This is a genomic window from Paenibacillus sp. J53TS2, from assembly GCF_018403305.1.
GTDB lineage: Bacteria > Bacillota > Bacilli > Paenibacillales > Paenibacillaceae > Fontibacillus > Fontibacillus rhizolycopersici.
Genome location: NZ_BOSK01000004.1, coordinates 57672 through 114452 on the forward strand (window position 1 = coordinate 57672; position 56781 = coordinate 114452).

General features: G+C 52.1%; 62 protein-coding genes, 1 riboswitch and 1 other annotated feature (2 of these 64 running past the window's edge). Of the genes, 54 read left to right on the plus strand and 8 right to left on the minus strand.

Features of this window, described 5'->3' with window-relative positions:
* The 9 genes from KJS42_RS10295 to KJS42_RS10335 all read left to right on the plus strand — a co-directional run.
* Window positions 1–341, plus strand: the 3' portion of a protein-coding gene (locus tag KJS42_RS10295) for a TlyA family RNA methyltransferase (protein ID WP_193415933.1). The gene continues 517 nt to the left of window position 1, outside the view; the window shows 341 of its 858 coding nt (coding positions 518–858); its start codon lies off the left edge, out of view; the stop codon is at window positions 339–341.
* Window positions 342–499: 158 nt separating this feature from the next.
* Window positions 500–979 carry a hypothetical protein gene (locus KJS42_RS10300; RefSeq protein WP_193415934.1) on the plus strand — a complete coding sequence of 160 codons (480 nt, stop codon included), beginning with the start codon at window positions 500–502 and terminating at the stop codon, window positions 977–979.
* Between the two features lie 37 nt (window positions 980–1016).
* Entirely contained in the window at window positions 1017–1466 is a 450-nt protein-coding gene (ahrC, locus tag KJS42_RS10305; protein ID WP_155605458.1) for a transcriptional regulator AhrC/ArgR, read from the plus strand.
* A 32-nt stretch (window positions 1467–1498) separates the two neighbouring features.
* A complete protein-coding gene (gene recN / locus KJS42_RS10310) occupies window positions 1499–3238 on the plus strand; it encodes a DNA repair protein RecN (RefSeq protein WP_213622796.1) in 1740 nt (579 codons plus the stop codon).
* Window positions 3239–3337: 99 nt separating this feature from the next.
* Complete coding sequence (gene spoIVB, locus KJS42_RS10315) at window positions 3338–4669, plus strand: SpoIVB peptidase (RefSeq protein WP_213622797.1); 1332 nt, start codon at window positions 3338–3340, stop codon at window positions 4667–4669.
* A 256-nt stretch (window positions 4670–4925) separates the two neighbouring features.
* Window positions 4926–5729 carry a sporulation transcription factor Spo0A gene (gene spo0A / locus KJS42_RS10320; protein ID WP_213622798.1) on the plus strand — a complete coding sequence of 268 codons (804 nt, stop codon included), beginning with the start codon at window positions 4926–4928 and terminating at the stop codon, window positions 5727–5729.
* Between the two features lie 236 nt (window positions 5730–5965).
* Complete coding sequence (locus KJS42_RS10325; RefSeq protein ID WP_155605434.1) at window positions 5966–6274, plus strand: ArsR/SmtB family transcription factor; 309 nt, start codon at window positions 5966–5968, stop codon at window positions 6272–6274.
* Between the two features lie 13 nt (window positions 6275–6287).
* Window positions 6288–7232, plus strand: coding sequence for a cation diffusion facilitator family transporter (locus tag KJS42_RS10330; protein ID WP_213622799.1), 945 nt, complete (start codon window positions 6288–6290; stop codon window positions 7230–7232).
* A 26-nt stretch (window positions 7233–7258) separates the two neighbouring features.
* On the plus strand, window positions 7259–7468 hold the full coding sequence (locus KJS42_RS10335; RefSeq protein ID WP_155605432.1) for a hypothetical protein: 210 nt from the start codon (window positions 7259–7261) through the stop codon (window positions 7466–7468).
* 61 nt (window positions 7469–7529) lie between these two features.
* Here the strand turns inward: KJS42_RS10335 and KJS42_RS10340 are convergent, their stop codons facing one another.
* On the minus strand, window positions 7530–7847 hold the full coding sequence (locus KJS42_RS10340; protein ID WP_155605431.1) for a DUF2627 domain-containing protein: 318 nt from the start codon (window positions 7845–7847) through the stop codon (window positions 7530–7532).
* A gap of 161 nt (window positions 7848–8008) precedes the next feature.
* Between KJS42_RS10340 and lpdA the strand changes: the two genes are divergently transcribed.
* From lpdA to lipB, 5 genes are all read left to right on the plus strand, one after another.
* The gene (gene lpdA, locus KJS42_RS10345; RefSeq protein WP_213622800.1) at window positions 8009–9430 is read left to right on the plus strand and encodes a dihydrolipoyl dehydrogenase; all 1422 of its coding nucleotides are present in this window, start codon (window positions 8009–8011) and stop codon (window positions 9428–9430) included.
* 127 nt (window positions 9431–9557) lie between these two features.
* Entirely contained in the window at window positions 9558–10583 is a 1026-nt protein-coding gene (locus KJS42_RS10350; protein WP_155605429.1) for a thiamine pyrophosphate-dependent dehydrogenase E1 component subunit alpha, read from the plus strand.
* Between the two features lie 2 nt (window positions 10584–10585).
* Window positions 10586–11572, plus strand: a complete 987-nt coding sequence (locus KJS42_RS10355; protein ID WP_155605428.1) for an alpha-ketoacid dehydrogenase subunit beta — start codon at window positions 10586–10588, stop codon at window positions 11570–11572.
* 18 nt (window positions 11573–11590) lie between these two features.
* Window positions 11591–12982 carry a dihydrolipoamide acetyltransferase family protein gene (locus KJS42_RS10360; protein ID WP_213622801.1) on the plus strand — a complete coding sequence of 464 codons (1392 nt, stop codon included), beginning with the start codon at window positions 11591–11593 and terminating at the stop codon, window positions 12980–12982.
* 30 nt (window positions 12983–13012) lie between these two features.
* Complete coding sequence (gene lipB, locus KJS42_RS10365) at window positions 13013–13699, plus strand: lipoyl(octanoyl) transferase LipB (RefSeq protein ID WP_213622802.1); 687 nt, start codon at window positions 13013–13015, stop codon at window positions 13697–13699.
* Between the two features lie 58 nt (window positions 13700–13757).
* Here lipB and prli42 read toward each other — a convergent pair whose 3' ends face one another.
* Window positions 13758–13856, minus strand: coding sequence for a stressosome-associated protein Prli42 (prli42, locus tag KJS42_RS10370; RefSeq protein ID WP_155605425.1), 99 nt, complete (start codon window positions 13854–13856; stop codon window positions 13758–13760).
* 75 nt (window positions 13857–13931) lie between these two features.
* Here prli42 and KJS42_RS10375 point away from each other — a divergent pair, with 75 nt between their 5' ends.
* Complete coding sequence (locus KJS42_RS10375; RefSeq protein ID WP_155605424.1) at window positions 13932–15059, plus strand: M20/M25/M40 family metallo-hydrolase; 1128 nt, start codon at window positions 13932–13934, stop codon at window positions 15057–15059.
* A 59-nt stretch (window positions 15060–15118) separates the two neighbouring features.
* Here KJS42_RS10375 and KJS42_RS10380 read toward each other — a convergent pair whose 3' ends face one another.
* Window positions 15119–15682: a tetratricopeptide repeat protein gene (locus KJS42_RS10380; RefSeq protein WP_213622803.1), complete on the minus strand. Its 564-nt coding sequence runs from the start codon at window positions 15680–15682 to the stop codon at window positions 15119–15121.
* A 3-nt stretch (window positions 15683–15685) separates the two neighbouring features.
* Window positions 15686–15865, minus strand: coding sequence for a Z-ring formation inhibitor MciZ (locus KJS42_RS10385; RefSeq protein ID WP_155605422.1), 180 nt, complete (start codon window positions 15863–15865; stop codon window positions 15686–15688).
* Between the two features lie 107 nt (window positions 15866–15972).
* On the opposite strand from KJS42_RS10385, the gene KJS42_RS10390 reads away from it, so the two are divergent.
* The 20 genes from KJS42_RS10390 to KJS42_RS10485 all read left to right on the plus strand — a co-directional run bounded on the left by KJS42_RS10390 (window position 15973) and on the right by KJS42_RS10485 (window position 34200).
* Window positions 15973–16539, plus strand: coding sequence for an NUDIX hydrolase (locus KJS42_RS10390; protein ID WP_155605421.1), 567 nt, complete (start codon window positions 15973–15975; stop codon window positions 16537–16539).
* A complete protein-coding gene (locus KJS42_RS10395; protein WP_213622804.1) occupies window positions 16536–17780 on the plus strand; it encodes an endonuclease Q family protein in 1245 nt (414 codons plus the stop codon). Before KJS42_RS10390 ends, KJS42_RS10395 begins: the two co-directional genes overlap by 4 nt.
* Window positions 17781–17843: 63 nt before the next feature.
* On the plus strand, window positions 17844–18470 hold the full coding sequence (spoIIM, locus tag KJS42_RS10400) for a stage II sporulation protein M (RefSeq protein ID WP_213622805.1): 627 nt from the start codon (window positions 17844–17846) through the stop codon (window positions 18468–18470).
* Between the two features lie 394 nt (window positions 18471–18864).
* Complete coding sequence (locus KJS42_RS10405; RefSeq protein ID WP_193415947.1) at window positions 18865–19683, plus strand: DUF2935 domain-containing protein; 819 nt, start codon at window positions 18865–18867, stop codon at window positions 19681–19683.
* Between the two features lie 219 nt (window positions 19684–19902).
* A complete protein-coding gene (gene fur, locus KJS42_RS10410; protein ID WP_155605418.1) occupies window positions 19903–20376 on the plus strand; it encodes a ferric iron uptake transcriptional regulator in 474 nt (157 codons plus the stop codon).
* 170 nt (window positions 20377–20546) lie between these two features.
* Window positions 20547–20804 carry a DUF4227 family protein gene (locus KJS42_RS10415; RefSeq protein WP_239483694.1) on the plus strand — a complete coding sequence of 86 codons (258 nt, stop codon included), beginning with the start codon at window positions 20547–20549 and terminating at the stop codon, window positions 20802–20804.
* 106 nt (window positions 20805–20910) lie between these two features.
* Entirely contained in the window at window positions 20911–21882 is a 972-nt protein-coding gene (xerD, locus tag KJS42_RS10420) for a site-specific tyrosine recombinase XerD (protein ID WP_213622806.1), read from the plus strand.
* 33 nt (window positions 21883–21915) lie between these two features.
* Window positions 21916–23103 carry a phosphopentomutase gene (gene deoB / locus KJS42_RS10425; protein ID WP_155605415.1) on the plus strand — a complete coding sequence of 396 codons (1188 nt, stop codon included), beginning with the start codon at window positions 21916–21918 and terminating at the stop codon, window positions 23101–23103.
* Between the two features lie 53 nt (window positions 23104–23156).
* Window positions 23157–23993: a purine-nucleoside phosphorylase gene (locus KJS42_RS10430; protein WP_193415949.1), complete on the plus strand. Its 837-nt coding sequence runs from the start codon at window positions 23157–23159 to the stop codon at window positions 23991–23993.
* Between the two features lie 19 nt (window positions 23994–24012).
* Window positions 24013–25344 (plus strand): pyrimidine-nucleoside phosphorylase, encoded by a 1332-nt coding sequence (locus tag KJS42_RS10435; RefSeq protein WP_213622807.1) that lies wholly within the window; start codon window positions 24013–24015, stop codon window positions 25342–25344.
* A 221-nt stretch (window positions 25345–25565) separates the two neighbouring features.
* Window positions 25566–26756 (plus strand): D-alanyl-D-alanine carboxypeptidase family protein, encoded by a 1191-nt coding sequence (locus KJS42_RS10440; protein WP_155605412.1) that lies wholly within the window; start codon window positions 25566–25568, stop codon window positions 26754–26756.
* Window positions 26757–26845: 89 nt separating this feature from the next.
* Window positions 26846–27199 carry an anti-sigma F factor antagonist gene (gene spoIIAA / locus KJS42_RS10445; RefSeq protein WP_193415950.1) on the plus strand — a complete coding sequence of 118 codons (354 nt, stop codon included), beginning with the start codon at window positions 26846–26848 and terminating at the stop codon, window positions 27197–27199.
* A gap of 29 nt (window positions 27200–27228) precedes the next feature.
* Window positions 27229–27657: an anti-sigma F factor gene (gene spoIIAB / locus KJS42_RS10450; RefSeq protein WP_059044801.1), complete on the plus strand. Its 429-nt coding sequence runs from the start codon at window positions 27229–27231 to the stop codon at window positions 27655–27657.
* Window positions 27658–27668: 11 nt separating this feature from the next.
* Entirely contained in the window at window positions 27669–28424 is a 756-nt protein-coding gene (sigF, locus tag KJS42_RS10455) for an RNA polymerase sporulation sigma factor SigF (RefSeq protein ID WP_155605411.1), read from the plus strand.
* Window positions 28425–28603: 179 nt separating this feature from the next.
* Window positions 28604–29311, plus strand: a complete 708-nt coding sequence (deoD, locus tag KJS42_RS10460) for a purine-nucleoside phosphorylase (protein WP_213622808.1) — start codon at window positions 28604–28606, stop codon at window positions 29309–29311.
* A 137-nt stretch (window positions 29312–29448) separates the two neighbouring features.
* Complete coding sequence (locus KJS42_RS10465) at window positions 29449–30090, plus strand: stage V sporulation protein AA (protein WP_213622809.1); 642 nt, start codon at window positions 29449–29451, stop codon at window positions 30088–30090.
* Complete coding sequence (locus tag KJS42_RS10470; RefSeq protein ID WP_155605408.1) at window positions 30090–30512, plus strand: stage V sporulation protein AB; 423 nt, start codon at window positions 30090–30092, stop codon at window positions 30510–30512. The genes KJS42_RS10465 and KJS42_RS10470 overlap by 1 nt, the downstream gene beginning before the upstream one ends.
* A 27-nt stretch (window positions 30513–30539) precedes the next feature.
* Window positions 30540–32186, plus strand: coding sequence for a spore germination protein (locus KJS42_RS10475; RefSeq protein ID WP_213622810.1), 1647 nt, complete (start codon window positions 30540–30542; stop codon window positions 32184–32186).
* Between the two features lie 111 nt (window positions 32187–32297).
* Entirely contained in the window at window positions 32298–33626 is a 1329-nt protein-coding gene (gene lysA / locus KJS42_RS10480) for a diaminopimelate decarboxylase (RefSeq protein ID WP_213622811.1), read from the plus strand.
* A 136-nt stretch (window positions 33627–33762) separates the two neighbouring features.
* Window positions 33763–34200, plus strand: a complete 438-nt coding sequence (locus KJS42_RS10485; RefSeq protein WP_155605405.1) for a peptidylprolyl isomerase — start codon at window positions 33763–33765, stop codon at window positions 34198–34200.
* Window positions 34201–34273: 73 nt separating this feature from the next.
* Here the strand turns inward: KJS42_RS10485 and tlp are convergent, their stop codons facing one another.
* On the minus strand, window positions 34274–34501 hold the full coding sequence (gene tlp, locus KJS42_RS10490) for a small acid-soluble spore protein Tlp (protein WP_193415954.1): 228 nt from the start codon (window positions 34499–34501) through the stop codon (window positions 34274–34276).
* Window positions 34502–34715: 214 nt separating this feature from the next.
* Window positions 34716–34878, plus strand: a riboswitch (FMN riboswitch).
* A gap of 284 nt (window positions 34879–35162) precedes the next feature.
* Between tlp and ribD the strand changes: the two genes are divergently transcribed.
* From ribD to KJS42_RS10575, 17 genes are all read left to right on the plus strand, one after another.
* Window positions 35163–36290, plus strand: coding sequence for a bifunctional diaminohydroxyphosphoribosylaminopyrimidine deaminase/5-amino-6-(5-phosphoribosylamino)uracil reductase RibD (gene ribD / locus KJS42_RS10495; RefSeq protein WP_213622812.1), 1128 nt, complete (start codon window positions 35163–35165; stop codon window positions 36288–36290).
* A complete protein-coding gene (locus KJS42_RS10500) occupies window positions 36290–36964 on the plus strand; it encodes a riboflavin synthase (protein WP_213622813.1) in 675 nt (224 codons plus the stop codon). The genes ribD and KJS42_RS10500 overlap by 1 nt, the downstream gene beginning before the upstream one ends.
* Before the next feature lie 245 nt (window positions 36965–37209).
* Window positions 37210–38448 (plus strand): bifunctional 3,4-dihydroxy-2-butanone-4-phosphate synthase/GTP cyclohydrolase II, encoded by a 1239-nt coding sequence (locus KJS42_RS10505; RefSeq protein WP_213622814.1) that lies wholly within the window; start codon window positions 37210–37212, stop codon window positions 38446–38448.
* Between the two features lie 60 nt (window positions 38449–38508).
* Entirely contained in the window at window positions 38509–38976 is a 468-nt protein-coding gene (gene ribH / locus KJS42_RS10510) for a 6,7-dimethyl-8-ribityllumazine synthase (protein ID WP_155605400.1), read from the plus strand.
* Window positions 38977–39094: 118 nt separating this feature from the next.
* Window positions 39095–39892 (plus strand): segregation and condensation protein A, encoded by a 798-nt coding sequence (locus tag KJS42_RS10515; RefSeq protein ID WP_213622815.1) that lies wholly within the window; start codon window positions 39095–39097, stop codon window positions 39890–39892.
* Complete coding sequence (gene scpB, locus KJS42_RS10520) at window positions 39861–40514, plus strand: SMC-Scp complex subunit ScpB (RefSeq protein ID WP_155605398.1); 654 nt, start codon at window positions 39861–39863, stop codon at window positions 40512–40514. The genes KJS42_RS10515 and scpB overlap by 32 nt, the downstream gene beginning before the upstream one ends.
* Before the next feature lie 154 nt (window positions 40515–40668).
* Complete coding sequence (locus tag KJS42_RS10525) at window positions 40669–41352, plus strand: DUF2953 domain-containing protein (protein ID WP_193415959.1); 684 nt, start codon at window positions 40669–40671, stop codon at window positions 41350–41352.
* The gene (gene ytfJ, locus KJS42_RS10530; RefSeq protein ID WP_155605396.1) at window positions 41325–41822 is read left to right on the plus strand and encodes a GerW family sporulation protein; all 498 of its coding nucleotides are present in this window, start codon (window positions 41325–41327) and stop codon (window positions 41820–41822) included. Before KJS42_RS10525 ends, ytfJ begins: the two co-directional genes overlap by 28 nt.
* A 140-nt stretch (window positions 41823–41962) precedes the next feature.
* Window positions 41963–43165: a D-alanyl-D-alanine carboxypeptidase family protein gene (locus tag KJS42_RS10535; protein ID WP_213622816.1), complete on the plus strand. Its 1203-nt coding sequence runs from the start codon at window positions 41963–41965 to the stop codon at window positions 43163–43165.
* Window positions 43166–43200: 35 nt separating this feature from the next.
* Window positions 43201–43830, plus strand: coding sequence for a nucleoside recognition domain-containing protein (locus KJS42_RS10540; RefSeq protein ID WP_213622817.1), 630 nt, complete (start codon window positions 43201–43203; stop codon window positions 43828–43830).
* A gap of 6 nt (window positions 43831–43836) precedes the next feature.
* On the plus strand, window positions 43837–44370 hold the full coding sequence (locus KJS42_RS10545; protein ID WP_155605393.1) for a spore maturation protein: 534 nt from the start codon (window positions 43837–43839) through the stop codon (window positions 44368–44370).
* Window positions 44371–44505: 135 nt separating this feature from the next.
* Window positions 44506–45252: a pseudouridine synthase gene (locus KJS42_RS10550; protein WP_193415961.1), complete on the plus strand. Its 747-nt coding sequence runs from the start codon at window positions 44506–44508 to the stop codon at window positions 45250–45252.
* Window positions 45253–45707: 455 nt separating this feature from the next.
* Window positions 45708–46235, plus strand: coding sequence for a peroxiredoxin family protein (locus tag KJS42_RS10555; protein WP_155605391.1), 528 nt, complete (start codon window positions 45708–45710; stop codon window positions 46233–46235).
* 22 nt (window positions 46236–46257) lie between these two features.
* A complete protein-coding gene (gene resB / locus KJS42_RS10560; RefSeq protein WP_213622818.1) occupies window positions 46258–47928 on the plus strand; it encodes a cytochrome c biogenesis protein ResB in 1671 nt (556 codons plus the stop codon).
* Window positions 47925–49190, plus strand: a complete 1266-nt coding sequence (ccsA, locus tag KJS42_RS10565; protein WP_155605390.1) for a cytochrome c biogenesis protein CcsA — start codon at window positions 47925–47927, stop codon at window positions 49188–49190. Before resB ends, ccsA begins: the two co-directional genes overlap by 4 nt.
* Before the next feature lie 64 nt (window positions 49191–49254).
* Window positions 49255–49971, plus strand: coding sequence for a response regulator transcription factor (locus tag KJS42_RS10570; protein ID WP_155605389.1), 717 nt, complete (start codon window positions 49255–49257; stop codon window positions 49969–49971).
* Complete coding sequence (locus KJS42_RS10575; RefSeq protein ID WP_193415963.1) at window positions 49972–51405, plus strand: ATP-binding protein; 1434 nt, start codon at window positions 49972–49974, stop codon at window positions 51403–51405.
* Between the two features lie 111 nt (window positions 51406–51516).
* Here KJS42_RS10575 and serA read toward each other — a convergent pair whose 3' ends face one another.
* Window positions 51517–53106 carry a phosphoglycerate dehydrogenase gene (gene serA / locus KJS42_RS10580; RefSeq protein ID WP_155605388.1) on the minus strand — a complete coding sequence of 530 codons (1590 nt, stop codon included), beginning with the start codon at window positions 53104–53106 and terminating at the stop codon, window positions 51517–51519.
* Between the two features lie 233 nt (window positions 53107–53339).
* Window positions 53340–53567 (minus strand) — a binding site (T-box leader).
* A gap of 181 nt (window positions 53568–53748) precedes the next feature.
* Window positions 53749–54669 (minus strand): hypothetical protein, encoded by a 921-nt coding sequence (locus KJS42_RS10585; RefSeq protein ID WP_213622819.1) that lies wholly within the window; start codon window positions 54667–54669, stop codon window positions 53749–53751.
* A 69-nt stretch (window positions 54670–54738) separates the two neighbouring features.
* On the opposite strand from KJS42_RS10585, the gene KJS42_RS10590 reads away from it, so the two are divergent.
* The gene (locus KJS42_RS10590; RefSeq protein ID WP_155605386.1) at window positions 54739–55332 is read left to right on the plus strand and encodes a CPBP family intramembrane glutamic endopeptidase; all 594 of its coding nucleotides are present in this window, start codon (window positions 54739–54741) and stop codon (window positions 55330–55332) included.
* On the plus strand, window positions 55329–55976 hold the full coding sequence (locus KJS42_RS10595; protein ID WP_213622820.1) for a hypothetical protein: 648 nt from the start codon (window positions 55329–55331) through the stop codon (window positions 55974–55976). Before KJS42_RS10590 ends, KJS42_RS10595 begins: the two co-directional genes overlap by 4 nt.
* Window positions 55977–56027: 51 nt before the next feature.
* Here KJS42_RS10595 and KJS42_RS10600 read toward each other — a convergent pair whose 3' ends face one another.
* On the minus strand, window positions 56028–56781 hold the 3' portion of the coding sequence (locus tag KJS42_RS10600; RefSeq protein ID WP_213622821.1) for a polysaccharide deacetylase family protein. The gene runs 206 nt beyond the window's last position; the window shows 754 of its 960 coding nt (coding positions 207–960); its start codon lies beyond the right edge, outside the window; its stop codon occupies window positions 56028–56030.

The following is a 56781-nucleotide window of genomic DNA, read 5'->3' on the forward strand; positions in this document are numbered from 1 at the left end:
AACGGCCGGCGGATATCGCCGCTTTAATTAAGCCGCAATTCGAGGCTGGCCGTGAGAAGGTTGGCAAATCAGGGGTCGTTCGGGATCCCAAGGTTCATCAGGAAGTGCTGGAGACTGTGCTGAGCTTTGCATTGGACCAGGGCTACGGGGTAGCCGGATTGACTTTCTCCCCGATTACCGGCGGAGAGGGCAATATCGAATTCCTAGCTCATTTAAGGCTGGAGGAAACCGCAAGCCAGGCAGGGGAACTAGGGGACGATCGTTTCGCTCCGATCCGCGAACTGGCGACGAGCGTTGTCCAAGAAGCATCAAACACTTTTTCGGGTGGCCCATCCAAGTGATGGGTCTTTTTTTGCGTGTGTACGCTTGCAAATCGAACGCCTGTTCCCTATAATAAAATCAAAACTGTGCTTTTGTCCTCATTCCTCTCAACTTTTTGTTATGTACCTGACAGGAGCTGATCGCGGTTGCGTCGAAATAAGGGTTGAGGTGATAATCGGTGGGAGCTTACTCGGACGGTATTCTGATGGTCGTGATCGCGGGAATCGGCGCTTATTTGCTTTACCGAGGTTTTCATTCCTGGGTCCGCAAACCGTTTTCATTAAGATCGGGAATCGGATTTGAAATGAATGAGGAGATTCTAGAGCATCCTGCCGTGGACATGCTGGAGCAAGCGGGTTACGAGGTCATCAGTGATAAATTGAAGGTGCCGCTCACCTTTCGCGTAGACGGCGAACTCCTGCACAGCCGTCTGTTTATCGACTATATTGCGGTCAAGAACGGGGAATTCTATCTGGTAAGAACCGCGAGGGAACGTCTCCCGATGGAATGGACGGGCAGCGGCTTACGCAGAGATCTGCTCCCGTTCCTGCTGCTTTATCCGGAATGCGCCGGCGTGTTGTACGTAGATCCAGATCAAGGGGAGCTCAAGGAAATCTCCTTAACGACGGAAGAAGACGAAGAAGATGAATCCGCCTGAATCGAAATTTTCGATCATCAGGCGAATGGAGGGCAGAATGAAAGGGCATAGACATATCAAAATTCGGGAAATCATTACGGCAAGAGAAATCGAAACCCAAGATGAGTTGGTGGAAGCGCTGCGTGAGGCAGGATACCAGGTCACCCAAGCCACGGTCTCCCGTGATATCAAGGAACTGATGTTGATTAAAGTACCGACCGACGACGGCAAGTATAAGTACTCCATGCCGACTGCTCAGCGTTATAACCCGGTGCAGAAGCTGCAGCGCGCGCTGGTCGACAGTTTCGTTCATATTGATCACACCGGCAATCTAGTCGTCATGAAATGCCTTCCGGGTACGGCAAATTCGGTAGCCGTACTGCTGGATAATATGGAATGGCCGGATTTGCTTGGCACGATCTGCGGAGATGACACGATTTTGCTGATCTGCCGGAATGAGGACTACAGCCGGTTTCTGATCGAACAGATCATGGGATACATATCTTAATTGAGCTTGGAGTAGGGGGAGGAGGGCCTCGCATGTTGGTTCATTTATCCATACGTAATTTGGCGGTTGTTGAAGCGGTGGATGTATCGTTTGGTTCCGGCTTTCATGTCCTGACGGGGGAGACCGGTGCAGGTAAATCGATTATTATCGATGCGCTGGGCTTGATTGCCGGCGGCCGGGGTTCGGCGGACTTGATTCGTTATGGCTGTGACAAGGCTGAAATGGAGGCCTCCTTCGATCTGCCGACGGAACATCCGGTTTGGACCACCTTGGACGGACTTGGGATTGCCGGGGATCCCGGCGAGCTTCTAATTATACGTCGGGAAATCAGCGTCCAAGGCAAGAGCTCGGCCCGCATCAACGGTCAACTGGTCAATTTGTCGATGCTGCGCGAGGTTGGGGACGAGTTGATCAACCTGCATGGACAACATGAGCACCAAACCCTGCTTCGGCCGGAACGCCATTTGGAGCTGCTGGACGCTTACGGGGCCGAATCGATTGATCCGGTGAAGGCGGCTTACCAGGCGACTTACGCCGAATTCGTTCGCATTGATAAAGAATATAACGAGCTGCGCAATACGAGCCAACAGGCCTTGCAAATGCTTGATTTATACCGTTTTCAGCTTGGCGAAATTTCGGCAGCCGAGTTAAAACCGGGTGAAGATGAATTACTCGCGGAGGAAAAGGTCAAGCTATCCCATAGCGAGAAAATGATGGAGTCCATCTCGAAAGCGTATGACTCGTTGTATGGTCCCCAAGGACTCGATGCGATCGCCAAAGCGGTATCCAAACTAAGTGAAGTGGCCGCTTATGACAGCAAAGGGATTTCTCCTCTCCTGGAGCAACTGCAGTCGGCTTATTATCAACTGGAGGATGCGTCTTTCAGTTTGCGGGATTACCGTGAACGGATTGAGTTTAATCCGGAGCGGCTGGAGGAGGTAGAGGAACGCCTAGACCTGATCTCTTCCCTGCGTCGTAAATACGGGGACGACATCCAAGGGATCCTCACTTATTATGAGAAGATCCGTTTGGAAGCCGACGCTTTGGAGAACAAGGACGAGCGATTGGAGCAGCTTCAGGCACAGCGGGAGAAACTGACCACAAGCCTGATGACTCAAGCCCTAGAGCTGAGCGCTGTGCGTCATCGGATGGCTGAAGAACTCGCGGATCAGATCGAGATCGAGCTTAAAGACCTGCAGATGGGGAGAACCTCCCTGCAAGTGAAATTGTCCGTGATGGAGGACGCCCATGGGTTGGAATGGGAAGGCAAGAAAATCCGTCCCGGTAAGCAGGGCATCGATAATGCCGAATTCCTGATCTCGCCGAACCCGGGGGAACCGCTCCGGCCGCTGAGCAAAATTGCATCCGGTGGCGAGCTGTCGCGGATGATGCTGGCGCTCAAGAGTATTTTTGCCCGGCATGAACAAGTTCCTGTATTGATCTTCGACGAAGTCGATACCGGCGTCAGCGGACGGGCAGCCCAGTCGATCGCTGATAAATTATCACGTTTGTCCGCGATGTGCCAAGTATTCGCCATTACCCATCTTCCGCAGGTGGCTTGCATGGCCGATCGTCAGTATCTTATTGAGAAGGTTGTAGAGGACGGCCGCACGATGACCCGCGTTGAATCTTTAGATGAAGCGGGACGGGTCAATGAATTAGCTCGCATGCTCGGCGGGGTGGAAATCACGGAGAAGACGCAGCATCATGCCCAGGAAATGTTGAAGCTGGCACAGGCACAAAAGGATGGTTTATTAAGTGCGGCACAATGATTGACAGTAATAAAACACCTGACCCGGGGTATCTTATAGGTACGCAATTGGCGACCACCTTTTCGTCAAGCGAAAGAAGCTAAGGGAGCGTGACAGCCATTGAACCCGAACCTCAGGAATAGAATGCTCGGTCTTTTTCTTGCCTTCTTCTTTTGTTTTCTCGGCACGTCCGCCGCTGAAGGGCGGCTTCCTGTTTTGCCGGACGAGTTACGCCTGTTTCAAGGTCAGGGAACGCAAATTTCATTAGCTTTGCCTGTACAGGCCGAAGTCAGTGTGGATCGGCCCGATGTTGTGATGTTGAACGGGCAGGGAAATCCATCCATGAAAGTATCATTGGGAAATCCGCTCAAGCTCTCGTCGCTTCGCAGTGGAGAAGCAACCCTCCGCATGAAATTATTCGGTCAAATTCCTCTGAAGACTGTCAAGGTCAATGTGATTCCGGACCTCAAAGTCATTCCCGGCGGACAAACCATCGGAGTAAAGGTCAAATCCGCCGGGATCTTAGTGGTCGGCCATCACCAGGTCGTCACTGATACCGGCAAGGTATCTCCCGGCGAAGCTGCCGGAATTCAAGCCGGGGATCTGATCACTCACATTAACGGTACGAAACTGCAGGATGTCCGCGAGGTGGCCGATATAGCGGCTGATGCCGGCAAACACCAAAGACCGCTCAAGATTACCTATCAGCGGAACGACAAGGAATTTAACACCTCTCTGAGCCCGGCTTACGATCAACAGGATCGAGCCTGGAGATTGGGACTTTATATCCGGGATTCCGCCGCAGGGGTGGGTACGTTAACCTTCTATTCCCCGAATCATGGAGTATATGGGGCGTTAGGTCACATTATCACTGACATGAATACGCAGACACCGATCGTGGTGGGTAGCGGACAGATCCTGCAGTCCAGCGTAACGTCCATCTCTAAGAGTGAAAGCGGAGAACCGGGGGAGAAGCGGGCACATTTTCTGAAGGAAGGTAAAACTCTGGGCAATATCGAACGGAATACGCACTTCGGGATCTTCGGGAAAATGTCACAAAACCCGGAACATAGCGTATATGAGAAACCGATTCCTGTTGCATTTGCGGAGGAAGTTAAGGAAGGACCCGCGGAAATTTTGACCGTGGTGGAAGGTCAACACGTGGAGCGATTTAAGGTTGAAATCGTCCATGTTTCCAAGCAGAGCGCTCCGGAAACCAAAGGTCTGGTGATTCGAATTACGGATCCTCGCCTTGTGGAGAAAACGGGTGGCATCGTACAAGGCATGAGCGGCAGCCCGATTATTCAGAACGGGAAGCTGATTGGAGCAGTCACCCATGTTTTCGTTAACGACCCGAAATCGGGATACGGTTGCTTTATCGAATGGATGCTACAGGACGCCGGTATTCTTCAAAGAGGCAAAGAAACACAGCAAAATCTTAAGGCGAGCTAACGCTGCCTTAAGATTTTTTTATCCTGAGGGTTACGCCGCTCGACAAACCCCTCCTCATTCCTGTATGCATTTGTCGAATGAATCCGAACGAAATCGCTTTGTGTAAATAAATATTTTATTATATCTCAAGCCTGCAAAAAAATAAATAAAAATAATTTTCGACAGAAGGAATTTACTTTTGCGTGTCGAATCCTTATTCTGGGAAGAGGAGAAAAATATTAGAACCCATCCATTTACCTGAAGGAGGACGTAGGCAGTGCAGAAAATCGAAGTGTTGTTGGCGGATGATAATCGAGAATTTACGAATTTGCTCGCGGAATACATTTCGGAGCAAGACGATATGGTCGTCTCGGGAATCGCCTATAATGGGGAAGAAGTGCTGGAGATGATCGATAATGCAGCAAGAGTTCCGGACGTGTTGATCCTGGACATCATTATGCCTCATCTAGACGGACTCGGCGTACTTGAGCGCATTCGCGATCTCAACTTGACACCGCAACCTAAAATCATCATGCTGACCGCTTTTGGTCAAGAGAACATCACGCAACGTGCTGTTCAGCTTGGCGCTTCTTACTACATCTTGAAACCTTTTGACATGGAAGTCCTAGCGAATCGTATCCGTCAGCTTGTCGGCGTTCAACCCTTAACGACGAATACACCATCGACTTCTTACACCAAATCGAATGTGGTACCTTTAGGCAAGGGCAAAAACCTCGATGCGAACATCACTTCGATCATACATGAAATCGGAGTTCCTGCGCATATTAAAGGGTACCAATATCTACGTGAAGCCATTACGATGGTATACAATAACATCGAGATCTTAGGCGCAATCACAAAGACGCTGTATCCGGCAATCGCAGAAAAATTCAAAACGACGCCTTCTCGCGTGGAGCGCGCAATTCGCCATGCGATCGAGGTCGCCTGGACGCGCGGCAACATCGATTCGATCAGCCATCTATTTGGGTATACGATCAATATCTCCAAATCCAAGCCGACTAACAGCGAATTTATTGCCATGGTGGCGGATAAGCTTCGGATCGAGCATAAAGTGTCGTGAAAGTCTAAGGAAACGAATGAACGTGATAACGACTGGTGAATTTATAACGTTGGTCGTTCACTTGCGTAGTTATACAGATACGAATGAAAGGCGGTCCCTCTCGGTGTATACCGGGATGCGGCCGTTTTTTATTTTGGGAGGATAATTTGTTATTTGCCAATTGACAAAACCTACCTTGAGGATTATTCTGTATATGAACATATGCTCATGTACTTGATTCTGAGGAGGAACTACCGATGGAGAGAGATGTCCACACCTATCTAAACCCGGATACGCTGGAGAAGGTGTCTACAATTTTCAAGGCATTATCCGACCCCACTCGGATCAAAATTCTTTATTTGCTGTCGGAAGAAGAATGTTCCGTGACCCATATCTCGGACGTGCTAAATTTGTCACAATCGGCGGTATCCCATCAGCTGAGTTTACTGCGTAATTTGCGGCTCGTGAAGTTCCGGCGGGAGGCGAATACGATGTATTACAGCTGCGACGACGACCATGTTATCTCGCTCTTGACCCAGGCAATCCAACATGCGAAATGCGATTAGGGAGGGAGTTTCAATGGAACATCATCATGATTCTCACGCGCATCACCATCACGACCATACCGGACACCATCACGATCACCATGCCGTGCGGTCAGGGAATAAAAAAGGACTGCTCATCGCTTTGTTGATTACGGCTTCGATTGCTGTTCTCGAATTTTGCGGCGGGTTGTTTACGGGAAGCTTAGCTTTGTTATCCGACTCGGGACATATGCTTAGCGACGCTAGTTCGTTGGTGCTCAGCTTATTCGCGATTTGGTTTGCCGCCCGCCCCGCTTCGAAGCGGAACACGTACGGGTTCCACCGGCTGGAGATATTGGCGGCGCTGCTTAACGGGGTTACCCTGTTCGTGATTGCCGGAATTATCATATGGGAGGCCTACGGGCGCCTGCTTGATCCGCCGACCGTTTCCAGCAATACCATGATCGTCATCGCGGTCATCGGCTTGCTTGCCAACTTAGCCAGCGCTGCCGCCTTGCTCAAGAAAGGCGATGTGAAGGGGAATGTGAATCTGAAAAGTGCCTACCTACACGTCTTGGGAGACGCTTTGGGTTCTGTCGGAGCGATCTTGGCAGGAATCGTGATGTCGTTATTTGGTTGGTACATTTTTGACCCCATCATCAGTGTTGTCGTAGCGTTGTTAATTCTTCGCGGCGCTTGGGGCGTGTTAGTCCAATCGGTGCATATTCTCATGGAAGGTTCGCCCGCATCGATCGATCAAAGCGAGGTTAAACAGTGTCTGGAAGGCATACCTGGCGTTGTTGAGGTACATGATTTGCATATTTGGACGATCACATCGGGTATGGATGCGCTAAGCTGCCATCTGACGATTGAGGACGAAAGCCAGAGTCAAACCGTGCTTCAAGAAGCTATTTCCGTGTTAGAGACAACGTTCCAGATCGGTCATTCCACCATTCAGGTCGAAACGACGCACATCCGACATCGGGAGCTTATGGTATAATGCGATCTGAGAAAGGATGAGCAAACATGTCCCAGAAATTTGATTCGGCGGCTTATCGGAGTTTGCTGGAGGAGGTCCATCTGGAGGAGGAGAAGCGGCAGGTTTTGTTGGAGCTTATCGATCAAATCGAACAAGTAACCGCTGAAAATGCCAGATTACGCAAAGCATTGCTTCGGGCTTCTTCCCACAACGCTTCGCGGATGTCGACCAAGCTGAAAGAAGCCTTATACGAGTAAGTTGAAAACCTCTCCCGCCCATCTGTTAAGGCGAAAGAGGTTTATTTTTTGCCATCTAAGGTTAATCGTGCGGGATCCCGGCCGGCTCCGGTTCTTTGACGGCAGAGGCTTCTTTTTTGCGAAATCTAGGTCCCACGTAGTTCCGTTTGCGGTCCCTGAAGAAGATCCAGCCACCCAGAAATCCGGCGCCGGCTGCGAATAGAACAACACCCAGCCCAAAGTTTAGCCAGTCGAACGTTATGCGGGATAACGCATCGTCACCGTGAGCGGACATATAATCAAATAGGGAGTCTTTGATTTTCAGGAAGCCGATCATCGCCGTAATGCCGGGAATAACCAGCAATATAATGGCGACAAACCGGGATAACATCAACTTCATCAGGGAGATCGTCCTTTCATCTCATAATGGCTATGTATTGTTAAAAATATCATACCTTTTTCCTGATGTGATGTCTATTTGCAGCTCTGGTTTGTATTCACGGAAAAACAAGGTAAAATAGGGGAAAGCGACTGAATTGATAGAATGGGTGGAGATCTGATATGGCAATAACTTGTGATGTAGCGGTACTGGGCGGAGGTACGGGAGGATATATCGCGGCCATTCGCGCGGCCCAATTGGGGAAAGATGTCGTCATCATCGAGCGGGACAAGCTAGGTGGAACTTGTCTGCATCGGGGCTGCATCCCAAGCAAAGCGCTGCTTCGAAGCGCCGAGCTCTTCGCGCAAATGAAGGATAGCACAAGCTACGGCATCGAAGCAAACGGGGTCACCCTGGTGTTTCCGAAGGTACAAGAAAGAAAGCAAAGCATCGTGGATCAGCTGTACAAAGGGGTCCAATATTTGATGCGTAAACATAAAATCCGCGTGATTGAAGGAAATGGACGGGTGATTGGGCCATCGATTTTCTCGCCGAAAAGTGGAGCGGTTGCCGTAGAGCTCCCGGATGGGGAGATGGAGACCATCGTGCCGACAAATCTGATCATTGCAACAGGCTCACGGCCGCGTACGCTGCCGGGTCTTGAACCGGACGGCAATCATATTCTCAGCAGTGATGAAGCATTGCAGCTAGCGGATCTCCCTGGCTCGATGCTGATCGTAGGGGGCGGTGTCATTGGCGTGGAGTGGGCATCGCTGCTGAATGACTTTGGCGTGCAGGTAACTGTGGTGGAAGCGGCGAATCAACTGCTGCCGGCCGAGGACGAGGATGTGGCCCGAGAATTGCAGAAACAGCTGCAGCGCCGAGGGATTGAAGTCATTACGGGGGTTTCCGTAGATCCAAGTTCCTTCGAAATGGGTGATAACCGGGTACATATTTCGGCGAAGCGAGGGGACGAATCGATTCGGCTAGAGGCGGACAAGCTGTTAGTCTCGATTGGTCGGCAGGCTAATGTGGAGAATATTGGGCTGGAAAATACCGACATCGGGTTAGACCGCGGCTTCATCCGGGTAAATGAACATATGCAGACAACCGAGCCTCACATTTATGCCATCGGTGATTGCATCGGCGGACTTCAGCTGGCGCATGCTGCTAGTCATGAGGGGTTAACGGCCGTTCATCATTTGTCCGGGGAAGCTTCGCATGGTTATCAGGACAGCCAAGTGCCGCGTTGCGTGTATACACGTCCGGAGGTGGCTTCGGTCGGAATCACTGCCAAAGAGGCGAAAGCGAAAGGGCTGGACGTCAAAATCGGGAAGGTTCCGTTTTCGGCGATCGGCAAGGCGATGGTACACGGCGAAACGGAAGGCTTCGTCAAAATGGTAGCCGATGCCCGCACGAATGACATTCTCGGCGTTCAGATGATCGGGCCTCATGTGACGGAGCTGATCAGCCAAGCGGCACTGGCACAGGTGCTGGACGCGACGCCTTGGGAAGTCGGACAGGCGATTTTCGCGCACCCGACGCTGGCGGAAATTATCGGGGAAGCGGCGTTAGCCGTGGACGGGAACTCCTTAAACGCCTGAAGAAACGGACGGGAAGACGGCTATTTTCTTTTTCGCTGCAAAAAGATTATAATAAACTTATTCCAAGTCTTAGTACCTGGTGTTAAGATTAAGCTATGTAATGCCCCAATCGAAGGAGGTAACTCCCATGAATGCGAAAAGTATTGTTCAAACTGAATCCAAACATAAGCAGCTCGGATTAACGGATGCTGAAGTCGTTGAGATGTACAGATATATGGTGATTGCGCGCAAATTCGACGAGCGTAACCTACTGCTGCAGCGGGCAGGAAAAATCAATTTCCACGTGTCCGGGGTCGGTCAGGAGACAGCGCAGGTTGCCGCGGCTTTCGCGTTAGACCGTCAGCGCGATTACTTCCTGCCGTACTACCGCGACTACGGATTTGTGCTGGCGGCCGGTATGTCGCTGACGGAACTGATGCTCTCTGCGTTCGCTAAAGCGGACGACCCCAACAGCGGCGGCCGGCAAATGCCGGGGCATTTCGGCAGCAAACGGCTGCGTATTGTGACCGGCTCTAGTCCGGTAACCACCCAGGTACCCCATGCGGTGGGCGTGGCTTTGGCCGCGAAAATGCAAAAGAAGGACATCGTTTCCTTTGTTACATTTGGCGAAGGCTCCAGCAACCAGGGCGATTTTCATGAAGGCTTGAACTTCGCCGGGGTTCAGAAACTGCCGGTGATTTTCATGTGCGAAAATAACCAATACGCCATTTCCGTTCCTGTGAAGAAGCAATTGGGCGGGCGCGTTTGCGACCGGGCTCAAGGCTACGGTTTTCCGGGGATTCGCGTAGATGGCAACGATGCGCTCGAAGTGTATCGGGTCGTGAAGGAAGCGCGGGAACGTGCCGTTCGCGGCGAAGGACCTACGCTTGTCGAGGCGATGATGTACCGGTTGTCTCCACACTCTACTTCGGACAATGACCTGGCGTATCGGACAAAAGAAGAAGTCGATGAGAATTGGAAAAAAGACGGAATTCCGAAAATGAAATCCTATCTGATCGAAACCGGTCTGTGGAGCGAAGAGCAGGATGAAAGGCTGTCGAAGGAGATCCATGGGCAGCTGAAGGAAGCCGTGGAAGCTGCAGACAACGCGCCTTTCCCGAAACCGGAGGACACACTGCTGCACGTGTATGCCAGCGAAGGGGAGGGTCAATAATTATGCCGGTGATGGAATATATCGACGCGATTCGTCTTGCGATGAAGGAAGAAATGGAGCGGGACGAGAGCGTATTTGTGCTGGGGGAAGACGTCGGTGTCAAAGGTGGCGTCTTCACGACGACAAAAGGACTGCAGGAGCAGTTTGGGGAAATGCGCGTCATCGACACCCCGCTCGCCGAATCGGCGATCGCCGGGGTTGCGATTGGGGCAGCGATGTATGGGCTGAAACCGATCGCGGAAATGCAGTATTCGGACTTTATGTTACCTGCTACCAACCAGATCATTAGCGAAGCGGCCAAAATTCGCTACCGCTCTAACAACGACTGGAATTGCCCTGTCGTCGTTCGCGCCCCAATTGGCGGCGGGATCTTCGGCGGATTGTACCATTCCCAGTGCCCGGAATCGATCTTCTTCGGAACGCCAGGGCTTAAGATCGTTGCCCCCTATTCGGCTTATGATGCCAAAGGCTTGCTGAAGGCGGCGATCCGCGACCCCGATCCGGTGTTATTCTTTGAGAACAAAAAATGCTACAAGCTGATCAAAGAGGATGTGCCGGAGGACGATTACGTGGTACCGATCGGCAAGGCAAACCTGCTTCGCGAAGGCAGCGATATTACGGTTATCAGTTACAGCTTGCCGCTGCATTTTGCGATGCAAGCCGCGGAAGAACTAGCTGCGGAGCAGGGGATCAGCTCTCATATTCTCGATTTGCGTACGCTGCAGCCCCTGGACCGCGAAGCGATCGTGGAAGCAGCCCGGAAGACGGGTAAGGTGTTGATCGTTCATGAAGATAATAAGACCGGTGGGATTGGCGCTGAGGTCTCGGCGATTATCTCCGAGGAGTGCCTGTTCGAACTGGACGCGCCGATCGCGCGGTTATGCGGCCCAGACGTTCCGGCAATGCCGATCAGTCCGCCGATGGAGAAATTCTTTATGCTTAGCAAAGATAAGGTCAAAGAAGCGATGCTTCAATTGGCGCTTTATTAATTGGGAGTGAGTATACCGATGCCATCCAATAAAACATTGATTGACGTACATTTGCCCCAGCTCGCCGAATCGCTCGTGTCGGCAACCATCGGGAAGTGGTTGAAGAAGCCGGGTGATCCGGTTGAGCAATACGAACCTATTCTCGAAGTCATCACAGATAAAGTGAATGCGGAAATTCCTTCGACCTTGGACGGCGTGATGGGCGAGCTGCTGGCCGAGGAAGGGGAGGAGGTTCAGGTCGGTGCCGTAATCTGCCGGATCGAGACGGCGAACGCGGATGAGGTAACGGCTAGCGGTCAAGACGCACCCGCGGCTGTCAGCCCTGAGGCGGGGATGATAGGCACGGCTGAGCAGCTTGACGAGTCGCAGCGCAGCCGGTACTCGCCGGCGGTACAGACGCTTGCCGCCCAGCATGGCCTGGATCTGCGGCAAATCGTCGGCACCGGGCTTGGCGGGCGGATCACGCGCAAGGACGTCTTGGCCTATATCGAGCAGGGCGGTCGGGGTGCTGTTGCTGCGCCAGCTGCTCCAGCAGCCACGTCAACAGCCGCCGCGAAGCCCGTACAGCCACAGGCAGCGCCTATCGCTACAGCGGCGCCGCAGAACGCTATCTCTGGCGGGCTGAACGCAGCTGCCGGGCCGGTACGCCATTCTGGCTTGCACCTGACGGAAAACCCTCCGATCCCGACCATTGAAGTGGAGGGGGGCGACCGTTCTGAGTATTTTATCGACGTGACCCCGATTCGTAACACGATTGCGACCCGGATGCGCCAAAGCGTGTCGGAGATTCCACACGGTTGGATGATGATCGAAGTCGATGTCACCAACCTGGTGCAACTGCGCAACAAGATCAAGCAGGAATTTATGCAGAAGGAAGGCGTCAATCTGACGTATCTGGCTTTCCTGTTGAAGGCGGTTGTGGGAGCCATCAAGGATTATCCGATCATGAACTCGGTGTGGGCGGTAGACAAAATCATCGTCAAGCGCGATATCAACATTTCCCTGGCTGTCGGGACCGAGGATTCGGTGCTGACGCCGGTCATCAAAAAGGCCGACCAGAAAAATATCGCCGGCTTGGCGCGGGAAATCGAGGAGCTGGCATCGAAGGTTCGTTCTGGCAAGCTGAAGCTGGATGACATGCAAGGCGGGACGTTTACGGTTAACAATACCGGTTCCTTTGGCTCGATCTTGACGCAACCGATTATCAATTATCCGCAAGCCGCCATCTTAACGTTTGAATCTATCGTCAAAAGACCGGTTGTCATTAACGACATGATTGCCGTCCGTTCGATGGCCAATCTCTGCTTGTCATTAGATCACCGGATCCTGGACGGGGTCATTTGCGGTCGCTTTATGCAGCGGGTGAAGGAAAATATGGAAAGCTACAATTCGGAAACGCAGGTTTATTGAGCGTAAAGAGAGGATCGAGGCGAGATTGCGATGAACGAGGGCTTGACAGTACGCTATTATCCGATGATGGAATATGGGGAAGCCTGGGATTTGCAGAAACGGCTCATCAAAGAGATGGATGCGCAGCAGCAGGGAGAACACCTGCTGCTGTTGCAGCATCCGCCGACCTATACCATCGGCTCCCAGCGTCATCCCGAGCATCTGTTACTCAGCGCAGAGCAACTGAAGGATCGGGGCATTGCGGTGTTTGAAATCGACCGCGGCGGAGATATTACATACCATGGCCCCGGCCAGCTTGTCGGTTATCCCCTGCTTCGGCTGGGGGCCGGACGTGAACTGGATTTGCACGGTTACCTGCGCCAATTGGAGCAGGTCATTATCAATTATATTGCCGGTTTCGGTATAGAAGGGTCGCGTAAACCAGAGTATACCGGGGTATGGGTCGGTGATGTGAAAATTTGTGCCATCGGCGTGAAATTTAACAAAAGCAGGCACCAAAAAGGCTTCATTACAAGCCATGGGTTTGCATTTAACGTCAAGTCCGGTATTCAAGAGGAAGGCTTCGGCGGAATCATTCCTTGCGGAATTCAAGAATACGGGGTCACCTCACTGGAGGATGTAACGGGTCGCTCGTTTACGGTAGAACAAGTCGCAAGGGACATCGTTCCGAAGTTTAACGCGGTATTTGAGCGTTCGGGGGCTTGGACTACGGCGTAAAGAGGTAGTTCAAAAAGTCATCTATTCATGACGAAGCAGCCATGCCCCCATGGCAGGGCTAGCGAATGAAGAAAGGCTCCAGAAAAGCGATCAGCGTCGAAGCTAGCATGGCAAACAACATCAATAAAACGACGATTCTCATTCGATTTTTACGCATAACGGTAACTCCTTTTGCTTAAACGTAGATTATGATCATCTCTATTATCGTATCGAAGAAAGTGAGGAAAGTCCAATGATTCACGAGGAACGCATCATCGGACAATTTTTGGAACTGGTGCAGATCGACAGCGAAACGAAACATGAGCGCCAGATTGCCGATGTACTTAAACGCAAATTCAACGAGTTGGGATTGGATGTCGTTGAGGACGATTCGCAGGCGGAGACGGGGCATGGCGCCGGGAACCTGATTGCCACTTTGAAAGCCACTGAGGGGGTATCCGCTGAACCTTTCTTGTTCACCTGTCATATGGATACGGTCACACCGGGCAAGGGAATCAAACCGGTGGTCGGCGAGGACGGATGGATTCGCAGCGACGGCACGACCATCCTGGGGGCTGATGACAAAGCAGGGGTTGCGGTGTTGTTGGAACTTATTCAGGTTCTTCAGGAGAAACAAATCCCGCACGGCCAGATCCAGTTCGTGATTTCAGTCGGTGAGGAATCAAGCTTGCGCGGTGCGCGGGCATTGGAATCGCGCTACCTGGACGCCAAGTTCGGGTTTGCAATCGATACGAACGGTGAAGTAGGAACGATCTGTATTGGCGCGCCTACGCAGGCTCGTGTGGAAATCGAAATTTATGGCAAAGCTGCCCATGCTGGGGTGAATCCCGAGGATGGCATCAGCGCGATCCAGGTGGCGGGCAAAGCGTTGGCTCGGATGAAATTGGGACGGATCGACCAAGAAACGACCGCCAATATTGGTAAATTCGAAGGCGGCGGCGCTACCAACATCGTACCTGACCATGTCACTTTATACGGTGAAGCGCGCAGCATGTCCCAGGAGAAAGTCGACAAGCAACTGGAAGAAATGAAGGAAGCGGTGGAATCGGCATGCCGCGACTTCGGGGCCAAAGGAGAATTCCGCAGCGAGGTGCTATATCATGCGTTCAGAATTCCCGAGGAGGCTCCCGTGCTGCGAATCGCTAAGCAAGCGGCCTCTGTGCTTGGACTGTCGGGCACGACGTTTACGACTGGCGGCGGCAGCGACGCGAATGTATTTAATCGCCTGGGGGTTCCAACCTTGAATTTGGCTATTGGCTATGAGGACATCCACACGACGAACGAAAGAATCAAGAAGGACGATATCGTCAAGACGGCGCAGTTTGCGCTGGAAATCGTCCGTCAATCCGTATCCTCCTAAGCGGTATCGAGGATAGATAAAATGCCCGGTGCGGGAGGTGCACCGGGCATTTTATTTTGTTAATGCAATAAGCTGGCCGATCTCGCCGGGTATTGACGAATCTGCCCCTGGTTCCATTCAGTATGCCAGCCTGAGGTCTGTATGAGACGCAAGGCCTGGTGAAAGTCATCTAGATATTTACAGATTTTCTCCTGCTCCAATTTGGTCGGATGATACAGCTGGATTCTTCGCTCTAAATTGACGATGGCCTGCTGTATGTAACAGGAGGCCGCACCAAAACGGGCCGCAGCGAAATCGGGATGCCGCTCGGCAATCGCTTCAAAGATAGGGGCTGCTTCGTCATACCGCCTCTCATCGTAGCAGATTTCCGCCCAAATCAAGCTAAGCTCTAAAAATGGGGGGGAGGGTTCGCGAAGGATGCGAGGTTCTATCTTTAACAGCCTTTCTTTGGCTAAAGTGACATACCCCTCTTTATATAAAGATTGTACCAGTTCGCTAAGTAAATAAAGATCGGTTTGCCCTGCCAGCTGTTCGGCGATATCAAGGCGTCCGGTCGTTACGGCGTTTTGAATCATTTCTACGAGTTTACCCATATTTTGAGGTTGTCCGGTAGGACTACGCATAATTCACCCCCTCCTTATATTAACCGGAATAACCGTGACTGAATAACTAGTTTTATAGGATTGGATGAGATCGGAGATTTTGGCGTCGGGACCTGCTTCTTTCATCCATTGGGACAACAGGATGCGGATTTGCCAGCCTTTTCCTTGGGCGCGTATGCGATCCATCGCAAAATAGCTTTTCATAAGGGGGCTCCTTTCCGAACAGGTTTGGTATAATAACACCATATGTCCGGCATGGACAAGTTATGAATGGATGAGGAGATCTTTTGCATAATGAAGGAGGAATCAGGATGGCAGCAAACGATAAGTTAATCGAAACTACGGTTTCTACGGAGCCGGTGTTTAGCGGAAAAGTGATTTCCCTGCAGATCGATACGGTAAAGCTTCCGGATGGAGTGATGGCGCAACGCGAAATCGTTAGGCATCCGGGCGCGGTTGCCGTGCTGGCGGTACGTGAGGGGCGCCTGCTGCTGGTCGACCAATTCCGTCAGGCGATGGGCCGCTGTGAATTGGAGATTCCGGCCGGCAAGTTGGAGAAGGGGGAAGACCCTGCGGAAGCGGCAGTTCGCGAGCTTCAGGAAGAGACCGGCTATCGTTGCGATAAACTGACGCATTTGCATTCGTTCTATACCTCACCGGGGTTCGCGGATGAAGTCATTCATCTTTATCTGGCCGAGCAGTTGAGTGCCGGGGAAATGTCACTGGATGAGGACGAATTCATCGAAGTCCAGGAGGCGACGCTGGAAGAGGCGCTCGACCTGATTGCCGAAGGGCGAATTGCCGACGCCAAAACGATCCTGGCAGTGTATATTTGGCAGCTCTGGAGCATCCGGGGTTCGGTGGGAGTAGAGGTATGAGCCAACAATCCGATGTAGCCTCGGATCGGCTGACAACCGTCTTTGCGGATTTGCACATCCACATTGGTCGAACCGGACGGGGGGACCCGGTCAAGATCAGCGGCAGCCGTAACCTGACCTTTGCCGGGATCGCGAAGGAGGCGGCGCAGCGTAAGGGAATCGGTCTTGTAGGCATCATTGACTGCCATGCACCCGGGGTGCAGGAGGACATCGAGTTGTGCCTGAAGCGGGGCGAAATGCAAGAACTAAAAGACGGGGGAATTGCCTATCAGGGGACGACGATTCTGCTTGGCAGCGAGCTGGAAATTCGTGAGCCAGGTATGGGTCCGGCGCATCTATTAGCCTTCTTCCCCCATTTGGAGCTGATCCGTGGCTTCACCGACTGGCTTAAGCCCAGAATGAAGAACGTCGGTCTTAGCTCGCAGCGGGTATACGCACCGGCCCGAACCCTGCAGGAGGAGGTTTACGCACGGGGAGGCATGATCATTCCTGCCCATATTTTCACGCCGCATCGCAGCATTTATGGCAGTTGTGCACCACGCATGTCCGATGTGCTGGATCTTTCCCTAATCAGCGCGGTGGAACTTGGACTCAGCGCCGATACCGATATGGCTGGGTTGATCAGCGAGTTGGACCCTTATACCATTTTAACGAATTCGGATGCGCATTCCCTTGGCAAAATCGGCCGGGAATATAACGAGTTGCGGCTTAAGGAAGCAAGTTATCTCGAGTTCACGAAGGCATTGCGACGTGAGGAGGGGCGGTTGGTGGCCGGCAATTACGGGCTGAATCCGCGCCTTGGCAAATATCATCGAACGTATTGCAGCAACTGTAACTACATCATCGATGAGGCGGAAGTTGCCGTGGAACGCTGTCCTTATTGCGGCAGCCCGAAGTTGGTTCGGGGGGTGCTGGACCGCATCCGCTCGATTGCGGATCGAATGGAGCCAAAGGTACCGTCTCATCGCCCGCCGTATCATTACCAGGTTCCGCTGGAGTTCATCCCAGGTCTAGGTCCCGCGAAATTGGAGTTGCTTCTCGATAAGTTCGGCACGGAGATGAACATTTTGCATCACGTGCCGGAAGCCCAGTTAGCGGAAGTGGCAGGGGCAGAGTTGGCCGAACGGATTGTCTTGGCACGAAGCGGCAGACTGGAGTTAAGTGCGGGAGGCGGCGGGATTTACGGCAAAGTGAAGAAATCCGAATCTGTCGAAAACCCTCTAGGAAAGAAGCAGTCATAGGCGGGCAGGCTTGTTCATAGTTTAGGATAAGACCCTAAAGAACAAGCTAGGAGGCAAAATTCGATGCTGCATCCCATTCGCCATGCGCTCAAAGATCAAACGCCGCTTTATGTTTTTGTTTCCGTGCTGTTTTTGATGGGCGTCGTATTCGGTGCCTTGATGGTAAATGCACTCACTTTGGAACAACAACAGGATATCTCCCGTTATTTGGGTGACTTTTTTCTGTCGATTAACGAGGGCGGTGTGGAGTTTCAGACGCAGGCCTTTTGGGACGTGGCCGCCTTGCATTTGAAATGGCTTGGTTTGATCTGGCTGCTCGGTTTGTCCGTCATCGGGTTACCGGGCATCCTGATCCTTGATTTCCTAAAAGGGGTGCTGATCGGCTTCACGGTCGGCTGCTTGGTCGGCCAATATACTTGGAAGGGACTGCTGTTTGCCCTGGTCTCAGTTGCCCCGCATAATCTGATCGTGATTCCAGCGTTGCTGATTGCCAGTGTGGCGGCTGTCGGCTTCTCATTAAATATTATTCGCTCGCGTGTTCTCATGAGCCACACAGGTCAGGCCACTCGTCCGTTCCTCTCCTACACGGGGCTGACGCTGGCCATGGCCGCGGTGCTGCTCGCCGTTTCCTCATTCGAAACCTGGGTGACCCCGGTTATGATGGGCTGGGTTACGCCTTTGATTGCGTGAAATGGGGCTTGTATATTGAAATTCCCGCTTTCCCGGTTGTTGCTAAAGGCGTAAAATTACAAAAAAATCACATTTACGGCAAATTGACATCGTTCAGGATGTTTCCAAAGTGGATTTTCACTTTCTCGGAGGCATCCTTTTTCATTTTCTTCGTAATGTGACCGTTGAGGGAACAAACTGTTCGTGAGCGCTTGAACGTATACAACGGGCTTAAGCTCTTGGGGGGGGGGTTGAACAGGACAACGCGGAGTGTTAAAAAGAGCAGCAATCTACTGTCTTTGTTGGCCGCTCTTTTTTATTCGATAGCATATTGAAACATGCCATTCCCATAAACTCTGTTAGTAGGTCAATTTGAACGATAAATTTTTTAAGAATTTTGGATGGAGGGATATTGTTGTCAGATCCTTTTGTTGTACGATCATTGGACGAGGTGCGTTTTTGGTCACGCATTATGAAAGAACATTCTTTGTTCCTTAAACTGGGTTTTAGATGCGAAGACACCCAACTAATTAATGAGGCAAATCAATTTTATACGATCTTCGAGGATATAGAAAGAAGAGCCCATTCTTTTCAAGCAGATACTGACCCCCAAACCATCAGACAGTTCAATTCGGAAGTTTACCATGCTGCTACTCACATCTGGGCATTCAAGAGGAAGGTACTCGGGCTAATATTGCGGTGCAAACTTCCGGGCGGAAACAATTTCCCTCTGCTTGTCGATCATGTCAGCCGGGAAGCAAGGTATTTCAGCAACAGATTGGAGGAACTCAATAACGGGAGGCTTGAACCATTAGCTGATGCGATTATCGATGAAAATATCTTTTTTCTTAAAATCATGGCAGATCACGCAAAGTTTATAGGCCATCTGCTTGACCCATCTGAACGAAAATTGGTGGAACAGGCAAGGGAGTTTAGCCATGAATTCGATACGCTGATGTATCAGGCTATTGATTTAAGTTCTATGCGCCCCGAGTCGCAGACTCATCCACTTTTAAGTCAATTTGTTGATGAAAACCGCGTTTCAGTTACATCTCTGCGCGATTTTAAAAAAACTGCGCGTGACCTAATTGAAGAGTGCCGAATCAAAAGTATCATTCACCCTTTGCTAGCGGATCACGTTTTTCGGGAGGCAGAGCGATTCCTATTTATTCTTGACATGTTTGATCGGTCGCTGTCCGGCATGAAGGTAAATAAGAAAGAAATTGTATTTTGAAATTGATCAAAAAGTGAATATGAACTGAACGAAAATCCACGAAGAAGTTCTTGATTTTTTATCTTTTGATTGCGTAAATGTGCGGGCCTCTGTTTGGTCTTGCAGAACGAAAGCGACTCTACCAAAATGTTTGACTTTGTTGAATAACTCCCCCTATAATGAAAGAAGTGGTTATAGAACTTTTTTTGGATGTGCGGCAAGGGCTGGGGGAGGGATAACATGGAAGCAAAGATCGAAAAAATCAAACAGCAGTTACAATCCCACGGTTACAAATTGACGCCCCAGCGGGAAGCCACGGTACGCGTATTGCTCGAAAATGAAGACGATCATCTCAGTGCGGAAGATGTTTTCATGCTCGTGAAGGACAAGGCGCCGGAAATCGGCCTGGCCACGGTCTATCGAACGTTGGAACTGCTCAGCGAGCTTCATGTCGTGGAGAAGATCAACTTCGGTGACGGAGTAGCCCGGTACGACCTGCGTACCGATACGACAAAACATCATCACCACCATTTGATCTGCGTTCAATGCGGGGCAATGGATGAAATCCGCGAGGATTGGCTTGGACCGCTCGAGGAACGCTTGGAGAAGGAATTCAACTTTACGGTGCTCGACCACCGGTTGGATTTTCAGGGCATTTGTTACCGATGCAAGGACAAGAACAACGACTCTCCGGGAAATGGCAATAAGAAATAGGATGATTAAGCCGAGCTCTTTACGGCCCTGCCGTAGGGAGCTTTTTACGTTGCCTGCGCGAATGCGAAGGCCGTATGGGCCGATTGAGGCAATCCCGCATACTCCCCTGTCCCTCTTTATATACTGAATACATAGGGTGTCCAAGCAAGGCTCGGACGCTGGAGGAACGATTGAGAGGATGGGGACTGTCTATGGTGATTTCACTTCGAAAATGGCTGAGATCGGGGAAATATTTGATCCTTTTCGTCGTGCTTGCGTATACTTTGTATAGAGCGCTGGGGCTGCTGGATGATTACGTGTTTCGCGAGGACAAGTACCGCGTCCCCGAGGGCTCCGCGGTTAAGGTGTTTCGTGAAGGGGTACCGGGAAGCGCGGAGATGGAGATGATGACGGAGCGGCTGAAGCTATTTTTCTGGTATGGAGAGTAGTTGATCGGCAGGAGCAGCAGGGAATGAACGGCTTGATGTGGAATTAGTATCAAGGCGGATGGTTGAAAATATGGCTTGTGGACAACTGAGAAAGGAGGCGCAACGCATGGAACGGGATGCGGCCTCTTTTATTTCATTTTTGGCCGAGCAGCGAGGGTTAAGCGAGTCGACTCAGGCATCCTATTCACGGGATCTGAAGCAGTACATAACTTATTTACAGGACAAGCAGATCGACGAATATCGCCAAGTCACCCGCGCGGGAATTCTGCTCTATTTTGCTTATCTGAAAGAACAAGGTAAAGCTCCGGCAACGATTCAGCGGGTGTCCGTGACCCTTCGAGCCTTTTTTCAGTATTTATTGCGGGAACGACGGATTGACCAGAATCCCTTCGTGATGCTGGAGGTGCCGAAAGCGGAGAAGAAACTCCCGCAAACGCTGACGGTGGAGGAGACGGAACGGCTGCTTGAGACGCCCCGGCCGGATACCCAACTGGGACTTCGGGACAAGGCGATGTTGGAGCTGCTTTATGCAACCGGCATCCGTGTTTCGGAGCTGATCTCGTTGAATACGGCAGACGTAAATCTGGAACTCCAGTTTCTCCGCTGCTCAGGCGAACGGGGCAAAGAGCGAATCATTCCGTTTGGCGGGGTCACGTCGGAATGGTTGGATCGGTATTTGAGGGAAGGACGAACCCATTTGATCCCGAACGAGCAGGACAACCCTGCCTTGTTCCCCAATCGCCGGGGCGGGCGGATCAGTCGCCAGGGCTTTTGGAAGTTGATCAAGAGATACGGCCAGGAGGCCGGGATCTCGGCGGACATCACGCCCCATACCCTACGTCATTCCTTCGCCGTTCACCTGCTGGAACGGGGGGCGGACGTAGGGTCGGTGCAGGAGCTGTTAGGGCACGCCGACGCCTCGACGATTCAAATGTACGTAAGCCGTTCCAAGACCAATTTGAAAACGGTCTACGACGCCTTTCATCCTCGGGCCAAACGCGAGCCGGAGGCGCCGGAGACCACAGATGATGGTTCACCAAAGGACAGGCAGAATGTTTTCCCTTCAGGCAAGGGATAACTATAGCTGCATAGATTAAAGGAGTGATAGAAGATGCAAAACGGGAATCGTTTTAGAAAAATGACCGTCATCGTCCTCGACAGCGTGGGGATCGGCGAGCTGCCGGACGCGAAACAATTTGGCGATGAGGGTGCTCATACGCTTGGGCATATTCTGCAAACTGTGCCCGGTACTAAGCTGCCAAACCTGCAAAAATTAGGATTAGGCAATATTGCGGAGCTGCCGAATTTGAGCCCGGTGGCTGAACCGACGGCTTATTTCGGTAAGATGGCCGAGATTTCCTCGGGAAAGGATACAATGACCGGTCACTGGGAGCTGATGGGACTGAAGACCGAAACGCCGTTCCAAACGTACCCCAATGGCTTTCCGCGAGATTTGATCGCTCGCTTCGAGCAAGAAACGGGCCGCAAAATCATCGGGAACAAGCCGGCTTCGGGCACGGAAATTTTGGTAGAGCTTGGGGAAGAGCATATGAAGACCGGCAACTGGATCGTATACACCTCGGCCGATAGCGTATTCCAAATCGCCGCCCATGAAGAAGTCATTCCTCTGCCGGAGCTGTACCGGGCCTGTGAAATCGCCCGTCGGTTGACGCTTGAGCCGGAGCATTTCGTCGGGCGCGTCATCGCCCGTCCGTTTGTCGGTCAGCCGGGCAACTTCCAGCGTACGCCAAACCGCCATGATTACGCGGTGAAACCGCCGGAACCCACCGTACTGAACGCGCTGAAAAACGCCGGCAAGGAAGTTGTTTCTGTCGGGAAGATCAACGATATTTTCTCCGGAGAAGGCATTACCGCTTCGTATCCGACGAAGAGCAATCAGCACGGGATTGAGGAGACCTTGAACCGGATCGGCCAGGATTTCTCTGGGATGCTGTTCACGAATCTTGTTGATTTCGATTCCTTATACGGTCATCGTCGCGACCCTCAAGGTTACGCGCGCGCCCTGGAGGAATTTGACGCTGCGTTGCCGGATTTGCTGAAGAATGTGGGCGAGAACGACCTGTTGGTTATTACAGCCGATCATGGCAATGATCCGATTCATGCCGGAACGGACCATACGCGTGAATACGTGCCGCTGCTCGTTTATGGGCCAAGCCTGAACCAACCGGGCAGCCTAGGCGTCAGAGCTACTTATGCGGATTTGGCAGCGACGATCGCTGACAATTTCGGGGTACACGCGACCGAGCACGGCAAGAGCTTTTTACACGAACTTATCTAAGAGAGGTAGTTCCAAAAAGCGAGCTTTTATTTTGGACTTGGAGGATTTTTGAGATGACGACTACATTGACCATTGGTATGATCCGGGAGGCGGCGGAATATATCCGTTCCCGGTCGGCGCTTACGCCGAAGGTAGGATTAATTCTGGGTTCCGGATTAGGCGTTCTGGCCGACCACATCGAGCAGCCGGTTAGCATTGACTACCGCGATATCCCGTTTTTTCCGCAGTCGACGGTGGAAGGCCATGCCGGCGAACTGTTGATCGGCACGGTGCAAGGCACGGCCGTTGTGCTTATGAAAGGACGTTTCCACATGTACGAAGGATATGGTCCTGAAATGACCGCATTCCCGGTACGGGTCATGAAAGAGCTTGGTGTTTCTACGCTGCTCGTCACGAACGCTGCAGGCGGGGTGAACACGTCTTATCACCCGGGGGATTTGATGTTGATTTCCGACCATCTGAATCTGACCGGGAGAAATCCTTTGGTTGGACCAAATGACGAGGAACTCGGAGCCCGCTTCCCGGACATGTCTCAGGCGTATAGCCGCCGATTGCGTGACATCGCTCGGAAGATAGCCGCAGACAAAGGGGTGCCGTTGCAAGAGGGCGTTTATGCCGGTTTACTAGGCCCAACTTATGAAACGCCGGCGGAAATCCGGATGCTTCGGACTCTTGGCGCGGACGCTGTGGGGATGTCCACCGTCTCCGAAACGATCGTGGCTCGGCATGCGGGCATTGAAGTGTTGGGCATCTCCTGCATCAGTAACATGGCTTCCGGCATTTTGGACCAGCCGTTATCCCACCAGGAGGTTATGGAAACAACCGAGCGCGTTAGAGAGAAGTTTCTGAGCCTCGTGTTGTCCATTATCCCACAAATCGGAGAAGCTTAAGGAACGGAGGTAAGGAGCGATGAGAGCGGTAGATCTGATTCGTAAAAAAAGAGACGGCCTAGAGTTGACGAGCGAAGAGATCGTCTTCTTGGTGAGAGGGTACAGCGAAGGGCAGATTCCCGACTACCAAATGTCTGCTTGGGCGATGGCCGTTTTTTATCAAGGGATGACTGCCCGGGAAACAGCCGACCTGACGTTAGCCATGGCCGGTTCCGGAGATACGATTGACCTCGGCTCCATTCATGGCATCAAGGTCGATAAGCACTCAACTGGCGGGGTCGGCGACAAAACGACCGTGGTACTCGGACCTCTTGTGGCGGCTGCCGGCGTGCCGGTGGCGAAGATGTCAGGCCGGGGCCTGGGCCATACCGGCGGGACGATTGACAAGCTGGAAGCGATCTCCGGATTCTCCGTGGAGCTTGGGAAGGAACAGTTCTTCCGTCAGGTTAACGAAATCGGCCTGGCGGTCGTCGGCCAAAGCGGCAATATGACGCCAGCCGATAAGAAGCTGTATGCGCTGCGGGATGTGACTGCAACAGTAGATTCCATTCCGCTGATTGCCAGCAGTGTCATGAGCAAGAAGATCGCAGCCGGCGCAGATGCGATCGTGCTTGACGTGAAGACCGGCAGCGGCGCGTTCATGAAGACGCTGGAGGACTCGATCCGCCTGGCTAAGGCGATGGTCGATATCGGTACGCAGGTCGGTCGCCGTACGGTCGCCGTGATCAGTGACATGGACCAACCGTTAGGCCACGCGATCGGCAATGCGCTGGAGATCCAGGAAGCCGTCGCGACGCTGCGAGGGGAAGGCCCGGCGGATCTGGAGGAAGTTTGCCTGATCTTGGCCTCGCATATGCTGATACTCGGCGGCAAAGCTTCCGATGAAGAAGAAGCACATGCCATGCTGACTGCGCAGATCGATAGCGGCGAAGCCCTGGAGAAGCTGAAGCAGATGGTCGCCGCGCAAGGCGGGAACACGGAGCAGATCGACCATCCGGAGCTGCTGCCGACGGCAGAGCTGAAGGTGGACGTGAAGGCGAGCGCGAGCGGGTTCGTGGAATCGATCCAGGCGGAAGAGATCGGCATCGCCGCCATGATGCTGGGCGCTGGCCGGGAAACGAAGGATTCTGTCATCGATCTGGCGGCCGGGGTGGAGCTGCGCAAAAAGATCGGCGATCCGGTTGAAGTCGGCGAAACGCTGGCCGTGCTCCATTTCAACCCTAGCCATGAAACGGGCCGCGCGGAAGCGGAACGGCGCATCTTAAATGCTTACGGCATCTCCGGAACGAAGGTGCCGAGACGGCCGCTGGTTTTCGCGCTGGTGACGCCGGATGGGGTCAAGCGGTTCTAAGCTAGTGCGGTTAAGTTGCCGGTCCAGAGGTAAGAATCATGGGATCGTATGAAATAGCGGTAATATTAGGCCTTAATGGCCACTTATGTCCCTTATTCTCAATATGCCACAAAATCAAACGCCGAAAGGCGTTTTTTCTTTTTTGCGCAGGAATATTATCCCACTTTCATGCCGATACTAGGTTAGCAGAATCCAGACTTATGTCTAAAGGAGGACGAATCTTGAAAAGACGGGTGTTGATCTGGTTTGCCGCGTTTGTTTTGGCCGTTTCGGTATGGCCGACTTACACCAGCGCGGAACATGGTGGACCGCATGTGGGGGATGATGAAATCGCGTTGGCGGAAAATGCACTGTCCGCCGTATTGATCGATGCCGATACGGGTACGATCATTTACGAGAAAAAGAGCCACGAGAAGCTGCCCCCGGCCAGCATTACTAAAATCATGACGATGCTGCTGACGATGGAAGCGATCGATAACGGCACGCTGAAGTTGAACGACAAGGTCACCGCCAGCGAGTATGCGGCGTCTATGGGCGGGTCGCAGATCTTTCTGGAGCCGGGGGAAGCGATGACGGTCGATGAGCTGCTGAAGGGCGTTGCCATGGCTTCTGGGAACGACGCATCCGTAGCACTGGCAGAGAAGCTTGCCGGTTCCGAGAAAGCGTTCGTGAAAATGATGAATGAGCGGGCACAGTCGCTCGGGCTGAAGGACACGCATTTTGCCAACTGCAACGGCTTGCCGGTGGCCGATCACTATAGCTCGGCCCACGATATTGCCGTCATGAGCCGGGAGCTGCTGAAGCATGAGGGAATCACGAAATATACCGGCGCTTACCAGGATTACTTGCGGCAGGGGTCGGAGAAACCGTTCTGGCTCGTTAACACGAACAAGCTAGTTCGTTTCTACAGCGGAGCCGACGGTCTGAAAACCGGCTATACGTCGGAAGCGAAGTTCTGCCTGGCCGCCACCGCAAAACGCGACGGGCTGCGTTTGATCGCCGTGGTACTTGGGGAGCCAAACACAAAAACGCGGAACAGCGAAGTATCGGCCATGTTCGATTATGCCTTCTCACAATACGCGCTGCTGCCGATTTATCAAGCGGGTGAAACGATCGGCAAGGTGAAGGTACAGAAAGGGATGAGCGCCCAGTTGGAACTGGCCGCTTCGAAGCCGTTTAACGTTCTGGTTAAAAAAGGCGTGAAGCAGGACAGCATCACCCATAAGCTCATCGCACCGGAAAAACTCGCAGCTCCGATCAAATCGGGTCAATCCGTCGGCAAATTGGTGGTGTATCAGGATGGCCGCGTGCTGACCGAATTCGAACTAACCGCACCTAACGATATCGATAAAGCCGGCTGGTGGACGTTATTTAAACGGACGGCGGCACACTTGTTTTTTGTAGATTCATAGGGCTTTTCTTCTAGTTTTGTCAGTCAGCAGGAATCCGGACCGGAATCGTAGAATTGTTGTGTTCATGTCAGGGAGGAGAGTGAACAGACGTGAATTTGCAAGTGGAAATGGAAAAACACCGCGAAACGTTAATCGTGCGCTTGAGCGGGGAATTAGACCATCACACGGCGGACGACGTCCGCATGCGGATGGATGAAGAAATCGCCCGTGGAAACTGCCGCAATCTCGTATTAAGCCTGAAGTCGCTGCAGTTTATGGATAGCTCCGGTATCGGAGTGATCCTCGGAAGATATAAGCTGATCAAGCAAAAGGGCGGGAAGATGGTCGTATGCGACGTCAACCCGCCGGTATATCGGCTTCTAGAAATGTCGGGATTGTTTAAGATCATGTCCATCTTCGAAAACGAGGATACGGCGCTGACGGATCTGGAGGTGGCCCTGTGAGTACCCAAGCGAATCAAGCCGGAAATTTTATGTCTCTCAAGTTTGCCGCAAAGTCCGAAAATGAATCGTTTGCCCGAGTGACCGTCGCCGCGTTCGTCTCCCAGCTGGATCCAACGATGGATGAGATCACCGACTTGAAGACGGTGGTGTCAGAGGCGGTCACGAATTCCATTATCCACGGATATGATGGGAACCCCGAAGGGGTCGTCTCTATTTCCGCTGAAATTGAAGGAGACACGGTAACTTTGATCATTGAGGATCAAGGCCGTGGCATTGAGGATGTGGAGTTGGCGAAACAGCCGCTTTATACGTCGAAGCCTGAACTGGAACGTTCCGGCATGGGCTTTACGATCATGGAGAATTTCATGGACGAATTCGACGTGATCAGCGAGATGGGCGGGGGCACGCGCATTCGGATGAAGAAAAGGATTGTATCCAAGAAAGCTTTATACAATTAGGGGTTGGATCTATGGATGCCGAAGTGAAGCAAATCTCGAGAGAGTTTTTGGACGACACGGAAGTGAAACGGTTGATCGCCCTGAGTCAATCCGGGGACAACGCTGCCAGAGACCGTCTGGTAAACTGCAACATTCGGCTTGTCTGGTCCGTCGTGCAGCGGTTTATGAATCGGGGATACGAACCCGAGGATTTGTTTCAAATCGGCTGTATCGGCCTGCTTAAGTCGGTGGACAAGTTTGATCTCAGCTATGATGTGAAGTTTTCTACGTATGCGGTGCCGATGATCATCGGGGAAATTCAGCGTTTCCTGCGCGACGACGGGACGCTGAAGGTCAGCCGTTCACTGAAGGAAATGGCGAACAAGGTTCGCAAGAAGAAGGATGAATTGTCCAAGCTGCTGGGTCGGCTTCCGACCGTCAAGGAAGTTGCCGAGGAGCTGGGGGTTACGCCCGAGGACGTTGTGTTTGCCCAGGAGGCGAATAAGCCGCCGGCGTCCATTCATGAAACGGTGTTTGAAAATGACGGCGACCCGATCACGCTGATGGATCAAATCGCCGATGAATCCCAGGAGCGCTGGTTCGACAAGCTGGCGCTGCACGAAGCGATCGATGGCTTGACCGATCGAGAGCGCCTGATCGTCTATCTTAGGTACTACCGCGACCAGACCCAGTCGGAAGTGGCGAGCCGGCTGGGCATCTCTCAAGTTCAAGTATCCAGGCTGGAGAAGAAAATATTACAGAGCATTCGCGACCAGATCGCGCAATGATCTGACATGCATTCACCCCTTCGGGCAGCGGCGGCATTCAGGAAGCCGCTGGAACCGAAGGGTTTTTTTACGTCATCAGATCTCTGCATCGTTTGCATCCATATACGTTGGTTGTCGCATCCTATATAATAAGAGAGTAGCAGCCATACCAAAAATGTTAGCAAGGGAGATACCAGAACATGAGTGTACATATCGCAGCTAAACCGGGAGATATTGCCGAAACGATCCTGCTGCCGGGGGATCCGCTCCGAGCTAAATTTATTGCGGAAACGTACTTGAGCGATGTCATTTGCTATAACGAGGTGCGCGGGATGCTTGGATTCACCGGTACCTATCAAGGAAAACGGATTTCCGTACAGGGGACCGGCATGGGCGTTCCGTCGATTTCGATCTACGTGAATGAATTGATGAAAGAATACGGCGTCAAAAACCTGATTCGCGTCGGAACTTGCGGAGGCATGCAGCAGCATGTTCGCGTACGGGACGTTATTTTGGCTCAAGCCTCCTGTACCGATTCAAGCATGAATCGCCATGTCTTCAGCGGGTACGATTTTGCGCCGATTGCCAGCTTCGAGCTGTTGAAGGCGGCCTATGAGCGTGGCGTGGAAAAAGGGCTCAAGCTGCATGTGGGTAACATTTTCAGCTCGGACATGTTCTACCGTGACGATACGAGCGTAACCCAATTGCTGATGAAATACGGGGTGCTTGGGGTCGAGATGGAGACGACAGCGCTCTACACGTTGGCCGCCAAATACGGTGCGAAAGCGTTAACGATTCTGACCGTCAGCGATCATTTGCTGACCGGCGAGGAGACGTCGGCCGAGGAACGGCAAACCACGTTTAAGCAAATGATGGAAGTGGCGCTGGACACAGCCATATCGCTGTAATTCTGGAGCAACTAGAACGGGAAAAGCATGGGGGTATCTCCCCATGCTTTTTTTGATGCCGCAAATTTATCATCAAGAGTAAAGCCCCTCCTCGCTTGGCATACTATGGGCAATACGCTAGTGGAAGGGTGGTTAGCATGGATAAGGATTCCGCTTCCATCGTCTATTTGCGTCTGCGCAAGCAGGTCGGGCTTCCCGCCGGGGTACCGATCCGGCTGCGAGACGTAGCCCGCGTCCTGGCGGAGCCGGAGCTGGAAGCCAAGCTGCTTCAGCTGGAGCTGGTCCGGCCGGAGCATCGCGACGGTAATTTGATCGTCATTGATATGCTGCAGGTCATCTCGGCCATTCAAGCCGAATTCCCGGGGCAACGTGTCGAATTGCTTGGTGAACCGCATGTTCTCGTTGAAATGATCAAACCCGAGAAGAAACCGTCTCCGCTGTTGTTCGCCTTGGTCTGGCTGCTGCTCTTCTTCGGGGCGGCCCTGACCATCATGAATTTCCACGCCGATGTCAGCATGCCGGAGGTACAGGTGCGAATCGTCGAGATGATCACCGGCGAGAAGGACGAGCACCCCTATCTGTTTCAAGGTGCCTATTCCGTGGGCATCGGCTTTGGGATGATCGTATTTTTTAACCATTTGTTCAGAAAAAAATGGAATGAGGAGCCAACCCCTTTAGAAGTTGAGATGTTCCTCTACCAGGAGAACCTTAATCAATACGTTGTCGCTGAAGAGTACAAAAAAATGAACCATGCCAAATCGCCGGCGGAGCGATCCTGATGTCTCCCATCGCCGCGGGGTTGGCAGTATTCCTTGGCCTGGCTGGCGGCATCGCCGTGGGAGGCGGCGTGATCGCTTTGTTCATCGTGCTGGACATGATTCCGCGCCTGGCCCAGGTGACGAATTCTTACGACAAGGTGCACTGGTATGAAGGGGCGATGATTGCGGGGGCAGTGGTGGGTACGGTGGCGGACTTCTGGAATTGGCGGGTGACCGGGCCGTGGCTGGCGACCGGCATTGTCGGCTTGTTTAACGGCGTGTTCGTCGGTATGCTGGCAGCTGCTTTGACCGAAGTGCTGAACGTGCTGCCGATTTTGGCCAAAAGGTTGCATATGCAGCGGTATCTTTTCGGCTTTTTGCTCGCAATGGTATTTGGCAAAATGGCGGGCTCCTTGTACGAATGGTTTATTTATAGACCGTGAACTCGAAGAAACGGAGGTTGATGTTGGATGGACCAGGATACGCAAGAGTCAACGCAGGAAGGGATGGATCGGCCGCAGGCGATTCCGGACTTCGTACCCGAGGATGAGGAGAATTTTCTGCAGGAGAACTATCCGGAAGACGAGGCGATCAAACGGAAACGCGAAGCGGAGAGATCCGATAATGTGGAGGAGTCGGTGATCTATTGGCAGCAAAGCGATGCGATCAGCCGCAGCTTGACGACTACGAAACATACGTTGAAGGAAGTCGTCGGACTGGGGGAAAGTTTTGACGTCGTGTTTCGCGACATGACCTTTGGCGGTAAACGTACCTGCCTCGTCTTCATCAACGGGTTTGCCCGAACCGACGCCATGCAGGAAATCCTCAAGCGACTGACCTATCTGACGCCTGAAGATCTGACAACCGGGGCGCTTCGATCCTTTTTCGAACTTTATATCCCTCATATTCAGGTGGAAAAAACGGAGAAGCTGAGCGATGCCATCAACAAGACGTTAACCGGCATGAGCGCGCTGTTCATCGAAGGCGAGCAAACGGCGCTGATGATGGATACCCGGCAGTACCCGGTCCGCAGCCCGGAGGAGCCGTCTTTGGAGCGCGTCGTAAGGGGCGCACGGGACGGATTCACGGAGACGCTGGTTACCAATATTACCTTGGTCCGCCGCCGGTTGCGCGATCCAGGGCTTAAATTAGAGATGGTTAGTGTAGGCCGTCGAACCCGTACCGACGTGTGTATCGCCTACATCGATGATATCGTGGATAAAACGCAGGTCGATTCCATCCGCGAAAAGATCAAAGCGGTCAACATTGACGGCATTCCCCTGGCGGATAAGCAACTGGAGGAGGCGATCATTCACAGGGGCTGGAACCCGTACCCGCTGGTGCGTTACTCGGAGCGTCCGGACGTCGTTGCATCGCATCTGCTGGAAGGCCGGGTTGTTGTGTTCGTGGATACGTCGCCCAGCGTGATGATATTGCCGACGACTTTCTTTGATCTGTGTCAGCATGCAGAGGAGAACCGGCAAACCCCGTTTATGGGGACTTATCTGCGTTGGGTGCGCTTCTTTGGCATATTCGCCTCGCTCTTCCTGCTTCCAATCTGGCTTCTGGTCGTCGTCCATCCGGAGTTCAAGCCGGCGGGACTCGCCTTCATCGGACCCCAGGAGCAGGGAAAAATCCCGCTAATCGCTCAGTTCCTGTTGGTGGAGTTCGGCGTCGATCTCATGCGGATGGCGGCCGTGCATACGCCGACGCCTCTTGCGTCAGCGATGGGCTTGATTGCCGCCATCTTGATCGGGGATATCGCCGTCCAGACAGGGCTTTTCGTTAACGAGGTAGTCTTGTATATGGCAGTGGCCGCGATCGGGATGTTTGCGACGCCAAGCTATGAGCTGGGTCTCGCCAATCGTGTGGTGCGGCTCGCATTGCTGGTGGCGGTGGCGATCTTTGGCGCCCCTGGATTTGTCATTGGGATAACTTCGTTTATCGTGCTGCTGACTTTGCGCCGTTCGAATAACTCGTCTTACATGTGGCCATTTATACCTTTTAATGCAAAGGCGATGGCCGGGGTGTTATTCCGTGTTCCAGTGATGACATCCAAGCAAAGACCGTCCTCCAACAAGCCGCGGGACAATACGCGGATGCCGGGCAAACGGTGACGTTTAGGCTTGTTCAACAAATAACACAAATGATATTCCGAAAAATCCATTTTTCAGGTTGCCGGTTGTTTGCTATACTGGTGTAAAATTTGAAAGTGGAGGACTGCATAGATGTATTTACACGGTACCAGCAAAATTAATGCAAAAGGCCATCTCGAAATCGGCGGCTGCGATACGATCGAGCTAAAGCAATCCTACGGAACGCCGTTGTATGTCGTAGATGAAGCTCTTGTGCGGCAAAGATGCCGTGAATATATGAACGCCTTCCGAGCATCGGGCCTGGCTTTCCAGGTTGCTTATGCCAGCAAAGCGTTCTGCGTCATGGCGATGTGCCGGCTGGCCGAGGAGGAGGGCTTGTCCCTGGACGTTGTCTCCGAGGGCGAATTGTTTACGGCCCTTCAAGCGGGATTCCCTGCGCAGCGAATCCATTTTCATGGCAACAACAAGACGCCGGATGAATTGGAAATGGCGATATCCGCCGGCATCGGCTGTTTCGTGGCTGACAATTTTACGGAGCTGCATATGCTTCAAGCGCTTGCCGCTGAGAAAGGCGTCACCGTGAATATTCTGCTGCGCGTAACGCCGGGGGTGGAAGCCCACACCCATGAATATATTTCAACCGGCCAAACCGATTCCAAGTTTGGGTTTGATATCGGCAACGGCTCGGCTATGGAAGCTGTTGAGTTGGCCAACCGAAGCTTGAATCTACATTTGCTCGGCGTACATTCGCATATCGGCTCGCAAATTTTCGAAGTGGAAGGTTTCCAGATGGCGGTTGAGCGGGTTGCGGCGTTCGCTTTGCAGGTCAAGGAGAAGCTGGGCGTCACCTTCAAGGTCGTCAATTTAGGAGGCGGCTTTGGCATCCGTTATACGGAAGGCGATACGCCGCTGAAGGTTTCCGATTATGTCGGTGCGATTACGGATGCGGTCAAACGGGAATTTGCCGCGTATCCGCAGCTTCCGGAAATCTGGGTAGAACCGGGCCGGAGCATCGTAGGCGATGCGGGGACGACACTTTATACGGCGGGCACGAGTAAGGATATCCCTGGTGTGCGTAAATACGTCGCCGTGGATGGCGGGATGACGGACAACCCGCGTCCGGCCCTTTACGGCTCTAAATACGAGGCGATGCTCGCCAACCGTGGTAACGATGCGAATGAAGAGACCGTATCGATCGCCGGCAAATGCTGTGAGAGCGGCGACATGCTGATCTGGGACGTGGATTTGCCGAAGGTGAACAGCGGCGATTTGCTCGCCGTGGCTTGCACCGGCGCCTACAACTACGCGATGGCCAGCAATTATAACCGGTTACGCCGTCCAGCGGTCGTCTTCGTTCAAGACGGCCAAAGCGATCTCGTCGTAAAACGAGAGTCCCTGCAGGACCTAATCGCCTGTGACGTAATTCCGGAACGGATCGCCAAACAGCCTTCGTTGAAGTAAGTGACGAGGAGAGGCAGGAGTAAAGCCGAGGGGATCGGATTGTCCGATTCCCTCGGTTTTTTTGCTTGAAAGGCTTTTTTTTAGTAAACTGGAAGAGGTTTGTCCAATGACGCTAAGAAGAAGGGTGTGCACGGATATGAAAAAAGGTAAAATCGTATTGGAAAAAGGCGGCGAGGTCGAAATTCAATTCCTGCCCGAAGAAGCTCCGGGTACGGTCGCGAACTTCGAAAAACTGGCCAATTCCGGATTCTATAACGGACTCACGTTCCATCGCGTAATCCCGGGTTTTGTGGCTCAAGGCGGATGTCCGATCGGTAACGGAACCGGAGGCCCAGGTTACACCATCAAATGCGAGACGGATACGAATGTAACCAAACATGAGCGCGGGGTGCTGTCGATGGCCCATGCAGGCAAAGATACCGGCGGCAGTCAGTTTTTCATCGTATACGAAGCGCAGCCGCATTTGAACGGGGTACATACCGTGTTCGGCAAAGTGACTTCGGGAATGGAACTTGTGGACAATGTCCGTCCTGGCGATAAAATGAAGGAAGTTTCCGTTTGGGACGAAGCGTAAGCAGGTTCGAAGCGAAAGGGGTGCTCCGCAAGGCCAAGCAGGCTTGGCTGTGAAGCACCCCTTGATTCATTTTTTACGATTTTCTTTGATGAGCGGCTTCGTCCTTCACTTCTTCCCGGAAGCCTTCAATGGCGTGAAGCCGTTTTTCGTTCTTCTCCTGAACCTGTTTCTTCTCCTTGACGGAGATTTCATCGGCATGCTCACTGAGGTAATCTTGTCCCTCACGGAAATTCTCGATGGTGTTTTGAATGCTTCTTTGCAGCTTATCAACGTTGTCGGAGCGATTGTCCGGTTTAGCCACGTTCATTCCTCCTGAGTATGGGATTTGTCAATACGATATCGACTTTAAGGTTGGCTATTTCGGGAGGTTTTTATGCACCTTGGATCCCGGGAGATAGGGGGATGAAGATTCCTTGCTCGAATGGAATTGAGGCAGGGTGTAGTGACGAGTAGGCTTGATTTTTGACAGGAATAGTGCTAACATTCGTCTTGCAGTTATGCAAACCTAATATTAAGCAATCCTTCGGGGCAGGGTGAAATTCCCTACCGACGGTGATGGCTCATTGGACGCTAGTCCGATGTAGCACAAGTCCGTGACCCGCAGTGCTTTCGTAAGCATGCGGCTGAGCCGGTGAGATTCCGGGACCGACAGTATAGTCTGGATGGGAGAAGGAAAACGCGGGAGCACGTACGTTATTTTATTTGCGAAGGTGTTCGGATTTCGAGAGTTCAATCGACCAAGTTCTATTTTTCACATTTGATTTTGTGAAAGAGCTTTGGCGATGCTAGCTTTTCGCCATAAATTTATCGTCCTTGTTTATCAATGGATAAGCGGCGGCGTGATTTTAGGCGGAGGCGCTCTTTGATTTAGCGTAGAACTACTCTCATGATCAACCCTGCCGGATTGCGGCAGGGTTGTTTTTGTTACTGAGCGATAGGCAAGGACGGAAGGAGGATAGAGGATGAAGGTGATCGACGACGATTATTACATGACTTTAGCGCTAGACATGGCGGAGCGGGCGCTGGGACAAACCGGGACGAATCCGGTCGTCGGCGCCGTTGTCGTTAAGGAAGGGACGTTGGTTGGACTTGGTACCCACTTGCAACGGGGGACTCCGCACGCGGAGGTGCACGCCTTGAACATGGCCGGTTCCCAGGCCGAAGGCAGCACGGTATACGTCACATTGGAGCCTTGCAGTCATCACGGTTTGACACCCCCTTGCGCGGAGCGGTTGGTGCACGAGAAGGTGGCACGTGTCGTGATTGCCTGTGAGGATCCGAATCCCCTGGTTGCCGGGAAAGGAATCGAGTTGCTGCGTACCGCCGGGATTGAAGTTAAAGTTGGCGTGCTGCGCGACCGGGCCTTGAAGCTGAATCGCCGGTTCATCAAGTTTATCACCAGCGGCTTGCCGTATGTGACAATCAAATCTGCCAGCACGCTGGACGGAAAACTTGCAAGTCGATCCGGGGACAGCAAATGGATCTCGAACGAGAAAGCGCGGGAAATCGTGCACACGATGCGGCATCGCCATCAGGCGATTATGGTTGGCGTGTCGACGATCATAGCCGATAATCCGCAGTTGTCAACCCGTTTATCTGTCCCGGGTTTATCGCCCGTACGGGTCATTGCGGATTCCACGCTTCGCATTCCCGAGACGGCGCAGATTCTTCACGATGGGATAGCCCCAACTTGGATCGTGACTACTGAGCAGGCTGACCCGGACAAAGCTGAGCGGCTGACCGAGCTTGGCGTCGAGATCCTTCGTTGCGGAAGCGGCCCACAGGTCGATCTCAATGAGGCGTTAGTTCAGCTCGGACAACGGGGCATATCCTCCGTACTCGTTGAAGGAGGCGGTCGATTGAATGGCTCGTTGCTGGAACGTCAATTGGTGGATGAAATCGTGATCTTCTTCGCCCCCAAGATCGTCGGCGGGAGCGAAGCGCCCGGAAGTTTTAGCTTCGCCGGGTTTGATCTTATGCGGGACGCGGTCTCGTTACGCGACATGGAAGTCGAACAAATCGGGGATAATGTGTGCATCCGAGGAATTCCGGTCTGGGCACAGGCTGAAGTGAGGGAGGAGGATCACTGATGTTTACAGGACTAGTGGAGGAGATCGGCACGATGAAGTCGATCAGCCGCAAGGGCGAAGCGATGCTACTGAGCATTTCGGCGAAAGTCGTTACGGAAGGCATCAAGCTGGGCGACAGCATTTCTGTTAACGGTGTATGCTTAACGGCAACCTCGTTCGACGCTTCCTCCTTTACGGTAGATGTCATGCCGCAGACGTACCGCAACACGAATCTGAAGGATCTAAAACCAGGCAGTCGCGTGAATCTCGAGCGAGCCATGGCGGCCAATGGACGATTCGGCGGGCATATCGTACAGGGGCATGTTGACGGAATCGGTACGATTGTCGGGACCAGTCAGGATCAAAATGCGGTTGTGTTTCAAATCCGACCCGGGAAATCATCCTTATTGAAATTCATTATTCCAAAAGGATCGATTGCCGTGGACGGGATCAGCTTGACGGTGGTCGAATCGGAAGGCGGGATGTTTACGATTTCCATTATCCCTCATACGCTAGCCGAAACCGTACTGGCCTTCAAGCGGGCCGGGGACACCGTCAACCTGGAATGCGACGTACTCGGCAAATACGTGGATCATCTGCTGAAGTATGGCAGAGGTAGCGGCGATCCGGGGGAAGAGACCGGAGACGAGTCGGGAATCAACCTCCCGTTTCTGGCAGCGAACGGGTTCGTTTAAAAAAGTCGGGGGTTAAATGACGACATTTTGAACTACAACTTCAATAAAGGTTCAAGAAGTTGGATTTGGAGCACCAAGAAGGTTGAATGAAGCTAGGGACTGAGCAGCACAGCGTAGCTGGAAGCTACGTGAGCAGCGGAAGGCCCGGGTGAATGCAAGATTCGCCGCCGAATTGATCTTCTCGAGCTGCTTCGTGATCCAAAGACGACATTTTGAACTACATATAAAACAAGGAGGGGAAAGCTATGGGTGATATCGTATTAGACCGAGTCGAAGAAGCAATCTACGAATTGATGCGGGGCAAGGTCATTATCGTCGTTGACGATGAAGACCGGGAGAATGAAGGGGACTTTGTGGCCCTGGCTGAAAAAGCGACGCCGGAAGTGATCAACTTCATGATCACTCAAGGGCGCGGACTGGTCTGCCTGCCGATTACGGCGGAGCGAGCAGAGGAACTGGATTTGCAGCCGATGGTGGCGCAAAATACCGATAACCACGGGACGGCCTTTACCGTCTCCATCGACCATAAGGATACGACGACAGGAATCTCGGCCTATGAGCGTTCCTTGACGGTTAAGGCCATCATGGATCCGAACGCCAAGGCTGCGGACTTCCGCCGGCCGGGCCATATGTTCCCGCTGATTGCCAAAAAGGGGGGCGTGCTGCGGCGCGCTGGTCATACGGAAGCGGCGGTCGACTTGGCCCGGATGTGCGGCGCCTATCCGGCCGGCGTGATCTGTGAGGTCATCAAGGAAGACGGAACCATGGCTAGGTTGCCGGATTTGGTGGAAATCGCCAAAACCTATGACCTTAAATTGATCAGCGTCAAGGACCTGATCCATTACCGCAATGAAAAGGAGAAGCTGGTCACGCGCGAGGTCGAGGTGCGCATGCCAACCGATTACGGTGAATTCCGCGCCGTCGCGTACACGAATGATGTCGATAACAAAGAACATGTCGCACTGGTCAAAGGCGAGATCGACGGCGATGAGCCGGTGCTGGTGCGGGTGCATTCCGAATGCTTGACCGGAGACGTGTTCCACTCCCACCGGTGTGACTGCGGACCGCAGTTCGAAGCGGCACTGCGGCAGATTGAGGAAGCCGGCAGAGGGGTGCTGCTCTATATGCGCCAGGAAGGCCGGGGGATCGGCTTAATCAACAAGCTGAAGGCGTATAAGCTGCAGGAACAAGGCTTTGACACGGTTGACGCCAACCTGAAGCTCGGATTTCCCGCCGATCTGCGCGATTATGGAATCGGAGCGCAAATTCTCAAAGACCTGGGTGTCCGCCAAATCCGTCTGATGACGAATAATCCGCGGAAGATCAAAGGTTTAGAAGGATACGGTCTGGAGGTAGTTGAACGCGTGCCGATTCAAATGAAAGAAAACGCGGATAACACCAAGTATCTGCATACCAAACAAGCCAAGTTGGGGCATTTGCTCAAATTTGATGATTTGGAACAGGATGAATCCTCCCGCTTCTAAGGGCGTATCCGCAAAAACGATATTATCCACTATCCCACTTATAGAAAGGTTTGATGATTCATGGCAAACGTATTTGAAGGACATTTAGTATCGGAAGGGTTAAAATATGCGATCGTGGTCGGGCGTTTTAACGAGTTCATTACAAGCAAGCTGCTCTCCGGAGCTTTGGATGCCTTGAAACGCCACGGGGCCAAAGAGGAAGAAATAAACGTGGCTTGGGTGCCCGGCGCTTTTGAAATCCCGTTCGCCGCGCAAAAGCTGGCCGAAAGCGGCAAATATGACGCGGTCATCACGCTTGGCACGGTCATCCGCGGTTCAACCACGCATTATGATTATGTCTGCAACGAAGTCGCCAAAGGAGTGGCGGCCGTTGGCCTCAAAACCGGCGTGCCGACGATCTTCGGCGTCGTGACGACCGAGAATATCGAACAAGCGATCGAACGCGCTGGGACCAAAGCCGGAAACAAAGGCTGGGATGCAGCGATGGCGGCAATCGAGATGGCGAACTTGACGAAACAGTTGAAATAGTGCTTATCTTAATGTAGTACCTCTGATTCGTTGGGGTACTACATTTTTCTTTTGCAACAAACGTTTTTTAAGGTAAACTAATCTACATATATGTTTGGTTACGGGTGGAGGATGTTCATTGACGACAGTAACGTACAAGCTGGAATCCTTCGAGGGTCCGCTGGATTTGCTATTGCACTTAATTGATAAAGCGGAGATCGATATTCATCAGGTCTCGATTAGCGAGATCACCGATCAGTACCTCGAATATCTACAGGACATGCAGGAGCTGGAGCTGGAGGTGACCAGTGAGTTTCTGGTCATGGCGGCTACGCTGCTGTCGATCAAAAGCAAACAACTGCTGCCCAAACCACCTGTCATCGAATTGGATGATGAATTCGATTATTTGCTGGAGGATGAGGAGGACCCGAGGGACGAGTTGATTCGAAAGCTGATCGAATATCGGAAATATAAAGGAATCGCTGAACATTTGCATGAACGCGAATGGGAGCGCAGTTTGATTTTCTCCAAAGAACCGGAGGATTTAACGCCTTTTATGCCGGAAGTGCAGGAGAATCCGGTAAAGGGTCTGCACGCCGCCGACTTGATCGCCGTCTTTCAGAAGGCGATTCGTAGGGCGGCCAAGCGCAATACCGTAGCCCGAATTCACCGTGACGAGATTTCCGTCAAGGATCGGATCAAAGAAGTGGTTGGCGCGCTCCAACAGGCTGGTAAGGGGGGACGGTTGCTATTTTCTAAGCTGCTGCATCCCGAAATGTATCGACATGAAATCGTGGTCACGTTTCTTGCGGTGCTGGAACTGATGAAGATGAAGCAGATCGTCTGCTATCAAAACAAGCTGTTCGATGACATCGTTATGGAGTGGAGAGGGGAAGGAAAGATCGATGAATTTTCAGGAATTGAAGTCGATTATTGAGGGGCTGTTGTTTTTGGCCGGCGAAGAGGGCTTGAGCCTGAAGCAGCTGGCCGAAGTAACGGAACAGCGGCAGGAGGTGATTTCGGATGCCTTGCTCGATATGAAAACGTCATTCGAGCGAGCCGGCCGAGGGCTGCAAATCGTGCAGATTGCCGGCAGCTACCAGCTGGCGACGCTTCCGGAGCACGCCCCTTATTTCGAACGTTTGGCTTATTCGCCCTCGCGTTCAACCTTATCCCAAGCTGCACTCGAGACGTTATCGATCATTGCGTACCGACAGCCCATTACCCGGGTTGAAATCGAGGAGATCCGAGGGGTCAAGTCTGAGCGAGCTATCCATTCGTTGGTGAACAAGGATTTGATCGAGGAAGTTGGCCGCGCCGAAGCGATTGGGCGTCCCATTCTATATGGCACCACAAAGGCGTTCCTTGATTATTTTGGGCTAGCCAATTTGAAGGATCTGCCGGATATGGCCGATTTCGAGAGCACGGAACAGCTGGAGGAAGAAACACAGCTTCTATTTCAACGGTTGGAAGAACAACAGTTGACCTTCGACGATGTCAACAGCGACGAAGCAGGAGCGCAGCCGGAAAAGCGCCAGGATCCGGAAAACGAGAACTAAACGTGAATCTATGTAATCCAAACCGCCGGAGGAAGCTTCGGTGGTTTTTTGCGCTTAGTTGCTGCTTCATGCCGCATACCGACGAATTTTTTCCTTTTGGGCAAGCCATACTACGAGGGAGAATTTTTATCTGATAGGTATGGAGGGCTTTCCCGTGTGGATTTGGCTCGGAGGCATCCTGATCCTGCTGCTGCTTATAGCCGCCTTGATTTTGCTGTCTACAATCACGCTCCATTTGACCCTGCGTAAGAAGAATCGGGACGATACAATCCTGCTGGATGTCACGATGCTCTATGGCTTTGTTCGCATGCATTACCAAGTGCCTTCCGTAAGGTTGAAGAACTGGCGTGAAGGCCTGCAGATCGAGAAGGATCGGCCCGAAAACGTATTGCAAAAGGAGTCTTCCAGTGTTGACCAAAAAGTAAACAAGGACATAATCCATCAATGGATGGAGGAGTTCGACCGGATGCTCAAGGCGACCAGCGGGTTTAGGGTTTGGCTTCGGGCCACGCTCCGCCGCGTTTCGTTCCGCCAGTTGGAATGGTCGACGAATGTCGGTTTACAGGATGCAGCCCATACCGCAACATTGACCGGGGCCTTATGGGGGGTCAAAGGCACAATCGTGGGTTGGCTTAGCCATCGCATTCGATTAACGCAAAGACCCAAGCTATTCGTCGTCCCCGTATTTGGGGGAACGCCGTTATTTTCCACGGAATTTCGCTGCATAGCGCAAATTCGCTGCGGTTATGCTATATATGCTGGACTGGTTCTTATAGTTCGCGTGCTAAAAGTGAAAGGAGGAGTGAAAAAATGGCTGACCATCCTATTCAAGGATTAATGCAAACCGCCATGGAAAACATCAAGGATATGGTTGATGTTAACACGATTGTGGGCGAGCCGGTCGAAACGCCGGACGGTAGCGTGATTCTGCCGATCAGCCGCGTCGGGTTCGGTTTTGCCGCAGGGGGTAGTGATTTTAATATCGAGGACGGCCAAGATAAATCGGCCTCAGGTTCGACCGAGCACGGCAAAGCCCGTCCGTTCGGTGGCGGTAGCGGCGGCGGGGTTTCGATCAATCCAATCGCTTTCCTTGTCGTTGGAAAACCTGGGGTGCACATTGTACCCTTGGATAACCAGACGCATCTGGTCGAGAAGATCATCGATTCGGTCCCTGGTGTCATCGACAAAATCCAGTCCATGTTCCCGAATCAATCTGGAACTGCAGATCCCTCGATGGCAACGGCGCATGTAGCTCAGAATGCGATGCAGGAATCGGCTGCAAGAACCGGCATCAACCCGTTCACCTAACCACCTTTCGACCGTTGATCCTTTCCGGACTTCCGGGAGGGGTCTTTTTCTTGATCCCAGATGGGACATACTCTCTTGGATCATCGCATATAAGTTAAACAAGTACTCGCAACAGTACCTGTTACCGGAGGAATCAGCTTATGAGGAAAACCACACCTGGCCGCAGCTATCGTACCTTTTACAGTTTCTTGGCCGCCATCCTGTTGATGGGTTGGCTAAACCCGCAGGCGGTACAAGCCACTCCTGCCGCGCCAACGATTCATGCCCAAGCCGCCGCGGTCATTGACGTAACTTCGGGCCGCCTGCTTTACAATTTGCGCGGGGATGAGACGCTACCGATCGCCAGCCTGACCAAAATCATGACCGCTATTGTCGCGATCGAGCATGGCAAGCTATCGGATACGGTTACGGTCGGAAGAAACGCTTTTGCTAAGGAAGGTTCGTCTATTTATCTCCATATGGGGGAAGAAATGAGCCTGGAAAATATGCTGTACGGCCTCATGCTTCGTTCGGGCAATGATGCGGCCACGGCGATTGCCGAGCACGTCGGCGGCTCCGAAGAGGGCTTCGTCTACTTGATGAACGAGAAAGCCAAGATGCTTGGTCTGATGCATACCCACTTCCAGAATCCACATGGTTTGGATGCCAAAGGCCATTACTCAACGGCCAACGATTTGGCCAAGCTGACAAGCTATGCACTGAAAAACCAGCAGTTTAAAGAGATCGTCCGAACCCCCAGCAAAACCGCACCGAATCCCAATGATCCTTGGGATTATAAATGGTTGAATAAGAACAAGATGTTGCGTTTCTACGACGGGGCCGACGGCGTCAAAACCGGATATACCAAAATCGCCAAACGATGCCTGGTGAGCTCCGCGACCCGTGGCGGACAGCAAATCGCGGTCGTCACGTTAAATGACGGGGATGATTGGAATGACCACCGGAAGTTGCTGGATTATGGTTTTGCCAACTATCCGTTGACAACCCTGATCGGCGAGGGGCAGGAAATTGAGCAAGGCCTGATCACTGGGGCAGAATTTAAGTATGCGTTGGCGACGGAAGAAGCCAGCTACATCGAAAGAAGGCTGAAGCTAACTACGGCGCGCACGGGTTCATTTGGATACCGCGGGAAAATTAGCGTTCTCTTGAATGGGGAAGAAATCGGCACGGTACCGGTCTACGATAAAATCAGTTATCGTCCATCCGGATCAGGAGAAGGAAGTGAGCCGAGAGCAGGTGGGGCCTTTGGTTCCGCTTCAGATCGTAAGCTCATCCGGCTACCTTCCGATTGGTCGGATGCATTTAAAAAGGTGCTGCAATCCCTACTGTTTGACGTTCGATAGCAGAGGGAGCAGGACAGGGTTATGGAGGGGAAAAGATGGTCAACAAAATATGGCTTGCGCTCATTTTGATCGGTTTTTTGTTCGCTGCGATCAAAGGGGATATCGGCACTGTGACACAAGCAGCGTTTGATGGGGCGGCGACCGGCGTGACCGTATGCTTTGGTTTAATCAGCGTTCTAGTATTCTGGCTTGGCATCATGCGTCTAGCGGAGGATTCCGGCCTCGTCAAGGCCATCTCCAAGCTGCTCGGGCCGGTCGTCGCTTATCTGTTCCCCGACGTGCCGAAGAATCATCCGGCCATGGGGTATATTTTATCGAACATGAGCGCGAATTTGCTGGGACTGGGAAATGCAGCAACGCCTATGGGAATCCGCGCGATGCAGGAGCTTCAAGAATTGAATCCGGATAAACAAACGGCATCCCCGGCAATGTGTACACTACTTGCCCTGAACACGGCCAGCATTACGCTCATCCCAACGACGCTCATTGCCATCCGCATCAACTTTCAATCGGCGAATCCGGCGGAAATCGTGGGTTCTACCCTGCTCGCGACCGCAATCGCCACGATGGCGGCCATTGTAGCCGACCGATGGTATCGCAGGCATAGCACCTATCGCACCCCGCCACAGGCCACAGCGCCGCCCAATATCTCATTGAAAGGGTGAGGCACTTTGCTGGACTGGATTAACCTTGTCTCTGCATGGGCGGTACCGGTCATGATCGCATTTATTCCGCTTTATGCTTATTTCAAAAAAGTGCCGGTCTACGAATCGTTCGTGGACGGGGCTAAGGATGGCTTCTCAACCGCCATTGGCATTATCCCGCATTTGGTGGGCATGATGGTGGCGATCAGCGTGTTCCGCGCTTCGGGGGCGCTGGATTTCTTCGTCGGGTGGATGGCTCCCATGCTGTCTTGGCTGAAGGTTCCACCGGAAGTGCTGCCGCTCGGTTTCCTCCGGCCTTTGACGGGGACGGGCTCGCTTGCGTTTACAACTGACCTGATCAAAACTTACGGACCGGATTCGATGATCGGCCGCATTGCATCTACGATTCAAGGCAGTACCGATACGACATTATACGTATTGACGGTTTATTTCGGCGCCGTAGGTATTCGGAACGGCCGTTACGCTTTAAAGGTTGGATTATTCTCGGATATTGTCGGCTTTGTCGCGGCGATCGCCGTTTGTCTGCTCTTATTCGGATAACTTATACATATTGACGGGTTAGTGTAAACCGCCCTGCAGCTGTCTAGCTGTCGCGGCGGTTTTTGCTGTTTCTCCTGCGGCTATTGTGATTTTGTCTTTCGGTGGGTATCATGTGTATGAGGTGACTTAGCGAAAATGGAGAGATTACAGAAAATATTAGCCGCCGCAGGTGTGGCATCCCGTCGCAAATGTGAGGAATTGATTCTGAGCGGCAAAGTTCAGGTGAACGGAGAAACCGTCACGACATTAGGCACGAAGGCCGATCCGGCCGTGGACGTCATTACCGTCGAGGGCAAGACCATCGGTACAGAGAAGAAGCTGTACCTTATGTTCAACAAACCGAAAGGCGTCATCACGAGCGCTTCCGATCCCCAAGGCCGTAAAATCGTCACCGACTATTTAAAAGGAATCACAGAGCGGGTTTATCCAGTAGGCCGGCTTGATTATGATACTGAAGGACTGCTGCTACTAACGAATGACGGTGAGTTTGCTCACCTTCTGACGCATCCAAAGCACCATGTATCGAAGACTTATCACGCAACGGTTAAAGGAGTGCCGCATGGCTCGGCACTGGACAAGCTGAAGCAAGGCGTGATGCTGGAGGACGGGATAACGGCCCCGGCAGAGGTGGAATACCAGGACATCGATCCGGAAGGGAAGTTCTCGACCATCTCCATCACGATTCATGAAGGCAGAAACCGCCAAGTGCGCCGGATGTTTGAGGCGATCTCGCACCCTGTGACGAAGCTGAAGCGCATTTCCTTCGGCGATTTGTACCTCGGTAACCTGAAGCGCGGCATGTACCGTCACTTGACGAAAGAAGAGGTTGAAAGCCTCTATAAACAAGCCCGCACTACCACACTCCCCACACCAAAGCGCTAGAAAACGCGGTGAAAGGGAGGCGAGAGGCAACAGGTGGGACGATTCTGAAAAAGCGAAGCGCCAAGGCACGGTAAATTGAACGGAAGCACGGAAAGTGGCAAAAGGGGAAAATGATTCTGAAGAAGCGAAGCGTTCGCCTTTGTGAGCGGAATTCTACCTTGAAATCATATGATATAGAATTCCGCGAGCAACAGCGATCGTAAGAACATTTTACCCGGCTGCCCCAGTCGTAGCCAAACCATTCGTTCAAGTCATTCTAGGCCCATAAGCGATAGCATGTTCGCAGGAATCGTTCACCTTACTGCATTTCCCCACATTTTCTCCTCATTTCAAGCGCGTCACATAATATTCATATTTCCCCGGGCTGAAACTGCGACGAATTTCGTTATAATGTTCATAGAGTGTTCACGATTTGTTCGACACTTATGATTATTGTCATAGAAAGGAAGTTAACTATGGGGAAAGCGAGACGGCCGATCCAAATCGTCATCTTGCTGCTGATCGTCGTGCTGGGCGGCTATGCCATCGGGACCGCAGTGTCCGGCGGCGAAGCGGATAAACCCAAGCAGGGGGGTAAACCGCCGGCTTTTAAGCTGCTCGGTTTGGATGGACAGGTACATACGTTGGATGATTACAAAGGCCAAGCGGTCGTCCTGAACTTCTGGGCTACCTGGTGCACCTATTGCGTGAAAGAGATGCCAGCATTGCAAGCTCAGGCGGAAAAATGGCGCGATCAAGGCGTCGTCGTATTGGGGATCAATACGGGCGAGGATGAGATGACCGTGCAAAATTTCATTAAGCAGACGGGCGTGGATTTTCCCATTTTATTTGATTCCGATAATACCACGACGCGCGATTATGGGATTGTACCGATGCCAACAACGTTCTTTATCGGAAAGAACGGCAAAATCTCCTCCATTCATCAAGGCGAGCTGAACTTGGACACGTTGGATGACCAAATCAAGCAACTGCTGGATCTTTGACGACGAGAGGAGGGCATAATCGGTGATCCAAAATACAAAATGCGAATGCGGCCACCAAAATCGGGTGGGAACCGTGTTATGCGAAGCTTGCGGCAAACCGCTGTTTGAGGATGAGCAGCCGGGCGGGCTGCTGGAGATGCGATATGACGGGGTCGCCCGACGTTCGCAGCGAGCCAACCCCAATATGATCGATCGGGTTTGGAATTTCTTCTCCTCCGTGAAAGTTGCCATTTACCTGATCATCATTACGCTGATTGGTGCTATGTTCGGCACGATCTTCGAACAAGAGAGCAACTTTATTAATTTCGATCCGTCCACTTTTTACAAAAACAAATACGGCACGATCGGCGAAATTTATTATCGACTGGGTTTATCCCATACGTATGAATCCTGGTGGTTTACACTGCTTCTGGTGATGATCGGCGCTTCGCTGGTGATCTGCAGCCTGGATCGCGTGCTTCCGTTGTACAAAGCGCTTTCAAAGCAAAAAGTACGCAAGCACCGGGAATTCCTCACCCGTCAGAAAATCGTTTACCAAGGGGAGATCGGCGAAGAAGGTGCCGACTGGGTCCAGCGTGCCGTTCAGCCTCTACGTAAGAAGCACTATCGTGTTCATACGGAGGGCAGTGCCCTGCTGGCGGAGAAACAGCGATTCAGCCGCTGGGGCCCTTATATCATTCATATCGGGCTGATCGTTTTTCTACTGGCCGTCTTATTTCGCGGGTTGCCGGGACTTCACATGGACAAACATTACTGGTTCCCTGAGGGAGAAATTACGCGGATACCGGAAACGAACCTGTTTATAAAAAACGAGAAGTTTACGGTGGAGTATTATAATGAGGACGAAATGTCCGAAGATTTCAAAGCTAGGGGCAAAGTCGTCCCCAAGTTGTTTGAGACGCAGGCAGTCCTCTATGAATGCACGGCCGATTGCGATGATCCTTCCAAAGAGCCGCAGCTCCGGGAAGTGGAACGTCACGCGATCCGGGTGAACGATCCGCTCAGTTACAAAGGACTCCAAGCTTATCAGTTCGACTTCGATCTTACGCCGAAGCTGAGATCCGTGCAGCCGGCTTTAGTGAATGCCAAAACCGGGGAATCGTATGGCAAATTCAAATTAGATATGAGAAATCCCCAACGCGAGGTTGAGGTGGGGCCATATCGGCTTACGCTGCTAAACAAATATATGGATTTTTCCCTGAACGACCAGGGGCAGCCGGTCTCCATCTCCGGTGAGCCCAACGCGCCTGCCTTTTTGTTCTTGATCGAAGGACCGGATCTTCCTGAACAAGGCGCGCAGTATATTTACTTTCCCAAGCAGATCGACAAGGAGCGGTTTCAGCAGGATGCCATCAACCAACAACTCGGCGGTGTGCAGACGAAGCTGCAGCTCGATGTCCTTGGCATGGAGGACGTGGATTTTGTCGGAGCGTCCAGTTACCTGAACATCCGGATCGACCGGGCAATGCCTTTCGTTTGGTTGGGGCTCGGAATCGTGATGCTTGGGCTGATCTTAGGGTTTTACTGGCAGCATCGCCGAATTTGGCTACGGGTGGACGGCCGACAGCTGACGCTGGGCGGACACACGACGAAGAACTGGTTCGGTATGCGCCGTGAAGTTTCCGGGTTCCTTCATGCGATGGGCTTGGAAGCAGATGAGAAGTCTTTGGAAAACGGGGGGAAACGTCCATGAACTTTCTGGAAATCAGTAGAGTCGCATTTATGTCGGCCTTTTTGCTTTATTGCGCAGCTTTCATTTGTTATGTAGTGGCCGTAACGGGAAAAACTTGGCGCAATCGCGACCCGGAGCGCCATGAGGCGAAATGGGGGCGTATTTCGTTTAGCATCTCTTCGCTTGGCTTGCTGTCGCATCTGGTTTATTGCGGTACTCGCTGGGCTTACAGCGGACATGTGCCGGTCAGCAATATGTACGAATTCATGTCGTTTTTGTCGATGATGATTATGGTGGCCTTCACCGTCGTCTTTGTCATTTACCGCAAGATTCTACTTGGAGTGTTCGCGCTCCCGCTGGCTATTCTTATTATGGCTTATGCTGCCGTATTCCCGCAGGATGTGCAGCCGTTGATTCCGTCGTTGCGCTCGATTTGGCTCTATATCCACGTAACGCTGGCGGCCACGGGAGAATCGTTTTTCGCCGTCGGCTTTATCGCCGGATTGATGTACCTTTTGCGCGCGGTGGATTTCACTGCCACTGATCGGCCAGGCCGGCGGCAAAAATGGTGGGTTGAATTTACGCTTTTTTCTATTATTATAGTATTGGGCTTTATTGTTTCCGTATTCGCCTTTCGGGCAGCCGGATATGAAGCCGTATTCGTACAAAATCAGACAACGATTGACAGCCAAGTAGAGCAAGATAGTACAATAGAAGATAAAGTAATCTATAATCTGCCGCCGATTGTGGGTCCGCACCAAAGCGAACCGGAGCAAATCCAGCCGTTCCTCGGCATGAACAAACCGTTATTCGATGCGCCTGCCTGGATGCGGGGGGATACGGCCGGCCGTAAACTGAACACGGTAATTTGGGCTATACTAACAGGTACCGTACTTTATTTGCTGCTCCGGTTGATCCTTCGTAAATCGCTGGGTTCGGCACTGTCGCCGGCGCTTCGGGCGATTGATCCGGATGATCTGGATGAGATCAGCTATCGGGCAATCGCGATCGGGTTTCCGATCTTTACTTTAGGCGCGCTCATATTTGCCATGATTTGGGCGCAGCAAGCCTGGGGCAGATTCTGGGGATGGGATCCGAAAGAGGTATGGGCGCTGATTACCTGGTTGTTTTACAGCGCTTATCTGCATTTGCGCTTATCGCGCGGGTTCCAGGGGCGTAAGGCCTCGTGGCTGGCCGTCTTAGGATTTCTGGTCGTGATGTTTACGCTCGTAGGGGTGAATCTGATCATAGCGGGTCTACACTCCTATGCGGGTACCGATTAAACAAGCAAGAAGACCATATGGACTGCTCAACTGATTGGGTAAGATGATGAAGGGGTTGTTGTTAATGTCAGATCAAGCAAACCGCATTCTGGTAGTCGATGACGAGGAGCGGATTCGCCGGCTGCTGAAGATGTACTTGGAAAAAGAAGGCTACGAAATCGATGAAGCCGAGGACGGGGAGACCGCCCTGAAAATGGCGACCGCCGGCGACTATGGTTTGATTCTGCTCGACGTCATGCTGCCGGGCATTGACGGCGTCGAGGTCTGTAACCGTTTGAGACAAGTCAAGGCAACGCCGGTGCTGATGCTGACGGCCAAGGGCGAGGAAATCAACCGCGTGCAGGGCTTTGAGGTCGGAGCGGACGATTACGTCGTGAAGCCGTTCAGCCCTCGTGAGGTCATCTACCGGGTCAAAGCGATTATGCGTCGCGCTTCGGCAACGGCGTATTTGACCAAAGAAAGCGGGACTAGCAACAATATCGTGTTCCCTCATCTTGTCATTGAGCATGACGCTCATCGGGTGACGGCTAGCGGCCAAGAGGTCAGCTTGACCCCGAAAGAATATGAGCTGCTTCATTATCTGGCGGTTTCACCGGATAAAGTATTTTCTCGGGAGGAACTGTTGAAGGACGTTTGGAATTACGAATTTTTCGGTGATTTGCGTACGGTCGATACTCATGTCAAACGGCTGCGCGAGAAGCTGAATAAGGTGTCACCGGAATCCGCCGCAATGATCACCACGGTGTGGGGCGTCGGTTACAAGCTGGAGGTTTCGAAGTAAGTGAACTTCTGGAGAACGCTCGTCGGTAAACTGTGGATTACGATCATTTGTTTGGTGGCCTGTGTCCTGATGCTGATGGGGCTCTTCCTGCTGCCCTATATCGATACGAATTTTACAAACTCCGGAGCGGTCAAACGATTATTTGTGATCGTTTCGATGATCGGATTTTCGCTCACAACGTTTTTTGCGCTGTTTCTCTTCACCAAGATCACTCAACCCATGCAGCAGTTGATTCAGGCTGCGGATTCGATTCGCAAAGGCAAGTATGAAACCCGCCTTTCTCTTCGCACGAGTGACGAAATCGGCGAACTCGCGATTACGTTTAATCATATGGCGGAGGAACTGGAGAATACGATCCGCAGCTTGAAGCATGAGAAAGAGCATCTATCCAGCGTGCTGCGCAGTATGAACGATGCCGTGATCACTTTGGATCGGGAGGGTTACGTGATTTTGACCAATCCGCCGGGCGATCGCATTCTGCAGATGTGGGGGGATCTGATCGAGGAAGAAGACGAGGGAGAGATTCTGCGGCCTGCACCAACGGGTGAAGGGCAGGTTGTGCCTCAGCCGCTGCTTCCGATGTTCCGCCGGTTGCTGGATCAAGAAAGCGACCAGAAGATGAACGTGCACGTCATGAAAGGCGTTTGGTCCGTACATATGGCCCCTCTGTCTTCAGACGGCGAAGTCCGCGGGGCGGTTGCCGTTCTTCGCGATGTAACGGAAGAGGTAAGTCTGGAGAAGATGCGCCGCGATTTCGTAGCGAACGTCTCTCACGAAATTCGGACGCCACTCTCGATGATGCAGGGCTATAGCGAAGCGCTGCTGGATGGGATGGCTTCTTCCCCGGAAGAGAGTGCAGAGCTCGCACAGGTGATCTATGACGAGTCGCTGCGGATGGGGCGGCTAGTCCGCGACCTGTTGGACTTAGCCCGCATGGAGGCAGGACATACGGACATGGTGATGCGCCAGATCGATTTTCGCGAATTGGCTGAACGGGTGTACCGTAAATTTCAAGTGCGAGCCAAGGAGAACGGTGTTGAACTCGCGCTGGAGCTGGAAGAAGGCGAGCTGAAGCTGCAAGCTGATGAAGATCGGCTGGAGCAGGTGCTGACGAACCTGCTGGACAATGCTTTCCGGCATACGCCGGAGGGAGGCAGAGTAACCGTGACGGCGGGGATGAAGCCAAATGGGCAAGGGAAGCAGCTTCACGCGACGATTACGGATACCGGTGTCGGCATTCCTAGCGATGATTTACGCTTTATCTTTGATCGCTTTTATAAAGCGGACAAAGCTCGTGTTCGCGGGGAGAACGGCGGTACGGGATTGGGGCTATCGATCGTCAAAAATATCATCGACGCTCATCATGGCTCGATCTGGGCCGATAGCGAGATTGGCAAAGGGACCGCTTTTCATTTCATGCTTCCTGTCGAATAGAGACAAACCACGTAATCACAAAAAAACATCCTTCGCGAAGAAGGATGTTTTTTTGTTGAATGCCGCAGATAAATCTTGTTCATCGTGGAACATTGATCTCCAATTGAGGGGTTAAGCAAAGATGATATGCTGCGCTTTATTCAGTTCGGGAAGTTTCGTCAATTCGTCTAATACATCTTTGGTAACCTCTTTGTCTACGGTAAGCACCATGATGGCCTCGCCGCCGATCAATTTACGTCCCACCTGCATGGAAGCGATGTTGACGTCGTTCTTCCCAAGCAGTGTGCCGACATGTCCGATGATGCCCGGCTTATCGTTATGGGAGATAAAGATCAGATGACCTTCCGGTGCAACGTCTACCGGGAATTTATCAATCTGTACGATCCGTGCGCCATACCCGTTCAGCAGTGTTCCGGCGACTCGGCGCTCCGCACCGTCCTGCCCTTTAAGCGTAACAGAAATCAAGTTGGTAAAGCCTTTAGTGGCCGAAGCCTGCGATACAACGACGTTGATGTCGCGGACTTTCGCCAGATGCATCGAGTTGACGATATTGACGTCTCCGGCAAAATGACGGGACAACACCCCTTTAATAATGTAACGGGTGAGGGGTTGCGTATCAACTTCTGCCAGATCCCCGGCATAATCGACATGGATTTCCTTCACGGCCTGATTGTTCAACTGGGACAAGAAGATCCCGATTTTCTCGCCAAGACCGAAGTAAGGCTGCAGTTTATTCATGACGCTGGCCGCTACTGGCGGCATATTAACAGCATTTTTGAACGGTTCGTTACGCAGGATGTGAAGAACCTGTTCCGAGACGTCGATTGCCACGTTCTCTTGGGCTTCCACAGTGGAGGCGCCAAGGTGAGGGGTTACGATGATTTTTGGGTTGTTGAGGAACGGGTGATCGGCTTCCGGCGGTTCTTTCTCGAACACGTCGAAGGCAGCTCCTGCGACGATACCTTGATCGATCGCTTCAACCAACGCCAACTCGTCAATAACGCCGCCACGGGCGCAGTTGACGATGCGCATGCCTTTCTTCATGACCTCAAACTGCGGACGGGCGATCATGTGCTTCGTTTCAGGTGTCAATGGCGTATGAACGGTGATGAAGTCGGCATTACGGATAATATCGTCCACGGTGGCCAGTTTCACGCCTAGCTTCTCGGCCCGATCTTCGGTAAGGAACGGATCATACCCAAGAATATCCATTCCAAATGCTTTGGCCCGTTTCGCAACCTCGCTGCCGATGCGGCCCATACCTAGCACGCCCAACGTTTTGTTGCGCAGCTCCACGCCGAGGAATTTGCGATCCCATTCGCCATTTACCGTTTTGGCGTAGGCTTGAGGAATATGGCGGGCTAGCGCCATCATCATCGCAAAGGCATGCTCGCATGTCGTAATCGTATTGCCGTCTGGAGCGTTAATGACGATAATCCCGCGTGTCGTTGCGGCCTCCAGATTGATGTTGTCGACCCCGACACCAGCGCGGCCGATGACTTTCAAGCGGGTCCCGGCTTCCATGATTTTTTCGGTTACTTTCGTTTGGCTACGGACCAGAAGACCGTCATATTGCGGAATGATCTGCACCAATTCGTCTTCGCTGAGACCTGGTTTTTTGTCGACCTCAACGTCGGCTGCATCCATCAGTTGTTGGATTCCCAAATCGCTGATTGGATCCGATACTAACACTTTAAACATGATTATTGACCCTCCTAAAAGTTTTATATAGCAAGGCCTCCTCGAAAGTGATCTTGCATCGCTTTCTTCGGAAGCATAAGCTGATGGGATTCAAAAACGAGTTCCTTCGTTGACGCTGTGTCTTATCACCGCGCAAAAGAGCGGAGGTACCTGATAACGCAAATTCGCCTCCATGCCACGTTAAACTTACTTGATACATCAAAAAAACTCCCAATCCGCACACTACTTCCGTAGTAAGGGACGAGAGTTGTTCGTGGTACCACCCTAATTCGCTGCACCTTTGCAGGTAAGCAGCCTCAGTTGTCATTGCTGACAGAACGGTAACGGGTTCACCGGCTGCGCCTACTCAGGATTCAACGCAGCTACTCGGGAGCGCTAAAGCATTCGTTCCGCTACCGGTTTGCAGCACCACCGGCTCTCTGGAAGCTTTCCGAATCCTTTTTTTCCTTCAACGTGTTTCATGAAATGTAATTTTTCATAATGTAACACGGTCCCCGGCAAGGTGTCAACACTAACCTGAACATTTTTACAAAGTTAGGCGTTTGTCGTTCGGATTTTGACCAAACTTGAATCCGCCTAGAATTTTGGTTATGATTTTACTAATGTCGAAAAGCGTCTGATTCCGACGACCCGGCCTGCGGTTTAATCCTCCGTAAAGAACGGCAGCTCCGGCAGAGATTCGGATGCATAATACGTTGATTTCCATTTCGCGAATTCCTTATTCTTAACGGCATCCGTTTCTGTTAAAACCTTAACGATCGATGCTACGGAGGTCAGTTTAAGAGCGTCGGACTTTCCGCTACTGATCAACTGATCGATTTTGGAGGTAAGATCCTGCGGCAGATAGGATACATAAAGTTGCTCATTCACCATCATATCGGTGATTGCTTTGTTCTTCACAGCAAGCGAATAGCCGGACCATTCCTTAGTGCTGATGTTATTCTTGTAAGTATAATCGGCCGGAATGCCGTTTTTGGTTTTAGCGGTCCATTTCAGGATCGAGGAATAATATTTCTTTTGCGCCTGCAGGCCAAAGCTTTTCGCGCTTACCGTGAATTCGTCCTGGGTGACCGCTTTGGCTAGCTCCGCGCCTTTTTTGCTTCCTGCCTTTGCCTTGACTTGGTCGATGCTGTCCGAGAACAGCTTCAGGCTTTTTAAATAGTCGGTCTGAGCCTCCTTAAGTAATGGCGAGGAATCCGCAATGGATTGGGCGGCAATTTGCTCGTAACCGGCTTTCGCTTTTTCGCGGATTTCCTTCATTGCGTCCGCTGAGACCGCCTTCGAGGTACTGCGGGACATTTCATCGACCAGCGTGAGATAATCCTCTTTGAATTGCTGGTATGGTTGGAACACCACGTAGTAGAACGTGACCAAATCCTGTTGCTGATAGGAGTTTTCGTTTTCTTCTCCAGGTGGGGCGGTTTGTAGATAGGCATATTTAGCTTCCGTCTTGTCGATGCCGATATTGAGTCCTAGAAAGAAGGTCCCAAACGCGATAATCAGCGTGGCGAGAAAACCAAGCAAAAACAGCATTTCGAATTTGGCATTATTTTTACGAATCATGAGGATGCTCCTTACCATATTGAATTGAATGCGCTAGAATATTATAAAGGACAGGGTTTGACAAAAACTATGAAAAAGTTCAAATTACGCGACGTAAAAATTCAAAAAGTCGACCCCGGTCAGCTTAACGATCGTTTGCTGCTTATTAATTTGTATCTAACGCAAGGACTTACTTTGTTTATCGGTCTGGTCATCCTTATTTTTCAGAAAAGAAACCCGATTCATCTGTTCGATTTTCCGAAAAGTGTCGAATTTTTGTACTGGGGGGCGGGGTTGGCAGCGGTGATGTTTGTTGCGGACATGCTGTTGTCTCGGTTCATCTCCGAGGAAAGCATGGATGATGGAGGCATTAATTCACTGCTCTTTCGCAACCGTCCGATCTGGCATATCGCCGTGATCTCGGCGATCGTAGCGATTTGCGAGGAATTGTTGTTTCGGGGGGCGATTCAGAATGGTATCGGCCCGTACTGGACGAGTATCTTGTTCGCCGCGATTCATGTCCGGTATTTGCGGCACTGGATTCCAACGGCATGGGTGTTCGCAAGCAGCTACGGTCTAGGGTTCATCTATTTGCAAACGGGGACGCTTTGGGCGCCGATCCTATGTCACTTCCTGATCGATTTGGTATCAGGTTTGGTGATCAAATTTCGGAGGGAGTCATGAACGAACATTTAAGCCGAATGGACCGTTACGGTCAGCCAAATCGAGTGAAGCGCAGCTCCTCCACATCATGGAACCTTTCCTCCGGAGTGGCAGCGGCCGAGCCTGCACCACCCGAGCCTACACGACCCGAGCCTACGGCGACGGTCATCCACGAGAAGGTTATGCCCGATGCTTTTGCGGAGAAGAAGCCGGCGATTGGCGACGAGACAATGGTCCGCCTATTAATTCCGCGCACGGTAGCGCCTGAGGAACGACGGCGGGGAAAAATGACGCTAGCGGCGTCAAAGCCTGAACCGGTGAAGTTGGCTATGGCTGAGAATGGAAAGTTCGAGTCTGCAGCCGTCGCCGCTTTAGCCAAATTAAAGGAACCGATCCCGCAGCATCCGTTCTCTACGTCCTCGGGTTCAGGTTTGTTGGACGAAGCAGAACATCTTGACGACAGTCAAGAGCATTTGCTTGAAATGACGAGCATGGAATCGGAACTCGAAATGATGCCGACTCGTAAGGAGCTGTTTCCGTCGCAGCGGTTGAAAATGACTCGTTGGTTTTATAATTCGCTGCTGTACATTTTTGTTATTATTCTCATTTATTTATTATGGTGGGGCGTTAGCGATTCTCCGTGGGGGAAGAATCACGGATTATAAAAACAGGCGAAAAACCGTCAGGAGGGGTCTCCTGACGGTTTATTTTGTTCCTTATTTGGTTCCTCCAGCTTCAGCCTCTACCGGAGCAGGCCCGATACTCCGAGGGTCGACAAATCCGTATCCTTTTTGCTCCAGTTGGGTCAGCAGTTCATCTAGGGCTTCTACGGTCCAGGGGAGCTCGTGCATGAGAATGTTGCTCCCGGCATGAAGCTGCTCTAGAACGTTGGCAATGACCGCATCCGGCTTGTTTTTATTTTTGCTGTCCCAGTCAAGGGAACCGTTGGACCATGTCATGTAAACCAGATCGTTATCGTCTGCGATTTGGTGTGTCGTTTCGTTGCCTGATCCAAATGGCGGCCGGAAAAAACGAGGCGCTTCGCCAGTTGTATCCTTAACGATCTTTTGCACATCCTCGATCTGCTTGCGCATGTTTGCTGCGGATTCCTTCTTTAAGTCGATGTGATCCCAACTGTGGTTCCCGATGATTTGTCCGCGTTCCTTAATCAACTGAAGCAGCTCGGGATGGGCTTTCACGCGGTATCCATTTACGAAGAAAATCGCCTTCGCTTGGTGTTTGTCCAGCGTATCAATCAGTCCGTCAATCATTTCTTTTTCCTTCGGTCCGTCGTCAAACGTAAGCAATACGACCTTCTTCTCAATACTCTCGTCATTTGGAACAACGTTGTAGGCTTTATTAATGTGGTACATCAGTTGGGGTTCGGCCGTTTCGGTAGCGGCATTTTCTGCATTTTGATCCGCCCCTGCGGTCTGGCCGCTTGGATCGGACGAATTTCCTGAGTTTGCA

Coding starts and splice junctions, on each gene's coding strand:
- KJS42_RS10470 (WP_155605408.1), top strand. CDS start 30,090: ATGTCTCCCATCGCCGCGGGGTTGGCAGTATTCCTTGGCCTGGCTGGC.
- lipB (WP_213622802.1), top strand. CDS start 13,013: ATGAACGAGGGCTTGACAGTACGCTATTATCCGATGATGGAATATGGG.
- ahrC (WP_155605458.1), top strand. CDS start 1,017: ATGAAAGGGCATAGACATATCAAAATTCGGGAAATCATTACGGCAAGA.
- KJS42_RS10330 (WP_213622799.1), top strand. CDS start 6,288: ATGGAACATCATCATGATTCTCACGCGCATCACCATCACGACCATACC.
- KJS42_RS10585 (WP_213622819.1), bottom strand. CDS start 54,669: ATGATTCGTAAAAATAATGCCAAATTCGAAATGCTGTTTTTGCTTGGT.
- KJS42_RS10595 (WP_213622820.1), top strand. CDS start 55,329: ATGAACGAACATTTAAGCCGAATGGACCGTTACGGTCAGCCAAATCGA.
- ribH (WP_155605400.1), top strand. CDS start 38,509: ATGGCAAACGTATTTGAAGGACATTTAGTATCGGAAGGGTTAAAATAT.
- KJS42_RS10570 (WP_155605389.1), top strand. CDS start 49,255: ATGTCAGATCAAGCAAACCGCATTCTGGTAGTCGATGACGAGGAGCGG.
- ytfJ (WP_155605396.1), top strand. CDS start 41,325: ATGGCTGACCATCCTATTCAAGGATTAATGCAAACCGCCATGGAAAAC.
- KJS42_RS10555 (WP_155605391.1), top strand. CDS start 45,708: ATGGGGAAAGCGAGACGGCCGATCCAAATCGTCATCTTGCTGCTGATC.
- KJS42_RS10350 (WP_155605429.1), top strand. CDS start 9,558: ATGAATGCGAAAAGTATTGTTCAAACTGAATCCAAACATAAGCAGCTC.
- spoIIAB (WP_059044801.1), top strand. CDS start 27,229: ATGTCTCTCAAGTTTGCCGCAAAGTCCGAAAATGAATCGTTTGCCCGA.
- lysA (WP_213622811.1), top strand. CDS start 32,298: ATGTATTTACACGGTACCAGCAAAATTAATGCAAAAGGCCATCTCGAA.
- scpB (WP_155605398.1), top strand. CDS start 39,861: ATGAATTTTCAGGAATTGAAGTCGATTATTGAGGGGCTGTTGTTTTTG.
- KJS42_RS10355 (WP_155605428.1), top strand. CDS start 10,586: ATGCCGGTGATGGAATATATCGACGCGATTCGTCTTGCGATGAAGGAA.
- KJS42_RS10590 (WP_155605386.1), top strand. CDS start 54,739: ATGAAAAAGTTCAAATTACGCGACGTAAAAATTCAAAAAGTCGACCCC.
- spoIIM (WP_213622805.1), top strand. CDS start 17,844: ATGCTGCATCCCATTCGCCATGCGCTCAAAGATCAAACGCCGCTTTAT.
- KJS42_RS10465 (WP_213622809.1), top strand. CDS start 29,449: ATGGATAAGGATTCCGCTTCCATCGTCTATTTGCGTCTGCGCAAGCAG.
- lpdA (WP_213622800.1), top strand. CDS start 8,009: ATGGCAATAACTTGTGATGTAGCGGTACTGGGCGGAGGTACGGGAGGA.
- KJS42_RS10325 (WP_155605434.1), top strand. CDS start 5,966: ATGGAGAGAGATGTCCACACCTATCTAAACCCGGATACGCTGGAGAAG.
- sigF (WP_155605411.1), top strand. CDS start 27,669: ATGGATGCCGAAGTGAAGCAAATCTCGAGAGAGTTTTTGGACGACACG.
- KJS42_RS10535 (WP_213622816.1), top strand. CDS start 41,963: ATGAGGAAAACCACACCTGGCCGCAGCTATCGTACCTTTTACAGTTTC.
- KJS42_RS10500 (WP_213622813.1), top strand. CDS start 36,290: ATGTTTACAGGACTAGTGGAGGAGATCGGCACGATGAAGTCGATCAGC.
- recN (WP_213622796.1), top strand. CDS start 1,499: ATGTTGGTTCATTTATCCATACGTAATTTGGCGGTTGTTGAAGCGGTG.
- KJS42_RS10375 (WP_155605424.1), top strand. CDS start 13,932: ATGATTCACGAGGAACGCATCATCGGACAATTTTTGGAACTGGTGCAG.
- serA (WP_155605388.1), bottom strand. CDS start 53,106: ATGTTTAAAGTGTTAGTATCGGATCCAATCAGCGATTTGGGAATCCAA.
- KJS42_RS10385 (WP_155605422.1), bottom strand. CDS start 15,865: ATGAAAAGCTATTTTGCGATGGATCGCATACGCGCCCAAGGAAAAGGC.
- KJS42_RS10540 (WP_213622817.1), top strand. CDS start 43,201: ATGGTCAACAAAATATGGCTTGCGCTCATTTTGATCGGTTTTTTGTTC.
- xerD (WP_213622806.1), top strand. CDS start 20,911: ATGGAACGGGATGCGGCCTCTTTTATTTCATTTTTGGCCGAGCAGCGA.
- deoD (WP_213622808.1), top strand. CDS start 28,604: ATGAGTGTACATATCGCAGCTAAACCGGGAGATATTGCCGAAACGATC.
- deoB (WP_155605415.1), top strand. CDS start 21,916: ATGCAAAACGGGAATCGTTTTAGAAAAATGACCGTCATCGTCCTCGAC.
- KJS42_RS10340 (WP_155605431.1), bottom strand. CDS start 7,847: ATGAAGTTGATGTTATCCCGGTTTGTCGCCATTATATTGCTGGTTATT.
- KJS42_RS10395 (WP_213622804.1), top strand. CDS start 16,536: ATGAGCCAACAATCCGATGTAGCCTCGGATCGGCTGACAACCGTCTTT.
- KJS42_RS10430 (WP_193415949.1), top strand. CDS start 23,157: ATGACGACTACATTGACCATTGGTATGATCCGGGAGGCGGCGGAATAT.
- KJS42_RS10475 (WP_213622810.1), top strand. CDS start 30,540: ATGGACCAGGATACGCAAGAGTCAACGCAGGAAGGGATGGATCGGCCG.
- prli42 (WP_155605425.1), bottom strand. CDS start 13,856: ATGCGTAAAAATCGAATGAGAATCGTCGTTTTATTGATGTTGTTTGCC.
- KJS42_RS10390 (WP_155605421.1), top strand. CDS start 15,973: ATGGCAGCAAACGATAAGTTAATCGAAACTACGGTTTCTACGGAGCCG.
- KJS42_RS10485 (WP_155605405.1), top strand. CDS start 33,763: ATGAAAAAAGGTAAAATCGTATTGGAAAAAGGCGGCGAGGTCGAAATT.
- ribD (WP_213622812.1), top strand. CDS start 35,163: ATGAAGGTGATCGACGACGATTATTACATGACTTTAGCGCTAGACATG.
- fur (WP_155605418.1), top strand. CDS start 19,903: ATGGAAGCAAAGATCGAAAAAATCAAACAGCAGTTACAATCCCACGGT.
- ccsA (WP_155605390.1), top strand. CDS start 47,925: ATGAACTTTCTGGAAATCAGTAGAGTCGCATTTATGTCGGCCTTTTTG.
- KJS42_RS10335 (WP_155605432.1), top strand. CDS start 7,259: ATGTCCCAGAAATTTGATTCGGCGGCTTATCGGAGTTTGCTGGAGGAG.
- KJS42_RS10360 (WP_213622801.1), top strand. CDS start 11,591: ATGCCATCCAATAAAACATTGATTGACGTACATTTGCCCCAGCTCGCC.
- KJS42_RS10380 (WP_213622803.1), bottom strand. CDS start 15,682: ATGCGTAGTCCTACCGGACAACCTCAAAATATGGGTAAACTCGTAGAA.
- KJS42_RS10505 (WP_213622814.1), top strand. CDS start 37,210: ATGGGTGATATCGTATTAGACCGAGTCGAAGAAGCAATCTACGAATTG.
- KJS42_RS10550 (WP_193415961.1), top strand. CDS start 44,506: ATGGAGAGATTACAGAAAATATTAGCCGCCGCAGGTGTGGCATCCCGT.
- KJS42_RS10435 (WP_213622807.1), top strand. CDS start 24,013: ATGAGAGCGGTAGATCTGATTCGTAAAAAAAGAGACGGCCTAGAGTTG.